This window comes from Leptospira wolffii serovar Khorat str. Khorat-H2 (assembly GCF_000306115.2).
In the GTDB taxonomy this organism is placed as follows: domain Bacteria; phylum Spirochaetota; class Leptospiria; order Leptospirales; family Leptospiraceae; genus Leptospira_B; species Leptospira_B wolffii.
On the sequence record NZ_AKWX02000013.1, the window covers coordinates 1 to 57193 of the forward strand.

At 44.4% G+C, this 57193-nt stretch carries 59 protein-coding genes (1 of these 59 cut by a window edge); 21 read left to right on the forward strand and 38 right to left on the reverse strand.

The window, feature by feature from the left end; translation table 11 throughout:
- Positions 1 to 955: 955 nt before the first annotated feature.
- The 5 genes from LEP1GSC061_RS10535 to LEP1GSC061_RS10555 form a co-directional block, all read right to left on the reverse strand.
- Entirely contained in the window at positions 956 to 1627 is a 672-nt protein-coding gene (locus LEP1GSC061_RS10535) for a hypothetical protein (RefSeq protein WP_040507426.1), read from the reverse strand.
- Positions 1628 to 2305: 678 nt separating this feature from the next.
- Entirely contained in the window at positions 2306 to 2893 is a 588-nt protein-coding gene (locus LEP1GSC061_RS10540; RefSeq protein WP_040508525.1) for a hypothetical protein, read from the reverse strand.
- 222 nt (positions 2894 to 3115) lie between these two features.
- Positions 3116 to 3988: a hypothetical protein gene (locus LEP1GSC061_RS10545; protein ID WP_016545752.1), complete on the reverse strand. Its 873-nt coding sequence runs from the start codon at positions 3986 to 3988 to the stop codon at positions 3116 to 3118.
- 209 nt (positions 3989 to 4197) lie between these two features.
- Positions 4198 to 5010, reverse strand: a complete 813-nt coding sequence (locus LEP1GSC061_RS10550) for a hypothetical protein (protein ID WP_016545514.1) — start codon at positions 5008 to 5010, stop codon at positions 4198 to 4200.
- Positions 5011 to 5025: 15 nt separating this feature from the next.
- Positions 5026 to 5232, reverse strand: a complete 207-nt coding sequence (locus LEP1GSC061_RS10555; RefSeq protein WP_016545435.1) for a hypothetical protein — start codon at positions 5230 to 5232, stop codon at positions 5026 to 5028.
- Positions 5233 to 5727: 495 nt separating this feature from the next.
- On the opposite strand from LEP1GSC061_RS10555, the gene LEP1GSC061_RS22125 reads away from it, so the two are divergent.
- Positions 5728 to 5823 carry a TraY domain-containing protein gene (locus tag LEP1GSC061_RS22125; RefSeq protein WP_156844543.1) on the forward strand — a complete coding sequence of 32 codons (96 nt, stop codon included), beginning with the start codon at positions 5728 to 5730 and terminating at the stop codon, positions 5821 to 5823.
- Between the two features lie 16 nt (positions 5824 to 5839).
- Here LEP1GSC061_RS22125 and LEP1GSC061_RS10560 read toward each other — a convergent pair whose 3' ends face one another.
- From LEP1GSC061_RS10560 to LEP1GSC061_RS10580, 5 genes are all read right to left on the reverse strand, one after another.
- Entirely contained in the window at positions 5840 to 6562 is a 723-nt protein-coding gene (locus tag LEP1GSC061_RS10560; RefSeq protein ID WP_016545512.1) for a L,D-transpeptidase family protein, read from the reverse strand.
- A 209-nt stretch (positions 6563 to 6771) separates the two neighbouring features.
- Positions 6772 to 7353: a DUF4136 domain-containing protein gene (locus LEP1GSC061_RS10565; protein ID WP_040508527.1), complete on the reverse strand. Its 582-nt coding sequence runs from the start codon at positions 7351 to 7353 to the stop codon at positions 6772 to 6774.
- Between the two features lie 216 nt (positions 7354 to 7569).
- Positions 7570 to 8190, reverse strand: coding sequence for a hypothetical protein (locus LEP1GSC061_RS10570; RefSeq protein ID WP_040508528.1), 621 nt, complete (start codon positions 8188 to 8190; stop codon positions 7570 to 7572).
- A gap of 187 nt (positions 8191 to 8377) precedes the next feature.
- Positions 8378 to 8797 carry a hypothetical protein gene (locus LEP1GSC061_RS10575; RefSeq protein WP_156844544.1) on the reverse strand — a complete coding sequence of 140 codons (420 nt, stop codon included), beginning with the start codon at positions 8795 to 8797 and terminating at the stop codon, positions 8378 to 8380.
- A 263-nt stretch (positions 8798 to 9060) separates the two neighbouring features.
- Positions 9061 to 10116 (reverse strand): hypothetical protein, encoded by a 1056-nt coding sequence (locus LEP1GSC061_RS10580; RefSeq protein WP_016545659.1) that lies wholly within the window; start codon positions 10114 to 10116, stop codon positions 9061 to 9063.
- 422 nt (positions 10117 to 10538) lie between these two features.
- Here LEP1GSC061_RS10580 and LEP1GSC061_RS10585 point away from each other — a divergent pair, with 422 nt between their 5' ends.
- Positions 10539 to 10730 (forward strand): hypothetical protein, encoded by a 192-nt coding sequence (locus LEP1GSC061_RS10585; RefSeq protein WP_156844545.1) that lies wholly within the window; start codon positions 10539 to 10541, stop codon positions 10728 to 10730.
- Between the two features lie 556 nt (positions 10731 to 11286).
- On the opposite strand, the gene merA is transcribed toward LEP1GSC061_RS10585, so the two are convergent.
- The 7 genes from merA to LEP1GSC061_RS10620 form a co-directional block, all read right to left on the reverse strand.
- Complete coding sequence (gene merA / locus LEP1GSC061_RS10590) at positions 11287 to 12939, reverse strand: mercury(II) reductase (RefSeq protein WP_040508532.1); 1653 nt, start codon at positions 12937 to 12939, stop codon at positions 11287 to 11289.
- Between the two features lie 30 nt (positions 12940 to 12969).
- Positions 12970 to 13581, reverse strand: coding sequence for an organomercurial lyase (gene merB / locus LEP1GSC061_RS10595; RefSeq protein WP_016545527.1), 612 nt, complete (start codon positions 13579 to 13581; stop codon positions 12970 to 12972).
- 19 nt (positions 13582 to 13600) lie between these two features.
- The gene (locus LEP1GSC061_RS10600; protein WP_040508533.1) at positions 13601 to 13897 is read right to left on the reverse strand and encodes a hypothetical protein; all 297 of its coding nucleotides are present in this window, start codon (positions 13895 to 13897) and stop codon (positions 13601 to 13603) included.
- Position 13898: 1 nt separating this feature from the next.
- Positions 13899 to 14246: a heavy-metal-associated domain-containing protein gene (locus LEP1GSC061_RS10605; protein ID WP_040508535.1), complete on the reverse strand. Its 348-nt coding sequence runs from the start codon at positions 14244 to 14246 to the stop codon at positions 13899 to 13901.
- Positions 14247 to 14293: 47 nt separating this feature from the next.
- Positions 14294 to 14905 (reverse strand): mercuric transport protein MerTP, encoded by a 612-nt coding sequence (gene merTP, locus LEP1GSC061_RS10610; RefSeq protein ID WP_040508536.1) that lies wholly within the window; start codon positions 14903 to 14905, stop codon positions 14294 to 14296.
- Positions 14906 to 15034: 129 nt separating this feature from the next.
- Positions 15035 to 15400 (reverse strand): MerR family DNA-binding protein, encoded by a 366-nt coding sequence (locus LEP1GSC061_RS10615; protein ID WP_198014262.1) that lies wholly within the window; start codon positions 15398 to 15400, stop codon positions 15035 to 15037.
- 685 nt (positions 15401 to 16085) lie between these two features.
- Positions 16086 to 17120, reverse strand: a complete 1035-nt coding sequence (locus LEP1GSC061_RS10620; RefSeq protein ID WP_016545713.1) for a tyrosine-type recombinase/integrase — start codon at positions 17118 to 17120, stop codon at positions 16086 to 16088.
- Between the two features lie 360 nt (positions 17121 to 17480).
- On the opposite strand from LEP1GSC061_RS10620, the gene LEP1GSC061_RS10625 reads away from it, so the two are divergent.
- From LEP1GSC061_RS10625 to LEP1GSC061_RS10645, 5 genes are all read left to right on the forward strand, one after another.
- Positions 17481 to 19088, forward strand: a complete 1608-nt coding sequence (locus LEP1GSC061_RS10625; RefSeq protein WP_016545687.1) for a phytoene desaturase family protein — start codon at positions 17481 to 17483, stop codon at positions 19086 to 19088.
- A 139-nt stretch (positions 19089 to 19227) separates the two neighbouring features.
- Positions 19228 to 21699, forward strand: coding sequence for a hybrid sensor histidine kinase/response regulator (locus tag LEP1GSC061_RS10630; protein WP_016545703.1), 2472 nt, complete (start codon positions 19228 to 19230; stop codon positions 21697 to 21699).
- A gap of 120 nt (positions 21700 to 21819) precedes the next feature.
- Positions 21820 to 24336, forward strand: a complete 2517-nt coding sequence (locus tag LEP1GSC061_RS10635) for a histidine kinase N-terminal 7TM domain-containing protein (RefSeq protein WP_016545612.1) — start codon at positions 21820 to 21822, stop codon at positions 24334 to 24336.
- Positions 24337 to 24342: 6 nt separating this feature from the next.
- A complete protein-coding gene (locus LEP1GSC061_RS10640) occupies positions 24343 to 27327 on the forward strand; it encodes an MHYT domain-containing protein (RefSeq protein WP_016545678.1) in 2985 nt (994 codons plus the stop codon).
- 15 nt (positions 27328 to 27342) lie between these two features.
- A complete protein-coding gene (locus tag LEP1GSC061_RS10645; RefSeq protein ID WP_016545453.1) occupies positions 27343 to 28338 on the forward strand; it encodes a response regulator in 996 nt (331 codons plus the stop codon).
- Between the two features lie 3 nt (positions 28339 to 28341).
- Here the strand turns inward: LEP1GSC061_RS10645 and LEP1GSC061_RS10650 are convergent, their stop codons facing one another.
- The 4 genes from LEP1GSC061_RS10650 to efp form a co-directional block, all read right to left on the reverse strand.
- On the reverse strand, positions 28342 to 29025 hold the full coding sequence (locus tag LEP1GSC061_RS10650; protein WP_016545548.1) for an SDR family NAD(P)-dependent oxidoreductase: 684 nt from the start codon (positions 29023 to 29025) through the stop codon (positions 28342 to 28344).
- A 4-nt stretch (positions 29026 to 29029) separates the two neighbouring features.
- The gene (gene mtnB, locus LEP1GSC061_RS10655) at positions 29030 to 29665 is read right to left on the reverse strand and encodes a methylthioribulose 1-phosphate dehydratase (RefSeq protein WP_016545684.1); all 636 of its coding nucleotides are present in this window, start codon (positions 29663 to 29665) and stop codon (positions 29030 to 29032) included.
- 3 nt (positions 29666 to 29668) lie between these two features.
- Positions 29669 to 30202, reverse strand: a complete 534-nt coding sequence (locus tag LEP1GSC061_RS10660) for a 1,2-dihydroxy-3-keto-5-methylthiopentene dioxygenase (RefSeq protein WP_016545746.1) — start codon at positions 30200 to 30202, stop codon at positions 29669 to 29671.
- A gap of 131 nt (positions 30203 to 30333) precedes the next feature.
- Positions 30334 to 30900: an elongation factor P gene (gene efp / locus LEP1GSC061_RS10665; RefSeq protein ID WP_016545511.1), complete on the reverse strand. Its 567-nt coding sequence runs from the start codon at positions 30898 to 30900 to the stop codon at positions 30334 to 30336.
- Between the two features lie 171 nt (positions 30901 to 31071).
- On the opposite strand from efp, the gene LEP1GSC061_RS10670 reads away from it, so the two are divergent.
- From LEP1GSC061_RS10670 to LEP1GSC061_RS10690, 6 genes are all read left to right on the forward strand, one after another.
- Complete coding sequence (locus LEP1GSC061_RS10670) at positions 31072 to 31986, forward strand: phosphate ABC transporter substrate-binding protein (protein ID WP_040508540.1); 915 nt, start codon at positions 31072 to 31074, stop codon at positions 31984 to 31986.
- 66 nt (positions 31987 to 32052) lie between these two features.
- The gene (locus LEP1GSC061_RS21155; protein ID WP_016545500.1) at positions 32053 to 32376 is read left to right on the forward strand and encodes a hypothetical protein; all 324 of its coding nucleotides are present in this window, start codon (positions 32053 to 32055) and stop codon (positions 32374 to 32376) included.
- Positions 32377 to 32649: 273 nt separating this feature from the next.
- Positions 32650 to 33759, forward strand: coding sequence for a KamA family radical SAM protein (locus LEP1GSC061_RS10675; RefSeq protein ID WP_040508604.1), 1110 nt, complete (start codon positions 32650 to 32652; stop codon positions 33757 to 33759).
- A complete protein-coding gene (locus LEP1GSC061_RS10680) occupies positions 33743 to 34282 on the forward strand; it encodes a hypothetical protein (RefSeq protein WP_016545444.1) in 540 nt (179 codons plus the stop codon). The genes LEP1GSC061_RS10675 and LEP1GSC061_RS10680 overlap by 17 nt, the downstream gene beginning before the upstream one ends.
- Positions 34283 to 34358: 76 nt before the next feature.
- Positions 34359 to 34565: a hypothetical protein gene (locus LEP1GSC061_RS10685; protein ID WP_016545731.1), complete on the forward strand. Its 207-nt coding sequence runs from the start codon at positions 34359 to 34361 to the stop codon at positions 34563 to 34565.
- Positions 34566 to 34603: 38 nt separating this feature from the next.
- Positions 34604 to 35359: a hypothetical protein gene (locus LEP1GSC061_RS10690; protein WP_016545683.1), complete on the forward strand. Its 756-nt coding sequence runs from the start codon at positions 34604 to 34606 to the stop codon at positions 35357 to 35359.
- A 117-nt stretch (positions 35360 to 35476) separates the two neighbouring features.
- On the opposite strand, the gene LEP1GSC061_RS10695 is transcribed toward LEP1GSC061_RS10690, so the two are convergent.
- Positions 35477 to 36223, reverse strand: a complete 747-nt coding sequence (locus LEP1GSC061_RS10695) for an SGNH/GDSL hydrolase family protein (protein WP_016545530.1) — start codon at positions 36221 to 36223, stop codon at positions 35477 to 35479.
- A 12-nt stretch (positions 36224 to 36235) separates the two neighbouring features.
- On the reverse strand, positions 36236 to 37819 hold the full coding sequence (locus LEP1GSC061_RS10700; protein ID WP_016545607.1) for a phytoene desaturase family protein: 1584 nt from the start codon (positions 37817 to 37819) through the stop codon (positions 36236 to 36238).
- 84 nt (positions 37820 to 37903) lie between these two features.
- Here LEP1GSC061_RS10700 and LEP1GSC061_RS10705 point away from each other — a divergent pair, with 84 nt between their 5' ends.
- Positions 37904 to 38524 (forward strand): TetR/AcrR family transcriptional regulator, encoded by a 621-nt coding sequence (locus LEP1GSC061_RS10705; protein WP_016545744.1) that lies wholly within the window; start codon positions 37904 to 37906, stop codon positions 38522 to 38524.
- 7 nt (positions 38525 to 38531) lie between these two features.
- On the opposite strand, the gene LEP1GSC061_RS10710 is transcribed toward LEP1GSC061_RS10705, so the two are convergent.
- From LEP1GSC061_RS10710 to LEP1GSC061_RS10740, 7 genes are all read right to left on the reverse strand, one after another.
- Positions 38532 to 39563, reverse strand: coding sequence for an SAM-dependent methyltransferase (locus tag LEP1GSC061_RS10710; RefSeq protein ID WP_016545499.1), 1032 nt, complete (start codon positions 39561 to 39563; stop codon positions 38532 to 38534).
- Between the two features lie 30 nt (positions 39564 to 39593).
- Positions 39594 to 40388, reverse strand: a complete 795-nt coding sequence (locus LEP1GSC061_RS10715; protein ID WP_016545506.1) for a DUF1295 domain-containing protein — start codon at positions 40386 to 40388, stop codon at positions 39594 to 39596.
- An 18-nt stretch (positions 40389 to 40406) separates the two neighbouring features.
- Positions 40407 to 40883 (reverse strand): DUF2062 domain-containing protein, encoded by a 477-nt coding sequence (locus tag LEP1GSC061_RS10720; RefSeq protein ID WP_016545584.1) that lies wholly within the window; start codon positions 40881 to 40883, stop codon positions 40407 to 40409.
- The gene (locus LEP1GSC061_RS10725; RefSeq protein ID WP_016545452.1) at positions 40880 to 42178 is read right to left on the reverse strand and encodes an SAM-dependent methyltransferase; all 1299 of its coding nucleotides are present in this window, start codon (positions 42176 to 42178) and stop codon (positions 40880 to 40882) included. Before LEP1GSC061_RS10725 ends, LEP1GSC061_RS10720 begins: the two co-directional genes overlap by 4 nt.
- The gene (locus LEP1GSC061_RS10730; protein WP_040508542.1) at positions 42156 to 42947 is read right to left on the reverse strand and encodes a DUF1365 domain-containing protein; all 792 of its coding nucleotides are present in this window, start codon (positions 42945 to 42947) and stop codon (positions 42156 to 42158) included. Before LEP1GSC061_RS10730 ends, LEP1GSC061_RS10725 begins: the two co-directional genes overlap by 23 nt.
- Positions 42938 to 44257, reverse strand: a complete 1320-nt coding sequence (locus LEP1GSC061_RS10735) for an NAD(P)/FAD-dependent oxidoreductase (protein WP_016545621.1) — start codon at positions 44255 to 44257, stop codon at positions 42938 to 42940. The genes LEP1GSC061_RS10730 and LEP1GSC061_RS10735 overlap by 10 nt, the downstream gene beginning before the upstream one ends.
- Positions 44258 to 44414: 157 nt before the next feature.
- Positions 44415 to 44864 carry a YqaA family protein gene (locus LEP1GSC061_RS10740; protein WP_016545465.1) on the reverse strand — a complete coding sequence of 150 codons (450 nt, stop codon included), beginning with the start codon at positions 44862 to 44864 and terminating at the stop codon, positions 44415 to 44417.
- Positions 44865 to 45047: 183 nt separating this feature from the next.
- Between LEP1GSC061_RS10740 and LEP1GSC061_RS10745 the strand changes: the two genes are divergently transcribed.
- A complete protein-coding gene (locus tag LEP1GSC061_RS10745; protein WP_016545698.1) occupies positions 45048 to 45848 on the forward strand; it encodes a hypothetical protein in 801 nt (266 codons plus the stop codon).
- Positions 45849 to 45904: 56 nt separating this feature from the next.
- On the opposite strand, the gene LEP1GSC061_RS10750 is transcribed toward LEP1GSC061_RS10745, so the two are convergent.
- On the reverse strand, positions 45905 to 46084 hold the full coding sequence (locus tag LEP1GSC061_RS10750; protein WP_040508545.1) for a hypothetical protein: 180 nt from the start codon (positions 46082 to 46084) through the stop codon (positions 45905 to 45907).
- Between LEP1GSC061_RS10750 and LEP1GSC061_RS21670 the strand changes: the two genes are divergently transcribed.
- A complete protein-coding gene (locus LEP1GSC061_RS21670) occupies positions 46083 to 47672 on the forward strand; it encodes a HAMP domain-containing protein (protein WP_016545572.1) in 1590 nt (529 codons plus the stop codon). The two genes, LEP1GSC061_RS10750 and LEP1GSC061_RS21670, sit on opposite strands and share 2 nt — an antisense overlap.
- 5 nt (positions 47673 to 47677) lie before the next feature.
- Here LEP1GSC061_RS21670 and pyrF read toward each other — a convergent pair whose 3' ends face one another.
- The 4 genes from pyrF to speD form a co-directional block, all read right to left on the reverse strand.
- A complete protein-coding gene (gene pyrF / locus LEP1GSC061_RS10760) occupies positions 47678 to 48487 on the reverse strand; it encodes an orotidine-5'-phosphate decarboxylase (protein ID WP_016545628.1) in 810 nt (269 codons plus the stop codon).
- Positions 48487 to 49329, reverse strand: coding sequence for a polyamine aminopropyltransferase (gene speE / locus LEP1GSC061_RS10765; protein ID WP_016545566.1), 843 nt, complete (start codon positions 49327 to 49329; stop codon positions 48487 to 48489). The genes pyrF and speE overlap by 1 nt, the downstream gene beginning before the upstream one ends.
- A gap of 9 nt (positions 49330 to 49338) precedes the next feature.
- Positions 49339 to 50205, reverse strand: a complete 867-nt coding sequence (locus tag LEP1GSC061_RS10770; protein ID WP_016545555.1) for an S-adenosylmethionine decarboxylase — start codon at positions 50203 to 50205, stop codon at positions 49339 to 49341.
- Positions 50206 to 50322: 117 nt separating this feature from the next.
- Positions 50323 to 50709 carry an adenosylmethionine decarboxylase gene (gene speD, locus LEP1GSC061_RS10775; RefSeq protein WP_008596834.1) on the reverse strand — a complete coding sequence of 129 codons (387 nt, stop codon included), beginning with the start codon at positions 50707 to 50709 and terminating at the stop codon, positions 50323 to 50325.
- A 194-nt stretch (positions 50710 to 50903) separates the two neighbouring features.
- Between speD and LEP1GSC061_RS10780 the strand changes: the two genes are divergently transcribed.
- A complete protein-coding gene (locus LEP1GSC061_RS10780; protein WP_016545491.1) occupies positions 50904 to 51392 on the forward strand; it encodes a hypothetical protein in 489 nt (162 codons plus the stop codon).
- A 23-nt stretch (positions 51393 to 51415) separates the two neighbouring features.
- Here LEP1GSC061_RS10780 and LEP1GSC061_RS10785 read toward each other — a convergent pair whose 3' ends face one another.
- Positions 51416 to 51904 carry a DUF2505 family protein gene (locus tag LEP1GSC061_RS10785; RefSeq protein ID WP_016545632.1) on the reverse strand — a complete coding sequence of 163 codons (489 nt, stop codon included), beginning with the start codon at positions 51902 to 51904 and terminating at the stop codon, positions 51416 to 51418.
- 234 nt (positions 51905 to 52138) lie between these two features.
- On the opposite strand from LEP1GSC061_RS10785, the gene alr reads away from it, so the two are divergent.
- Genes alr through LEP1GSC061_RS10805 form a run of 4 tightly spaced genes read left to right on the forward strand, consistent with a single transcriptional unit; the run spans position 52139 to position 56095 of the window.
- Positions 52139 to 53269 carry an alanine racemase gene (gene alr, locus LEP1GSC061_RS10790; protein WP_016545541.1) on the forward strand — a complete coding sequence of 377 codons (1131 nt, stop codon included), beginning with the start codon at positions 52139 to 52141 and terminating at the stop codon, positions 53267 to 53269.
- A gap of 16 nt (positions 53270 to 53285) precedes the next feature.
- Complete coding sequence (locus tag LEP1GSC061_RS10795) at positions 53286 to 54434, forward strand: lysophospholipid acyltransferase family protein (protein WP_016545476.1); 1149 nt, start codon at positions 53286 to 53288, stop codon at positions 54432 to 54434.
- 9 nt (positions 54435 to 54443) lie between these two features.
- Positions 54444 to 55343: a hypothetical protein gene (locus LEP1GSC061_RS10800; protein WP_016545736.1), complete on the forward strand. Its 900-nt coding sequence runs from the start codon at positions 54444 to 54446 to the stop codon at positions 55341 to 55343.
- Complete coding sequence (locus LEP1GSC061_RS10805; RefSeq protein ID WP_016545496.1) at positions 55340 to 56095, forward strand: magnesium transporter MgtE N-terminal domain-containing protein; 756 nt, start codon at positions 55340 to 55342, stop codon at positions 56093 to 56095. The genes LEP1GSC061_RS10800 and LEP1GSC061_RS10805 overlap by 4 nt, the downstream gene beginning before the upstream one ends.
- Positions 56096 to 56101: 6 nt before the next feature.
- Here the strand turns inward: LEP1GSC061_RS10805 and LEP1GSC061_RS10810 are convergent, their stop codons facing one another.
- Complete coding sequence (locus tag LEP1GSC061_RS10810; RefSeq protein WP_016545727.1) at positions 56102 to 56770, reverse strand: LIC_20245 family lipoprotein; 669 nt, start codon at positions 56768 to 56770, stop codon at positions 56102 to 56104.
- A protein-coding gene (locus tag LEP1GSC061_RS10815) for a sensor histidine kinase (RefSeq protein WP_040508607.1) crosses the window boundary here: on the reverse strand, positions 56767 to 57193 show its 3' portion. The gene runs 1874 nt beyond the window's last position; the window shows 427 of its 2301 coding nt (coding positions 1875-2301); its start codon lies beyond the right edge, outside the window — the gene reads right to left on this strand; its stop codon occupies positions 56767 to 56769. Before LEP1GSC061_RS10815 ends, LEP1GSC061_RS10810 begins: the two co-directional genes overlap by 4 nt.

Sequence of the window (57193 nt, forward strand, 5' to 3'; positions counted from 1 at the left end):
GAAGCAAGCCCGAAGCGATGCGGCAAGTTGGCAGTTAAGCGAAGTTACGCCTCAAACACACTGCAATTTAATTCAATTTCACTACTTGGACGAAAGTCCAATAGTATGAAATTCCCTTATTCCAAAGTATCGCGCTCCCCTTTCGGGATTGGATAAAATGGAACCATAAGCTTCCGCAGGACGCTTAAATATCAAGATGCAATCCCTGGCGACGGCACCAGCTCGCATTGGGGAGCGCTAAAACTCTGAAAAATTTTCTATGTTTTGAGAACCAAGGCCGCACGCATCCGAGCTTCAAAAAATAAAAAACAAAATCCGGCGGAATTTCGCTTAACGACCAAGGCTTGACGACGTTCGCGACTCTGAGCCTCGAAGAGGCGTTAGAGCCAGGCGCGACCTTTTGCCAAGCAAAAGTCGTGACTGGAGCCAATGTAGCCGAAGGCCAAGCAAGGGTTGCGAAGCAAGCCCGAAGCGATGCGGCAAGTTGGCAGTTAAGCGAAGTTACGCCTCAAACACATTGCAATTTAATTCAATTTCACTACTTGGACGAAAGTCCAATAGCATCCAAATTTACTAGCCCCAAAGTATCGCGCTCCCCTTTCGGGATTGGATAAAATGGAACCATAAACTTCCGCAGGACGCTCAAATACCAAGATGCAATCCCTGGCGACGGCACCAGCTCCATTGGGGAGCGCTTACACTCTGAAAAATTATCTATGTTTTAGAACCAAATCCGCACGCCTCCGAGCTTCAAAAAATAAAAAAACAAAATCCGGCGGAATTTCGCTTAACGACCAAGGCTTGACGACGTTTCGCGAGTCCGAAGGACTTGGCGCGAGACTTGCTTTTGCAAGGCGAGTGACAAAGCGAAATGTGGCGAAGCCTGGAGCGAGGGTGCGCAAGCATCCCGAAGCGTAACGCCAAGCCGATAGTTAGCCGCAGTGATTCTTGCTTCTCATAAAGATTTAAATGGTCTTTTTTGATTTTGATAAATTGACAACATCTCTTGAAAACTTAGCTCTTCAATTCGAATGTTATTTTTCGCAATCTTTCCTTTTTTAAGCCTTAAACTAATTCTCTTTCCTTCCTTTATAGTAACTCGGGCAGAAAACTGACCCTCTAATGTAACTGGGTTAAAAAGAGGCGGACACAATAGAGTTCCCGCATTTGCTATAAGCAAATGTTCACCTCCTTCTATTAACAAATCCTTCATTTCCTTCCACCATGGATCTTTGATACTATGCTCAATTTTCTGCACATGAAGGTAATCGCCCAATCTTTTACCTATTTCTTGTAATCTCCTAGACACAGGGGTATATAGTAGTCTCAAGGGTTCGTATCCGTCATCGAGTTCAATTATAAGAATAGAAACCTTATCTATATTTGAAAAGACTCTCTCAATCTCCTTCCCAAGTATGGCAATTTGCCAGCCCTTTTTGATGTGCTTAGCTACATTAGCCATATTGGATATATGCTCGCGTAAACGAGCTTCAATTCCACAGCGAAGCTCAAAGGCAGCATAGAACATATGATCTCTTTTACCAGTTTTCAGACAATGAAATGCTCTTTTTAAATAGTCCTCTGGTAAAAACGAATACTCTAAATCTTTTTGGCGTTTTTTATTCATTATACTGGCTAAGTATCGAGAATCATTGCGGCTAACGACGTTGGCTTGCCGACGTTTTGCAATGGCACGAGACTTGCCCTGCAAGGCGAGTGACAGAAGCAAAATGTGCCGAAGGCCAAGCAAGGGTTGCGAAGCAAGCCCGAAGCGATGCGGCAAGTTGGCAGTTAAGCGAAGTTACGCCTCAAACACGTTGCAATTTAATTCAATTTCACTACTTGGACGAAAGTCCAATAGTATTAAATTCCCTTATTCCAAAGTATCGCGCTCCCCTTTCGGGATTGGATAAAATGAAACCATATACTTCCGCAGGACGCTCAAATACCAAGATGCACAGCCTGGCGACGGCACCAGCCTCCATTGGGGAGCGCTAAAACTCTGGAAAATTTCCTATGTTTTAGAACCAAATCCGCACGCTTCCGAGCTTCTAAAAATAAAAAAACAAAATCCGGCGGAATTTCGCTTAACGACCAAGGCTTGACGACGTTTCGCGAGTCCGAAGGACTTGGCGCGAGGCTTGCTCTGCAAGACGAGTGACAAAGCGAAATGTGCCGCAGGCCAAGCGAAGGTCGCGAAGCGATCCTGAAGCGCAGCGTCAGAGCCGACAGTTATGCGACGTTTCATAATTGTTTCTCACAATTTAAAACGCTTTTTAGGTTTAGTAATATTGCTCAAATTCCGTTAACCAGTTTTAAAATATTCTATGAATTTCTTAAAGCTAAACCCAAAGCCATTAAAATTAGGTTCTAATATTAATGAGTCAAATATCGCTCCGCCAATTCCTTTCTTTACATCCTTCGAGATTGTGAAATCTACGAGATCTTTTTGCTCAATAATATCTTCAAATACCTTTTCAATTAATGCAATCGCCTCAGTCTCATTCTTACAAAACTTTTTGAAAGGTATCAAAATAAGTTTTAAATCATCTGATTCTGAAGATAGCAAAATTGAATTTCGCTTCTTCAAATCATCCGCGGAGTCTCGAAAGAAATTCGGATGTTTGTTAGTTATTAATAGACCTGGTAATAGATCCTTAGCATCGAGGCCATTGATTCGGTGCCATGAAAAAACTTCATTACTAAAATGCCCTAACTCAGTTCCTTTTACAATTACTGCTTTATTTTTCGCAGCAAGATTAGCCATCTTATCGAAATTCTTCCTCAATGTCTTTCCTATAGGCTCTTCCCAACCGTAATCCAACAAATATATGAAATAGTTTCTTTTTGCAGAAGTGGGCAAATTTTCGAGTGAATGAATAACTAGTCCCATATATTTTTACCTCACGGAATGAGTTTTATCTTCTTGATCAAGTTTTTTGTGAAATGTCGCATAACGACCAAGGCTTGACGACGTTTCGCGAGTCCGAAGGACTTGGCACGAGACTTGCTCTGCAAGGCGAGTGACAAAGCGAAATGTGCCGGAGGCCAAGCGAGAGTGCGAAGCATCTCGAAGCGCAGCGACAAGCCGATAGTTAGACGCAGTGCAGTTGCTTTAACGAATACTATTAATCTGAGTTTGGGTATCTTTCTTTAAACGATTAATATTGTCTTCGCTAAGGAGCAATTTCATCCCCTGTTCTACATGTAAAGGATGTAAATCCAATGTCGGTGCTTCTCTGAGAATCTGAAATTGAATGGTCTTTCCTTGACTTTGAGGCCTATAAGCTACTATCAAACCAATTTCGAAGGAACTCACAAGATCCAATATTCCATCATCTGTTAGCTTTGAGATTAAGTCTTGAACAAGTTTCCCTCGGTACTGAGAATCAAAAAAGCAGAGGTATGATTCCTGACAATATCTTAAGTAACTTGCCGTTTGTTGAATGTGAGTGATATTAGGGTAAGTAGGTTTAACTTCAAAGGCAGTCAATTTCGGAAACAAACCTGCGTGAAAAAGTAATTGGTAAGTCGTAACTGCTACTAAATCTGCATTTTCCCATTTCTTGCCTGTGATTTTTTCTGACCGATTCTCAACAATAGTATATCTTTCTAAAGACAATAAAAAATCATTAAGTGGTTTATATAGCTCGTTTTCTTTAAGCTTTAGCGTACTTGCTTCAAAATCGTATTGTTTAAGATAATTCTTTATCTTAGTAATATTAGCAGCATTAAGCCCTTCCGTGATACTCAGACCTTGCCCCCTCTTAATATCGATTCCACCAGTTCGTCGAACTTTTTTTTCAACTCTACCCGACTCTTCCAAAGCAGTAATAACATAGCTATAGGAATCAGGATCGTTTATGATATCTAATATTTCTTCTTTAGTGAGTGAATATATTCCCTGCTTACTTCTCTCAATTAAAGAATCGAAAACAGCTTTTATTTCTTCTATGAGTTCTTCAGATTTGTTTACTTTTGTAGCCATATTTTCTTTCCTAATAATATTAATTTCAACTGCATTGCGTCTAACGACCAAGGCTTGACGACGTTTCGCGAGTCCGAAGGACTTGGCATGAGACTTGCTCCGCAAGGCGAGTGACAAAGCGAAATGTGCCGAAGGCCAAGTGAGGGTTGCGCAGCAATCCCGAAACGCAGCGTCAGAGCCGACAGTTAGCCGACGTATCAAGGGGCTCTCTATTTTTTAACTAATTTCAAAGCCTCAGTTAATGCATTTATACTAAGCTTCTCATCCTTATTTAAAGATGAATATGGATTACTACCCAATGTGTAGATACTTCGAGCAACTTCTTCAAGAAATTTAGCCTTGCTCCCGTTGTCTTCTGATGGAATAGAGTCATACAACAAGCGAAATGAATCTAAAACATTTCTTCTATGTGAATTTGCAGTATATAAAACTTTATTAATTCCATAGTTCTTTAGCGAGAAACGGGCTAGGTATAACAAAATTGCTAAAATAGCAACTTTCTTGAAAATATCCGGTAAAACTTCAAGAAAGCTATATTCATCAAATATTAAAAGAGAATAATCAATATCAAATTTTAGTATTACTATGACAATTCCGATTAAGTTAAGAGAAAAAAAGAACAACCATTTCTCCGCTGCTCCAAAAAACTTATTCTTCCAAAATTTAAGTAAATCGACAAATTCTATCTTTGAGCTTGAATATTTCTCTGCTTCAGCACCAAATATTTTTGCAAACGTTGCAGTAGTAACTTTTGATGCTTCTACTCTTAATGAATCAATTAATTCATTTGCTTGAGTAACTTTAGTTTTAAGATCACTCGACAAATCTTGAATTTCTTTTAAATCAACTTTCTCAGCATCTAGACTTAATACAAAGGCTGCTAATTGTAAAAATGGTGGCTGCCCCTGCAATGGTGAATTATTATAAGAATAGATTAAATTTACGAAATTTGATAAACGTCCATATATCTCAGCCACATTCCCACCTAAGCCGGTAAATAGCCCAGTCAACTCCCCAATCAAGGAGGAAATACTTCCTCAATAATTCAATAAACCTCCCACTATCCCATCATCAATATCGTGTCTCAAAGCTGTTTTTAGGATTCTTTCATAGTCCGCTAGAAAAAGACGGAATCTTTCAAGGTGCTCCTTGGCAGGTGATGAAGGCTGCGGTTTATTTAGATCCTGATAGGCGCGAATTTCTTTTAAATATTGTTCCAAAAGTTGAGTATAACTGTTTTGCATATTATTTCCTTGATATGTCGGCTAACGACCGAGCCTTGCTGACGTTTTGCGCTGGCACAAGTTTGCGAATGCAAGCGCAGTGACAGTAGCAAAATGTGGCGTTAGCCCGGAGCGAGAGTCGCGTTAGCGAGCTCGAAGCGCAGCAGCAGAGGCGAAAGTTAAGCGAAGTTCCGCCTCAAATACGATGCAATTTAATATATTTTGCTATCTGGACAAAAGTCCAATAGTATCCAAATTTACTAGCGCCAAAGAATCGCGCTCCCCTTTCGGGATTGGATCAAATGTAAACATGAGCTTCCGCAAGGCGCATAAATACCGAGATGCAATACCCTGGCGACGGCACCAGCTTACATTGGGGAGCGCTCTAAAGCTACAAGATTTACTATGCTTACTAAATGAATCCACATGCTTCCGAGCTTCTAAAAATAATAAAACAACTTCCGGCGGAATTTTGCTTAACGACCAAGGTGTTCCGACGTTTGCGATGGCACGAGTTTGCTCTGCAAACGAAGTGACAGAAGCAAATGTGGCGAAGCCCGAGCGAGAGTTGCGTTAGCAAGCTCGAAGCGAAGCGGAAGCACCGATAGTTAGTCGCAGTGATGGAACATTAGAATGATGATTTTATTCCTGTCTCATTCAATGTATTTCGTATATTTCTATATAGTTCTGCGGTCCAACTCGGATAGTTTAGATTTTCTACCAAAGTAACTTTATCATTGGGGGAAATTACTATATTTACATTTTCCTTTCCAGCTCGTGCGGTTAAAACAAACAAATCCTCAGCTACTTCATCGCCCATTGCCAAACAACCAATCGATGCTGTATCCCCATGGATAAATATATTACCACCAAGTTCTGTACGACCATCAATCAAAGCTTTCGCTTTATCGAACTGATTTGGATAATCTAATTTTAAAGAAAGATGATAATGGCTGTTTGGATTTAATCCAATGACTTTATAAATTCCCTCAGGTATTTGCCGATCACCCTCAATTAATTTAGGTCCTAATTGACCGCTAACACCTAATATATCAAAAGATTGAATATGAATATATCTTCCTTTTGATTTCGTCCATAATTCTAAACGACGATTCTGCTTATAGGCAATTAACATGAGTTGACTCGGCGGATAAGAAGCACCTTTCTCGATAAACAATTCCGAATATTTTAAATCAACCCGACTTCCTATATTATTTAAAACCATTTCTACTGTTTTTCTACCACGCAGTGCATGATAGTACTCGATCAAATTATTAGGTCCAAAAAGAAAGATTGAGATTGCAAAGATCAATAACGCGATAAACAAGAAAATTTTATTTCTTTTATTCATAATTTTAATTATTCCATCATTGCGACTAACGACCAAGGCTTGACGACGTTTCGCGAGTGCGTAAGCACTTGGCACGAGTTTTGCTCAGCAAAACGAGTGACAAAGCGAAATGTGCCGGAGGCCAAGCGAAGGTTGCGAAGCAATCCTGAAGCGCTGCGTCAGAGCCGACAGTTAGACGCTGAAGCTTAATTAATAAAAAAATATGGATGTTAGTTACATGACCAATCCATATTCGGAAAATGATCTTTTATTTCACCTACTTCGGAATTCCCCCAGAAAAATGTTCTCTTTTTATTCAATAAATCCGAAGGATAATTTTCAAAAATAGCTGTAAGTAATTCCGGCATTGTCACCCCTAAAAGACCACATTCCGTTTCATCTTCTATCACATTACCTGTCCAAAGTATTGATTGCTTTTTATCGGTAATCGTAATACTCAAAGATTTCATAAAAAGAGGAACTACCAATACATTTATTGTTGCCATATTACTTCCAATCGCATTAGCAACGCCATGTCTCAAGTTACCTTTCTGGGACACCGAGGCAGTCAAATTAAAATAATAATCGGGATTTTCTTTACTCTCACTGAGACCGATTTTCTTCAACTTCACTGATAACATTTTCGCAAATATGCTTTGTTGAGCATCCGTAGATTGGTACTTAATATGAAATTTGCCTACTGCTGGTCCATTAGTATTTACTGCGTTAGTTCTTGTAGATGCTGTTACGCAATGGACAAAGTATAAACCAAAATAAATTATACCTACGACTTGAAATATTTTCTTTTTCATAACTCTGGTTGCTTTCCTTATTTATATAGTAAATTATTTTAATTAAGCTTTTGCGTCTAACGACCAAGGCTTGACGACGTTTCGCGAGTCCGTAAGGACTTGGCGCGAGTTTTGCTCAGCAAAAAGAGTGACAAAGCGAAATGTGCCGGAGGCCAAGCGAGAGTGCGCAAGCATCTCGAAGCGCTGCGTCAGAGCCGATAGTTAGGCGAAGTGATATTAATTCGCAAATAAATTAGGCATCCATTTTTTTAACAATTTTTCAGATTCATCGATCTGCATTGACATCATTTCTCGTTCTAAAATCAAGCGTTCACGTTCAAATGAAAAAAGCACAATGATGGTAATTGTATTTAGATAAATTGCTGATTTTGTTTTTGAAAGAATCAGTTTCTTAAACTCTTCACTCAGAGGATTCTCATTGTTAATATTGAATGAATTAATGAAGTTTTTTTTATCACTTGGACTCATGTTTTTAATCAACTTTTTAAATGAAAAAGAAATTTCCTCGGGATCATGAGCTAATCTATTCCTAAGTTGCGAAATTGATTGGATATATCTTTTAATACTATTTGAACACAAGTCTAAATCTTTTAATAATTCAACTTTTGCATTAAGCGAAAGTCTATTAAAATACTTTTCGAATTTTTGATCCCCAGATTTTGCAATTAGTAAATTTAAAACCGATGACTCCAAAACGGCCTGAGATTTTATAATAAAAGACCAATCGTCATCCTTAATTATTTTATTAAACTTTCTTTCGTATTCTTTAGATCTATCGAGCGTTGATTTTGATAGTTTTTTGAATAAATCTAGAAGTGATTTTTCATGAAGTGCCATTATATTCTCTTACCATATAATTATATCATTTCGCCTAACGACCAAGGTGTTCCGACGTTTGCGATGGCACGAGTTTGCTCATGCAAACGAAGTGACTGAAGCAAATGTGGCGTAGCCCAAGCGAGAGTTGCGTAAGCAAGCTCGAAGCGCTGCGGAAGCACCGATAGTTATGCGAAGTAAGCGTCTATTAAGCAAAAAATCTTCTACCAATTCCGAAATTAATTAATTTAGTTTCTTCAATATTGACTTTAATTAAATCGGCTTTAAATTTATTGTTTCTACAAGAAATCAAATAGTCATATCTTTCTTTCGCATTCTTCCAATATTTCCTTTCATAACTCGTCAGTGGAAGGGCCATAATCTGATCTTTCTGATTCTTTATCCTCTTTGGATTAAATAATGAAACTTCTACTATAGGATTCGCCGTTTCAATAGTTCCATTATAGTCCATTAATCCAATTTCAAAATGACTATTAAATTGTTCTACAAAATCAATTTTATCTAATATGGCCTCACCGTTTCTTTTGGTTTTTGGAAACAAAATAGAATAAGAGTTCTTACTTCCAGAAAAGACTTCAAACTGAATAATGATTTCTTCAAGATTCATTGAATTTTTACAATTCAATTTAATATGTAAATTGTCAGGGAAAATCATATACCCAATTTCTATATTTACTTGTTAAAATAAATTTGTAGCTTATTTCGCATAACGACCAAGGGTTGGCGACGTTTCGCGAGTGCGTTAGCACTTGGCGCGAGACTTGCTTTGCAAGACGAGTGACAAAGCGAAATGTGGCGAAGCCTGGAGCGAGGGCGCGTAAAGCGACCCGAAGCGTAACGCCAAGCCGAAAGTTATACGCAGTGGAGACGTTAAAAACCTAGTTTATTATAGGCTTTCAACAATCTAATAGTATCATAGCCATCGATAATAGAGAAATATTTTAGATCATGTATTCGTGACGCATATGCACGCATTAAACTTCTAACTTGCGGCGTTATCTCATGGCAATGTTGAATAATTGCTATTTTTACTGGCTCAGAAAAAAGACGATCAATTTGGTCAGAATTTTTCCCGAGGTGTTTTAGAGTCATCGGGCTGAAGTTCGCTGGTCCTTTGAAAAGAAATGCTGTCGGCGTTTTGCTCTTTTTAAACGTAACATTGCTAGAGAATAAGTCTGATTTTTCGCCTCCCCAATCTTTTGGTACAGTATTTTCTCCGATTATTTCTGCGAATGCATGCTTTATATCTTTCTCTGGAATCGATTTTAATTTCGTCAAAACAGGTCTCGTTGTCTCTTTATCGGTTACATCAAAAACTTTGGCGAATGAATCAATTGATCCTATCGACAACTCCCCATAATCAAATATAGGAGAAATCATTGTTGCTTTGCCTTCGTCAACATGAAGATCACCTATAATATATGGTCTTGCCTTTACTTCGTTTTTTTCTACTGATTCAATGTAAGCTAATGAATATAATCTAGAATTTCCAGAAAGCCTACCCCAAGCTGAATCGGTCATTAATTTTCCGGGATGATATAAAATTCTCAATTTCCTATTATTATCAAATTCAATTTTTGTATGAATTTCTGCAACTGCATCGACAGGCAAATCTTTATATTGTTTCTTATATTTAGCTAGTCCTGAGCAGTAAAAGTGATGATATATTTGAAATATAGAACCATTCGATATTTTGCCTTTGACTAACAATTCCTCATAAGAGGGAAAATTGCTACATGAGATATACTTTTCTAACTCTTCTTTCAACAAATTTCGGCTTATACTCGCTGGCGAGAGAGGGCTTACTGTCCCGGTAACGCTAAGTAGGCTATTAGCCGCATTTACCACATTTACAGTCCCTAGTAATTGCGAGATTCGATCTGGATTTAAATACCAAGCAGTAATTCTGATATTTTGATTATCCATATAATTTCTCCATTGCGTATAACGACCGAGCCTTGCTGACGTTTTGCGTTGGCACGAGTTTGCCCTGCAAACGAAGTGACAGTAGCAAAATGTGCCGAAGGCCGGAGCGAGAGTCGCGTTAGCGAGCTCGAAGCGCAGCAGCAGAGGCGAAAGTTAAGCGAAGTTCCGCCTCAAATACGATGCAATTTAATATATTTTGCTATCTGGATAAGAGTCCAATAGTATCCAAATTTACTAACACTGAAAGATCGCGCTCCCCTTTCGGGATTGGATCAAATGTAAACATGAGCTTCCGCAAGGCGCATAAATACCGAGATGCAATACCCTGGCAACGGCACCAGCTTACATTGGGGAGCGCTCTAAAGCTACAAGATTTACTATGCTTAGCAAATGAATCCACACACTTCCGAGCTTCTAAAAATATGAAAACAAATTCCGGCGGAATTTTGCTTAACGACGTTGGCTTGCCGACGTTGGCGACTCTGAGCCTCGAAGAGGCGTTAGAGCCAGGCGCGACCTTTTGCCAAGCAAAAGTCGTGACTGGAGCCAATGTGCCGAAGGCCAAGCAAGGGTTGCGAAGCAAGCCCGAAGCGATGCGGCAAGTTGGCAGTTAAGCGAAGTTACGCCTCAAACACGTTGCAATTTAATTCAATTTCACTACTTGGACGAAAGTCCAATAGTATGAAATTCCCTTATTCCAAAGTATCGCGCTCCCCTTTCGGGATTGGATAAAATGGAACCATAAGCTTCCGCAGGACGCTTAAATATCAAGATGCAATCCCTGGCGACGGCACCAGCTCGCATTGGGGAGCGCTAAAACTCTGAAAAATTTCCTATGTTTTAGAACCGAATCCGCACGCTTCCGAGCTTCTAAAAATAAAAAAACAAAATCCGGCGGAATTTCGCTTAACGAACTAGCTAACCGACGTAGGCTGGCCCTGAGCCTCGTAGAGGCGTTAGGGATTGGCACGAGGCTTGCGTAAGCAAGAGGAGTGCCAAAAGCCTATGTGCCGAAGGCCGAGCGAGGGCGCAAGTCCCGAAGCGAAGTGGTTAGCGGCAGTTGTGCGATGGGCAGAGCGCCTCTTCTGATTTTTTTTCCAAATTCTTAACCCCGCCCCCTCTTAACCGCTGTAGCACAGGAGGTGCGAAAGCGGTTCGATTATTTGATTGTTAGCTGGCACAGCAACTCAGTTTTGATACATCCTTTCCGAACGTTATAGCTGCTAATTTGATGCCTTCTCCCAAAGTCAAATAAGGGTAGAAACTGTCTGCTAAGTCTTTCACCATTATTCCGTATTTGATTGCCATACTTAATTGTTGTATGAGTTCTCCACCTTCGGGTGCGACTACTCTTGCACCTATAAGTTTGTCAGTTTCCGAGTTACGAATGAGTTTGATGAAACCCCTTGTGTCGTTGGCTGCTATGGCTCTCGGTACGTCTTTCAATTCCAATTTTGACACTTCAAACGGAATGCCTTTTGATTCTGCCTGTGCTTCATCTAAACCTGCCCCTGCAATTTGTGGGTCAGTAAACACCACCCAAGGTAAAGAAGAATAATCGGCTTTATTATCTGTTCCTGAGAACGCATTTTCAACGGCAATTTTACCTTCAAAAGCGGCTGTATAAACAAATGCAGGGGTGTTGGTTACGTCACCTGCTGCGTAAATGTTAGGTAGATTGGTTTCCATTTTTTCATTTACAGCGATATGTCCGCTTTTGGTGAGTTCCAAACCAATGTTATCTAACCCTAATTGGCTTGTATTGGCTTTTGTGCCTGTGGCAATTACTACCTTACCTTTTTCTATAATTTGCGTAAATGAACCGTCAGGACATTTACAGTGAATGATGGTTTCATTCCCTTGTTTCTCGAATTTCACGGCTCTGAAATTAGGTAAGATTTCAATGCCTTCTTTTCGCATTTGGGTTTCCAATGCTTCACTGATGTCTGGGGTTTGTGTCCGTAGAACACGGTCGGTAAATTCAATGATTCGGACTTTAACGCCTAAACGATTGTACGCCATTGCAATTTCCAAACCTATGTAACCTGCTCCCATAATGGTCAAGCTTTCGGGTTTTTCTTCCAAGTCGAAAAGGGAAACGTTGGTCAAGTAGTCAATTTTGTCCAATCCTTCAATAGTCGGAATGTTGGTCGTAGCTCCCGCAGCAATTAAAAATTTGAAGGCTTTGTATTCCTTGCCGTCAACTTCAATGATTTTATTGTCTTTGAAAGTTGCCCAACCTTTTAGCATAGTCAAGTTTTCAAAATCGCTTACCACATCCATATATTTTTTCTCTTGAAGTGTGGCTACTAATTTTTTCTTGTCTTTGATGATTTGAGCGAAATCAATATCAACTCCTTTTGGCTTGATGCCTTCAAAGTTGGAATGTGTAGCGTGATAAGCCGACTCGCCTGCACGAATAAGATTTTTAGAAGGCACACAACCCACGTTGACACAAGTACCGCCAAAGTCCAAACCACCGTTTACCATTAAGGTCGATAAACCTAAACTTTCGGCTTTGATAGCTGCCGAAAATGCAGCCGAACCACCACCGATAATTATTAAATCAAATTGATTATTCCTACTATTTCCATTTTCAGAAATTTCACTTTTTACACGATAGTTTTTTGTGCCGTTAATGGTATTGATGATTTCTTCTTTACTTGTTTTGGTAGGGTCAAAAGAACATTCACAAGTAGCTTTTGGGTAGCTCACATTGGCTTCTTTAACACCCTCATTTTGTGAAAGCATTTTTTTTATTCCTGTGGCACAATGGTCGCAGGTCATACCTGCAATTTCCAATTTTATTTTTTCTTCTTTCATCTTATTTTTTTAATTTATTTAGGACTATACTTAACAACATTTCATTCCTATGTTTTTAGGCTCAAAGAAATCCTCAAGCGTCAATATTTTTCCATCAGGATTATTTTTTAACCATTGTTTTGCTGTTCTTTCGCTTGCAAAAAATGAAACGTGATTACATAGCGACCCTTTAATATTGCAGGTGTCAACAGATTCTAACCAAGAAATAAATAAAGGATAAGGAGTTGTCCATAATAGCTGACCTCCGTTTATTTGTAATTCGATGGGAGAGTTATCAATCGGGTCAGTTGAATGAACATTGGCTTCTACACCTAACCATTCAGCAAACAGAATGGCATCTACTACACACCATGTGTATAACATCTTACCATTTACAATAAAGCGATGTTTGGTAGGAACTGTAGATAGACCAGAAAATGCAATAATATTTCCTTGTACATCGGTTTCGCCCAGTTTATTCAAAATAGCGTCCGCTTTATCTTTGGACACTTTTATTAGTTTATAAAATCTGTTTTTAGATATAGAACTGCCTAGCATCAATTCTTGAAATATTCGTAAAATAAAATCGCTATTCTTTATCTTAAATTCAGAAAAAAGAATGTCGTTTAATTGACCGTCAATATATTTTCGTTGATTTTTCATAAGTTTTCTATTTGGGGTTTTACTGCAAACATGCTTTACTTCCTATAATATCGCCATCTGATACACTCCAGATATAAGAAAGACCATCTCCTGTTGCTGTAGCTGTTACTTTTGTGGTTGCCCCAATTGCAATGGTGCTTTGTTCCGCACTCAAATCTGTGTAAGAAATGGTCGAAGTACCTGTTGGGGTGGAAGAATTAGTACCGGGAGTTGAAGAATTTGTTGGTTTTACTTCCGGTTCCTGTACTTCTTTATTACAACTAGCTACTATCATCCCGATAGTAACAATGCCTAAAATTAATTTTACAGTTTTCATATTATTTAGAATTTTCTTTAATGATTTCGGCTTTATAACCTGTTTTTTCAATTACTTTTATGATAGCTTCAGGATTTGTTTTGCTTGGGTCGTACTGGATAGTTGCCAAATCGCCTGGATATTCCACTTTGTGTTCAATAATGCCGTCCACTTCTTTGAGGGCATTTGAAATGTGGTTGGAGCAACCTGCACAAGTCATTCCCGTTATTTTCAATTTCAGGGTTTTACCTTCTTGCTGGTTTGTATTTGCTGTTTGTGCTTTACTGTCAGTCGGTTTGCAACATTGAGCATTAAGCTGAGCAATTCCAATTAGGAACAAAGCACTCAATAGAATTAAATTCTTTTTCATAGTATAATTATTTAATTAAGTTCTTAAATACGAGGGGCAAAAAAATACTATTTCTTGCCAACCACTTTGTAACCTGTACCGTTGATGGCTTCTTCAATTTGAGCAAGACTCACTTTGGTTTGGTCAAATTCTACTTTGGCAGTCGCTTCTTCATAAATCGCATCTACCTTAACAATGCCTGGCAATTTGTTCACATCATTTTCTACGTGTGAAGCACAACCATTGCAAGTCATTCCTTTTACATCAAAAGTTACCGTTTGGATGTCAGAAGCATTGACGATTACAACTTCCTTGTTGTCGTTTGAAGGATAGAAAATGTGTGCGTAGTTCGGAAAAGCGAGCATCAAGGCTGCAAATACGGTTACAATTCCCAAGAATGTTTTGGTCTGCATAAAGGGTTTCTTTTCGTCTTCTTCGCAATCACATTGAATTTCTTCGGCTGTTCGTGGTTTGAGTTTCTGATACCAAGCAAAACCCAACACCAAAACAGTGATACCGATTAGATAAGGTCTTGCTGGTTCCATCCACGAAAATGTAGATGCCACTCCTGACGCTCCTGAAATAAGAGCCAATACAGGTGTAATGCAGCAAAGTGATGCTGCTACTGCCGTGAATACTCCTGCACCAATGTATGTTCCAGTGTTTTTCTTTTTATCCATAATAAATCTCCTTTAAAGTTCTATTTACTATTTAGACAACCCTCTACATACTACAGGGTTACAAAAAAAAATGAATATTTTGCGTTTTTTGAGTCAGCAAAGAAAGGAAATAGATGTTTAAGGCTTGCTTCAGTCATTCAGTGCGGCCAAAATTGGGCAATCTACCGTAAGTTTTTTTTCACTGCATGATAAAGATAAGTCATAAAGAATTTTTTTCATTTTTTTGAGCATAGTAATCTTATTCTGAATTTCATCAATTTTAATTTTAGCTTTTTTATTTACCGCGTTACAGGTATTTTTATTAGAAACCTGTAAATTTAATAATTCGGATATTTCTTTTAAAGTAAAACCAAGTTGCTTTGCACTTTTTATAAATCTTAACCTTTTTACAGTATCTTCGGAAAATATGCGGTACCCAGATTCAAGCCTTTCTAATGGTTTTATTAATTCTTTTCTTTCATAAAACCGGATAGTTTCAATATTTACTTCCGCCAATTTTATAGGTATTCATTTAACTACCTCCTGTCCAACAATATAATCTCTGTACTATAGTACAGAGTCAAGGGTTTTACATGTTTTTTAGTTTTTTAAGCCCGACACGGATGTCGGGCGCTCTTGGGGGCGGGGTTAAGAATTTATTTTTATTCTGTAAAGTCTTGGCGCTCTGCCTTTCGCACAACGACGTTGGCTTGCCGACGTTTTGCAATGGCACGAGACTTGCTCTGCAAGGCGAGTGACAGACGCAAAATGTGCCGAAGGCCAAGCAAGGGTTGCGAAGCAAGCCCGAAGCGATGCGGCAAGTTGGCAGTTAAGCGAAGTTACGCCTCAAACACACTGCAATTTAATACAATTTCACTACTTGGACGAAAGTCCAATAGTATGAAATTCCCTAATGCCAAAGAATCGCGCTCCCCTTCGGGATTGGATAAAATGTAAACATGAGCTTCCGCAAGGCGCATAAATACCAAGATGCAATACCCTGGCACGGCACCAGCTGGCATTGGGGAGCGCTAAAACTCTGAATAATTACCTATGTTTTAGAACCAAATCCGCACGCTTCCGAGCTTCGAAAAATAAAAAAACGAAATCCGGCGGAATTTCGCTTAACTGAGAATTTCTGAATAAGCGTGCTATAGCCCCAGAAGCCAGGGTTGCCGAAGTTGCGTGATAATGGCACGTACTAAATCTCATCCAGCGGGCTTTTAATCTTAGCGACTGACGGATTGACGATCCTGGCGTAGATCTCCGTAGTCTTGACCGAAGCATGACCCAAGAGAGTTTGGATGAGTTTAATTGAGGTACCATTCTCCAGAAGGTGAATTGCAAATGCGTGTCTAAGATCGTGGATCGAGACGTCTTTGGCGACCTTCGCCTTGGATTTTGCGAGATGAAAAATATTTTCCGCGGAACGAACACTAAGGGCCGATCCGGTCTTCATTCCGGGAAAGATCCAAGACCTTGGCCCGTTCCTATCGATCACACTCTTTAGGCCCTCAATACATTGCCCGGGCAAAAGAGAGAATCTGTCCTTCTTCCCTTTTCCCTGCCGAATCCGGATCGATTTTCTTTCCCAATCTATATCGGTCCCTCTCAATCCGATGACCTCGCTGACTCTAAGTCCGGATCCATAGCAAATCTGCAATAGTAATCTATGCTTCGGATTGCTTAGAGAAGAAAGGATTCTCCGTACTTCTTCCCTACTCAAGGACTCGGGGATCCTCTTCTCTTTTTTTGGTAAAGGATAATTCTTAAGAATATCTTTTCTTATGATGATTTTATAATAGAATTTTACAGCCTGTAAAATCAGACGAATCGATACCGAAGCTAGACCTTTCTCGTAAAGGCCATCCAGATACTCTCTAATTTCATAGTCTCGGATCCGGTAAGGATGCTTTCCGATATTTCGGATAAGCGCTTTATTATATAGAATGTAGGTTCTCTGGGTCTTTTTGCTATAATTTCTCCGTACCATCTCCGTTTTTAACGGCATGAGAAGAATTTCCGGTTCGGTATCGATGCATTCTCCGTATTCCCGGATGAATTCGGAAAGATTGGATTCGGAAAAGGGAATTTTCCAGATTCTCTTGGATGAATCCCAAAAGGAATTTCGAATATTCTTAATTCGAGTGATTAATTCGGAATCGTAAGGGAAGGAAATCGCCGCATACGAGCGGCCGTTTTCCCAAATCCGGAGGACATGGATGCGATTGGTCATGCCCTAATCCTACGAAATAGCTAAATATTTGTATAGTTAAAAATGAAGGAGCCTGTACGTAGCTTCGCCCCTTGAGTCCCAGTGGGCAAAAAAAAATTCCGCAAGTTAGGCGAAATGGTCAAGCGAATTTGCCCTTTTTCTGTCAATTTCGACATGAGTATGTGAGTTAAGACTCAGTGCTTTCGCTGGTCTCTCTTTTTCGCCATTTCGAAAGATATCATTACTCCTTTTTTTCGAGACAAACGGCCCGAAAATCTTCAAGGGACAGAGTGAAAAATTTAGATTGGTTTTTTCCGAGAACGGAATCTGATTTCTGATGCTTCCTTCCTTTATCCATTAAAGGATAGAAACAAGCTCCCTATGGAAAATCGCGATTTCGACATCGTCATCATCGGCTCAGGTATGGGGGCACTAACCGTCGGTTCCCTCCTTTCCCAGTTCGGAAACAAAAAAGTCCTTCTACTCGAGCAACATTTTAAGGCCGGAGGCTTTACTCATGTTTTCAAGAGGGAAGGAAAGTTTCTTTGGGATGTGGGGATTCATTACGTAGGTGATATGGCCCCAGATTCTCCCCTACGCCGCATCTTCGATTTGGTTACCGGAGGCAAAGTGGATTGGGCTCCCATGCCGGAAATCTTCGAAAAATTCGTTTATCCGGATTTTAGCTTTTCCGTCCGAAACGATCCGAAGCTATATCAAGAAGATTTAATCCATTCTTTTCCTCACGAATCCGATTCCATCCGCAGATATTTCCAGGACGTCCGAAAAGTTTCTTCTTGGCATGGAAGGCATATGATGCTGAAAGCACTTCCTCCCTTTTTGGATACCTTCGGCGCCGCAATCGATTTGATCGGCGCTTCCTCCGCCCTCGTCACCACGGGTGAATATCTGGATTCTAATTTTAAAGATCCGAAGCTGAAAGCGATTCTCTGCTCCCAATGGGGGGATTACGGACTACCTCCTCATATTAGTTCCTTTGCCATTCATTCTCTTATAGTCTCCCATTATCTCCATGGAGGCTTTTATCCGGTAGGAGGCTCGGGACAAATCGCCCAAGCGGTCCAGGAAATTTTAAAGGAGCATGGGGGAAGAATCGCCCTTTCCCGTCAAGTTTCGGAGATTTTAGTGAAGGACGGAAAGGCGGTCGGAGTTCGCGTGATTAATAAACGCAAATCCGAGGAATCCGGAAAAATCGAAGAAGAGATCTATTACGCGGATCATATCGTATCCAATGCCGGGGCTTATAATACTTATCTAAAGCTCTTACCCGAATCCGTTCTCATCTCTTTTCGTCAGAACTTGGACTCCTTCTCTAAGGCCTATCCCCTTATTTCCAACGTCACTCTCTATCTGGGTTTAAAAGACGACCCTCGAAAATTGGGGTTTCAAGGAGAGAATCACTGGATCTATTCTTCTTTCGATCATGATAAGAATTTCTCGGACGGTTATAAATGGACGGAAGGAGGCAAAATTCCCGGAGTCTATCTTTCCTTCCCTTCCCTAAAGGATCCTAAGGCCCATGCTCATACCGCGGAAATCATCGCCTTTTGCGACTATCGCGCCTTCGAAGAATGGAAAAATCAAACCTGGAAAGAAAGAGACGATAAATACGCCCGGAAAAAGAAAGAATTAATCGACAGGCTTCTTTTGTACGTTGAAGAAAGATATCCCGGATTCTCCCAATTGATCGAATATTCGGAACTTTCTACCCCTCTTACTACGGAACATTTCACCCGTCACCAGCGGGGCACGATCTACGGATTAGCGAGCGTCCCCGAAAGGTTTAAAGAAGCCAAGTCTCCTTGGTTCTCCCCGAAAACTCCCATAGAAAATCTGACTCTTACCGGATCCGACGCGGCTTCTCCCGGACTAAGCGGCGCGATGATGGGAGGTTTCGCCGCATTTACTCGCGTCTCAGGCGGCATAAGCATTCTTCAGCTCCTACGTAAAGCCGGACCGGCCCGTTGATATCCTTGGCAAAAAATCCGTAATTTAGTTGAAGGAATTCGGAAAGAAGTTAATTTAATTCGTCGCTGAATTCTTCTCTAATCGAACGAGTCCTCTGAAAAATCGGAATCCGTTCAAACGGAGACCGTTTTTTTTTGCAATGGAAACTTCCGATCGTTCTGGCACAAATTTTCAATTACTTTTCGAATCCGTTCCCGGCCTATATCTTATTCTAGATTCAAATCTGAAAATCGCTGCAGTGAGTAACGCATATCTAGCCGCCACTCTTACCAAAAGATCCGAGATTTTAGGCAGAGGAATTTTCGAAGTTTTTCCGGATAATCCGGACGATCCGAATGCCGACGGTGTCAGCAATCTCAAAGAGTCCCTTTTAAGGGTCATAAGCACGAAGACCCCTGACGCGATGGCGGTCCAGAAATACGATATCCAACTCCCGGAGTCGGAGGGCGGAGGATTTAGGGAAAAATTCTGGAGTCCCTTGAACACTCCCATTCTGGGTGAAAATGGAAAAGTCGCTTATATCGTCCACCAAGTGGAGGACGTAACCGAATTCGTACAATTGAATCGAAAAAGATCGGAAGAGATTAAAATCACCGAAGAGCTCCGGAATCGCACCCGCCAGATGGAAAGCGAAATCCTAAGGCGCTCCGAACAATTACAGCAGACAAACCGGAAGCTCAGAGAGGCGGAGCAAATTAAGAACGAATTCTTCGCTAACGTCTCTCACGAGCTCAGAACTCCCCTGTCTCTGATTCTTGCTCCCTTGGAGTCCATTCTTTCCGGTAAATACGGAGACATCCCTGTTCAGCAATCCGATTTTCTCAAAACGATCCACAATAACTCGGTAAGATTGCTCCAATTAGTCAATAGCATATTGGATTTTTCTAAAGTAGAATCCGGTAAGATGACCGTGGAATTGGAATCCCTGGATATCGCAAAATTGACTTCTTCCATCCTCAAGGATTTCATCCCTTCGACCCATGAAAAAGGAATCGCCATCCGAAGTGAAATCAAGCCAGAGTCTATCGGAGTTCGAATCGATCGTTACCTATTCGAAAGGATTCTTTTTAACTTACTCTCGAACGCCATAAAATTCACCCCTTCCTCCGGAAACATTACCGTAAGTTTGATTCTGAACGACAATATGCTTACTCTTTCCGTTTCCGACTCCGGAATCGGGATTTCGGAAGAAGATATCCCTAAATTATTCCGAAGCTTCCATCAATTAGAAGGCTCTTCCACACGCAGATTCGAAGGTACCGGACTTGGCCTCGCGATGGTAAAAGAATTTTCGGAACTACTCGGAGGGGAAGTGGATGTGAAGAGTAGAATAGGATCCGGAAGCACATTTACCGTTAAGATTCCGGTCCAAACTTCCGGTTCTTCCGATTTAATAGAAGCGGCTCCTCGATCTACCTCGTTATATTATTTTCAAACTCCTAAAAAAGAATCGGTAGAACACGGAGGGTCGTCATCCTCTTCGGCAAGAGTCCTCGTGTGCGAAGACAATCCGGATCTCTCCGACTACATTTCTTCCTTATTGAAGGATTTTTGTACGGTAATGTCCGCTAAGAACGGAGAGGAAGGAATAGCGCTCGTACGATCCTGGTCTCCCGATTTGGTTCTCTCCGATGTGATGATGCCCGTCAAGGACGGGATAGAGCTTTGTCGGGAAATCAAATCCGATCCGAATCTATCTAAGACGGTCGTAATTCTTTTAACGGCCCAAACACATAGGGACGCGATGATCCGAGGCTGGGAGGCCAAAGCGGACGAGTATCTATTCAAGCCCTTCCATCCGGAGGAGCTTATCACCCGAGTAAAATCGCTTCTTTCTATAGCCGAGGACCGAAAAAGGACGATGCAATGGATCGAGCAAAAAAACGCAGAACTCGCGGATGCTAATTCGGAGCTGGAAGCTTTTTCATATTCCGTTTCCCACGATCTGAGAGCGCCGTTACGCGCCATATACGGTTATTCCGAAATGCTGAGAGAAGATTACGGATCCGTTTTGGACGAGGACGGAAATCGATTCTTAAAAGTGCTGACCGAGTCCACTCAGAGAATGGAACGACTCATCGATAATCTTTTGGAATTCTCCAGAGTGGGCAAGAGAGAATCGCATAATGTAAGATTCGATATGACCGAAATAGCGAATAATGTGGTCTCCCAATTAAAAGAACAAGCCGAGGTCAAGGCAGAGATCGTCATTCATCCCCTATCGGAAGTGATCTCGGACAAGGACTTGATGTCCTATGTTTTACAGAATCTGATCTCCAATGCCGTGAAGTATTCTTCCAAGAAGGAACACCCCAAGGTAGAGGTGGGAATGACGGAAACGGAGAGAGGAAAGACCTTCTTCGTGAAAGACAACGGCGCCGGATTCGATATGAAATACTATTCCAGGCTTTTTGGAGTATTCCAAAGGCTCCACAGACAGGACGATTTCGATGGGACCGGGGTCGGTTTGGCCATCGTAAATCGAATTGTAACTCGGTATAAGGGAAAAGTCTGGGCGGAAGGAAAGATAGGAGAAGGTGCCTGCTTCTATTTCACGATCGGAGATCCCCCCGGGACCGAAGCCGGAGACCAATCCGAAGAAGTCGCCTAACTCGTCGAATTTTTTTATTTCCCAAAAGGATTCCTGTTACCTGAGTGCCGCTTATCGAAACTATCCGCAAATCCCAACTTTCTCCTTGAGTATGCTCGGAGGATTTCGAATCATGTATCGATGGGAACGGAAGTCCAATCTCTCGCATGGTTTCGATGGACTCCTTATGCGATCCTTCCTCTATTCAGCTTTCTTCTCTCCCTCAGCACTCTTAGATTAGCAATTCGGAATAGAAGAACCTCAGGAGCGCCCGAGTTCCTACTCGTTTCTTTAGGAATGGTCCTATACAATTTCGGGTATTTCTGGGAAATCGTAAGCCTAAACCCAAAGACCATCCTATTTTGGGACGATTTCCAGTTCTTAGGCCCCGATATTCTAATCGCATCTCTCCCCTTTCTTTGCTTTAGAGTCGCAAATCTCAATCGTCTGATCCACCCGATCAGTATCGCTTTAGTGTCGATCGTCCCTATTCTTACGGAATCCATCGTGTGGTTCGGTCCGGAAGAATGGATCCGACCTTCGATACGATTCGACGACTCCGCTCCTTGGAGAGCTTTGATCTACGAATACGGTCCTTGGATGAACGTATTCGTAGTGAACTTCATCGGTACGTTCTTCGCATGTATTCTGATTCTTTTATATGGAATATGGAGCCAGAGAGCTTTTCATAGAATTCGCTGCCTCGTATTTCTCATAGGGGTCTCCATCCCTTTCGGCGGACAGATCATGACCGCATTCGGATTCGTTCCGTTCATCCATCCTAAGTTAGACGTATTTCCTTTGGCCGCGAGCTTCGCGCTATTAATATGGATGTACGGACTATTCTACTTTCGCATCTTGGATCTGATCCCCTTGGCAAGGAACCAAGTTTTCGAATGGATAGAAGATGCCGTCTTCGTTCTGAATCCCCAGGGGTTCCTACTCGATTGCAACGTTTCCGGTTTGAATCTTCTAGGAACGGCAAGATTGAGAGGCGATAAGAATATCGGCGAATTTCTTCCCGACCTAGGACTCATTCTGGAGGATTGCGCCTCTATCGGGAAATCGGGATACGAGTGGAAACACGCGAATCGTTATTACGACATTTCCGTTCGCTACCTGGGAGAAGAAGGATCCCGATACAGAATCGTGGTACTCAGAGACATTACCGAAAGAGCCGTTTCGGAGCGCAAGCTCTCGGAAAGAAGGGACGTATTACAGACTATTCTGGATTCCACGAGCATCCTATTTCTAGTCCTGGACGGAGAAGGCAAATTAATCATTTTGAATAAAGCCTGCCTCCAACTCACGGGCTACGAACTTATGGAACTCGAGGGAAAATTGTTCTGGGAGATGGTACTTTTTCCGAAAGATAGGGACAGAGTCGTTCGCGTCTTCCAAAATCGTTTTTCGAGTAAGAGATTTCCGAATCGCACGAGCGTTCTCATCCGAAGAAAAGACGGCAAATCCAGATACACCGTTTGGGAACACAAAGAGGTCCGGGACAAATCCGGAAATCTGCAATACGTAATCTCCACGGGGGCTGACACCACGGGACTCGAAGAAGCGGAAGTCAGAATCGACACTCTGAAACGAGTAAATGAAGAAATTCTGATTAAGAATTCCATCATAGAGGTTCAGAAGAAAGAACTGGAAGTCGCTCTCAAGAACCTGACAGAGACCCAGTCCAAATTGATCCAGGCCTCCAAACTTGCCGATCTGGGACAATTGGCCGCGGGGATCGCACATGAAATCAATAATCCGATCGGCGCCATACAGGCGGCAGGATATAATATCCGCTCCTATCTAGGCAAAGTAAGGACCGATCTTCGCTCTAATCTTAAATTACTTTCCACTTTAAGCGACCAAGATTGGAATCTTTTCGGAAAATTTGTGGAAAAAGGAATCTCCTCCAAGGAAATCATCATCGGCTTGGAGAGAAGAAAGCTTCTATCCTCCCTGAAGGAGGAAATGAAATCCCTAGGCGTGATATTTCCGGAAGATACTGCCGAGCTATTTTTGGATTACGGAATAGCTTCCGGATGGAAAGAGTTCCTACCCATTCTTCTACGCCCGGAAACTAGGGAATTGTTACCGTTCTTCCTGAATCTTTTGGGGCCGGAACAATGTGTGGATACGATTAAGACCGCCGTGGAGAGATCCGCAAAGATCGTATACGCGCTTAGGAGTTTTGCCCATTTCGAATCCTCCCATAAGAAACGTCTTTTCTCCCTGAAGGAAAACGTGGAAACGGTTCTTACACTTTACCAAAATCTTTTCAAACACGGAGTGGAAGTATCCACAAGTCTGGAGAATATTCCGGAGTTCCTCGGTTTCCCGGACGATCTAATGCATCTTTGGACCAATATCATTATGAACTCGGTCCAAGCGATGTCGTATAAAGGAACTCTCCAAATCAATGCGGCCTTAAAAGGAAAGGAAGTGATCGTATCCTTGCGAGACAACGGCCCCGGAATCCCTGCCGAAGTGCAAGATAAAGTCTTTGAAGCATTCTTCACTACGAAGGCTTTGGGAGAAGGCTCCGGTTTAGGTCTTGATATTGCTAAGCGAATCGTCGAAAAACACAAGGGGAGAATTTGGTTCGAATCTTCTCCGGGAAACACAATATTCTACGTAGGATTACCATTCGAGGTTTGATCGCTAGTGTTTGATTTTCTTCGATCATTTTTCGTCCAAAACGTTTCCGCCGAGATTCTACCGGCCACTTACAATCCATGGCTGGTCGCGCTATCCATTCTCATAGCCATATTCGCTTCCTATATCGCGCTTCAGATCGTAGTTAAGAATATTCCGGAATCCGCACCTCCTATCACTAAATATCTGGTACTGTCGGCGGCAAGCCTTGCCCTCGGCTGCGGAGTCTGGTCCATGCATTTCATCGGTATGCTTTCCTTCCAGCTCTGCACAACCGTAGAATACGATAAGAGTCTGACCATTCTCTCTATGGTTCCCAGCCTATTTGCATCGACCATTGCCTTATCCTTGGTCCGTCGTCCTAAGATTTCTGCCGCCGAACTTATATTAGGTGGAGTTTGCGTCGGTTCGGGAATCGGCGCCATGCATTATACTGGCATGGCCGCCATGGAAATGACCGCCTTCCTACGTTACGATCCTTGGTTCTTCGCGCTTTCCATTATAGTAGCCGTCATTCTAGCCATAGTTTCCCTTTGGGTCCGTTTCGGTTTGGAAGGACTGAGATTAGGGTCCCAATGGCCTTCCATAATCGCCGCTTGCACGATGGGAACCGCGATCTCCGGTATGCATTATACCGGCATGTTCGCCGCTCGTTTCATAGGGGACTCCCGGACTATTTTAAACACGGAAGCTTCGGATCCGACTTTTCTTGCGTTATCCGTCACCTTTATTACGATCGCCTTTTCGGCATTCACCTTCGCGGTGAATTGGTTTCTGAGATACAGGGTTCTCGTGCAGAATCTCAGGACCAGCGAATCCAGATTACGAACCATCATCACTACCGCCGTAGACGGAATCATCACGATCGACGCCCAAGGAGTCATCCAAGACTTCAACCGCTCCGCGGAGTTGATCTTCGGCTACGAGATTTCCGAAGTGATCGGAAAGAATATCAGGGACCTGATTCCCGATCCCTATTATACGGGCCTGGAAAAAAAGAATAAAAACGAATTGAGCGCCGGGCTCGCGAAAATAGTCGGAAAGAGCCGCGAAGTCGTAGGTATCCGCAAAGACGGCTCCGACTTCCCTCTTCGGTTGGCGATAGGACATGCGAAACTTCCGGAAGGAAGCCTATTCGTAGGATTTGTCACCGATATCAGCGAAAGAAAAATGATAGAGACCGCTTTGAAGCAAAGCGAACAGCAGGTGAGATCCCTCATAGAGAATATCCCCGGAATCACCTATCGATGTCTCCCCAATAAGGATTGGAAGATGCTCTTTATGAGCGACGCCTCGGAAAGCGTTACCGGTTATTCCGTCGCGGATTTTGCCCGCCCGGATTCCGAGCTTTCTTTTAAGAATATCATTCATCCGGCAGACTTGGCAAGAGTCGAGGCCGAAGTCGACGAGGCTATTCTTCTCAAAAAACCTTTTACATTAGAATATCGGATTATACGAAAAAATGGGGAGATCCGGTGGCTTTGGGAAAACGGGAGCGGTCTCTTCGGCGGAAACGGAGAAGTTCTATTTTTAGACGGAGTGATTCTGGACATCACGGAAAGAAGGAATATGGAGGAGGCTCTTAGGCAGGAAAAAGAAAAAGCGGAACTGGCCGCGATCACAAAGACCGCCTTTCTCGCCAACATGAGCCACGAAATCCGGACTCCCATGAACGCGATTTTAGGATTCACCGAAGTTCTACTTTCCGAAAATCTAAAAAGGGAACACAGAAGCCATCTTGAAACCGTCAAAAATTCCGCGAAATCTTTATTACGACTTTTGAATGACATCCTGAATACGGCGAAACTAGAGAAGGGTGCGGTCGAGTTGGAAGCGATAGGTTTTTCCCTTTTCAAATTGCTCGGAGAACTTAAATCCAGTTTGGGTATAGGCGCGAGAAAGAAGAATCTTCAATTCGAAGTAATGCGGGATCCTTCCGTCCCCGAATTCTATATCGGTGATTCTCTCCGCATCCGCCAGATTCTTACCAACCTGATAGGGAACGCCGTAAAATTCACGGATAGCGGTAAGGTCACCCTAGGAGTGGAAAGACAGGGAGAGAATCTGCACTTTTATGTGAAGGACACCGGGATAGGAATCCATTCCGATCGATTGGAAAAGATTTTCGAACCTTTTACGCAAGCGGACGTCTCCACTTCCAGACGTTTCGGCGGAACGGGACTCGGGACCACTATATGCAAACAACTCACGGAACTCATGGGGGGCAAAATTTGGGCGGAGAGTGTGCTCGGAGAAGGAAGCACCTTCCATGTGTTACTGCCTCTGCACGAAGGCGGCAGCTCAGGACAGGAAAGGGTATCGGGAAGCGATTTCATTCTACCCGCTTTAAAAATCCTGGTCGTGGACGACATGGAAAAGAATACCGAATTAGTCCGTCTTTTACTTCGAAACCAGGGACATACGATAATCGTGGTTCATAGCGGAGAAGAAGCGGTGCAGGTGGCCACTTCGGAATCCTTCGACCTGATTCTTATGGATGTCCATATGCCGGGTCTGGACGGTAGACAAGCGACTCAAGTTATTCGCATGCACGAAACTCAGGAAGAAAGCCGCAGGACTCCTATTATAGCCCTGACCGCAAGCGTCCTCCCCGACGATAGGGCCGCAGTGGAAGAAGCAGGGATGGACGGATTCATCGCTAAACCGGTGGACGTAAGCGAAATGATCTCCGAAATCGCGAGAGTATTAGGGTATTCGAATGTAATAAATAAGGAGAAGCCGACGACGGTCCCTTCTTTCGGACCGGAGGAAGTTTGGGATCCGGCTCGCGCTTCCCGACTTGCGGAACTACTCTCCGATTCTTTAAGAAGAGGTTCTTTCGAAAGCGAATACTTGGAGGAGCTTATGGGATTGATTCATTCTAAAGTCCAAAAAGCGCTGTACGACTCCTTACGGATCAAGATCGAACAATTCGAGTTCGAAGAAGCGCGGAATATTCTCAAGGGAATATCCGTCGAGCTCGGATTGTTTTAGAATACGGGAGATTCCATGGAAAATTTTACCGATTTTAAACCTAAGATTCTAGTCGTGGACGATGAGGCCGCCAATCTTCAAGTCCTCAAACAGATTTTACAGGACGACTATAAACTTCTATTTGCGAAGGACGGTTTTAAGGCGATAGAACTCGCAATTTCGGAAAAACCGAATCTAATTCTCTTGGACGTCATGATGCCCGGACTTACGGGCCACGAGACCTGTAAGAGATTGATCCAAGAGCCGACTACTTCCAGGATTCCGGTAATATTCGTGACCGCCATGGCGGAAGAAGAGGACGAAGCGGACGGTTTCGCCTCGGGAGCCGTCGACTATATCACGAAACCTGTAAGTCCGGCGATCGTAAAGGCGAGAGTGAAAACCCATCTTTCCCTGGTTAGAAACGAGGAACTCGTAGAGACCAGATTGCAAATCATACAAAGATTAGGGCTCGCGGCCGAATACAAGGACAACGAAACAGGCCTACACGTAATCCGGATGAGCCATTATTCCAAGACATTGGCAAGTGCATTAGGTTATTCTAATGATTACGCGGAAAAGATCCTACATGCCTCTCCTATGCACGATATCGGTAAGATAGGGATCCCGGACAATATCCTGCAAAAACCGGGCAAACTCACTCCCGAAGAATGGGAGGTCATGAAAAGACATCCTAATATCGGCGCTGAAATCATAGGAGACCACGACTCCAATCTTTTGCAGGTGGCAAAAAGTATCGCCCAGAACCACCACGAAAAATGGGACGGCTCCGGATATCCGAACGGATTCCAAGGTGAAGGTATTCCCATAGAGGCGAGAATTGTGGCCTTGGCGGACGTATTCGACGCTTTGACGACCGAAAGACCCTATAAAAAGGCCTGGGAGATTTCCGACGCGATCGAATTCATCCGAAAGGAATCCGGAAAGCATTTCGATCCGAATCTAGTTCCCGTTTTCCTGGACCAAATGCCGGAACTTCTAAAAATACGGGATCGTTGGGCGGAAAAATAATTCTTAAAGGACGCCCTTAGGGGGAAGCAATAATATCTCGTCCTGATTGAATGTCCGGGGTTGAGAATATACATTGGCGAGCAATTCCGCCGCGTCCGCAACAGGGATCATGTCTTTCCTATCGAATCCTTCTCTCCCGTCCCAGATGGACGTGTCGATCGCGCCCGCATAAACGACGCTCACTCGAATGCCCCTATTCTTAACTTCTTCCCGGATCGCTTTTGCAAAACCTGCGATCCCGTGTTTGGAAGCGCAATAGGGAGAAGATTCCGGAAAGCCCTGCTTTCCTGCTGTGGAAGAGATATAACAGAGTAAGGACCCGTTACCTAAGGCAGGCAAGAGCTTAGAGGTAAGCAATATAGGAGCGCTTAGATTCAGGGTAAGATGTCTTTGCAGATCCTCCCATTCCAGGTCCTCGATTTTTAGAAAGAGTCCGTCGCCGGAAGCGAAATATACCGCGTCTATGTTCTTCCAATATCCCAGAAGGGCCAAAGAGAACTTTAAGGTAGCCTCAGGATTTCCCAGATCGCAGAAATAATTCCTTCCTTTTTCGGGAGAGGATTCCAAATGGATTCCCCTTCTGGAAATCCCGATCGGGAAATACCCCGGAATAACATTCAGTTTTCCTAATAAAGCTTTTCCGATTCCGGAACCTGCTCCGACTACCAGTATGTTCTTGGATTCCATGGCCCTATTTGGACATAGCCCGGACTTTTAGCAAGAAATCGGCAGCTTCTAGATGCCGATTGGCTTGGACCAAGTCCTTGCCCCAAACGGTGATCCCGTGTTTTTCTATAATACAGAATGGGACCCTAGGCTTCGTCTCGGTCAGATATTTTTCAAGGTGATCGGAGATCTCTTGGACTAACGGATAATTATAGATCACGGGAACGGAAACGTTCGGATTCTCATCCCAGATACCGAAGGCCTTGATAATTTCCAAGGGAATAAGAGGGAGTTCCTCGATCGGATTTTCTTTTGAAACCCCGATTTCAATCAGATTGGATTCGGGAGTGTGAACATGTAGAGAACATCCCATCTCGGGGAATGCCTTATAGACCGCCCTGTGGATGGAGGTCTCCGCAGAAGGCTTTAGGCCTTCTCTGCCTTTCCAGCCTTCCCTTACCTTGCCCGTTTGGATATCCACGGGCAGGAAGTCCTTGCGAGTGAGTTTATTTTTATCTAGTCCGCTTCCGCTGACCCAGAATAGGGAAGAATCTTTCTCGTCCTTGACGGATAGATTGCCGGCAGTACCCGGCATCCATCCTTTGGAATGATACAGAACTCCCGACTCCGCCAAGCGGGTGAGAATTTTCTTTTGGGACATTTTTTAGACTAGAGCTGTAGTTTCTTCTACGTAATTCGGAACCCAGCCGCTCATATCTTGGAAGTAGCGAACCGCTTTGATTCTCTTGTTTTCGTCCAGAGTGAACCAATGGTTGGTATTTTTAGGAACGGAAATGAAATCGTTCTTAAAGACTTTGACCAGGAATTTCTCTCCGCCTAAGGCGAAACCGAAGACTCCGGAACCGTCCACGATATATCGAACTTCGTCGTCCGTATGATAATGGACTTTGTCGAACTTGGCGAGCATCTCTCCCAGACCGGGAACATCGGGGTGTAGAACGATCAGGTCTCTGGATTGGTATCCTTCCTTTTCCTTCAATACTTCGAAACGATAGTCCAGATTTTTGAGAAGAGTTTCTTTTTCCTCGTCCACTAACACTTGCTTGTCAGTGAGAGACTTGGACTCCTCCGGTACGAGCCAATGATCGTAGAGGACTCCTCTCTTTTCTAAGAAAGATTTTACTTCCGCATTGTCTGTGATTTCCGGAAGACCGGGTTTTTGGACGATGGTAGCCATTGTATTCTCCTTTGGGTGTGTGTTCCTTTTAAACTGCCCGACAAATCGGACTCCGCACCCTCAAGCGGTAGTCTCCCCCCTCCCCGGCATTTGTATCCTAACCGAGGAAAGGTTTTCTGTCCAGTATGGAATTATTTATTCACTCGCTCTACGTAAGTGAGATCTCTCAAGTCTATCTTGATCGTATCCCCTTGCTTGATAAAGATGGGAACGTTGATCTCTCCTCCGGTTTCCACGGTCACTCTTTTCAAGGCCGTTCCGGAAGTGTCTCCCTTTAAACCTTCTTCTGCATAAGTGACTGCAAGAACCGCAAAATTGGGAGGAGTTACGCCTATGGGTTTTCCTTCGTAAAAGGAAACTTCCATAGGAGTCTCTTCTTTCAAGAAAGGAAGAATATCTTCCAAGTATTCCTTGGATACGGGAAGCTGCTCGAAGTCGTTGGTATCCATGAAGATGATATCATCCCCTTCGGAATAGCAGATAGTCATCTGTCTCTTTTCCAATTCCACGGATTCCAGCTTTTCGGCAGCTTTAAAAGTTCTTTCGATGGAGCTGTTTCGAACCAGGTTCTTCAATTTCGTGCGAATGAAGGCGGACCCTTTGCCAGGATTCACGAATTCGCTTCTAACTACGGAGTATAGTTCCCCTTCTACTTTGAGAACCATGCCTTTTTTAACTTCGGTAATGCCTAAGTTCATAAACGACCTAAAATAAAGATTACGCTCCTTCTATATCTTTGTGGGAAGACGCGGTGTCAAGCGATGTAATGGACCGTTATTTGTAATATTTCTAGGCCAAAATCAGTTCGACTTTTCCCCCTCCAAAAAGAGGATCCCGATTGGAAAAGATTTCCGGAGAACCCTTTGTTGATGAAAAAAAGACTGATCCTATCAATCATCCTATTCCTGAGCTGGGGAATGGCGAATTGCAAAAAAGAGACCCTACGAATCACCGGGTCCGAAACGATGCATACTCTATTGAACGTTGTGGCAAGCGGCTATGCCCAAAAGAACTCGAACGTAAAAGTGGAAGTACTGGGCGGAGGCTCTTTCGAAGGTATCGAAAAGCTATTCGAAGGCCAGACGGATATCGCGGCCTCTTCCCGCCCCCTCACTCCCGAAGAGCAAACCCAATTCGAGAGAAAAGGAAAATTCGAGAATGTGCTCATTGCATACGACGGAATTGCTGTGGTGGTGAATCCTAAAAACGAGGTGACCAATATCACGTTAGAGCAGGTTTCCAAAATATTCTCCGGAGAAGCCAAAGACTGGTCCCAGGTAGGAGGCAAGCCCGGCCCCATTCATGTTCTACTTCGTAACGATAAGAGCGGAACGGCGGCCTACTTCGAAACTCATATCCTGAGACAAAAGGACCTAGGAGACAAGGCTTATCAGGAAAATAAGAAGAAGGAGTTCCTAACCGAGGCAAAGACAGTCTCAGATAACGACGTGATGGCCGACGAGATTCAAAAAGATCCGAACGCGATCGGATTCATGGGAATGGGCAGCGCTCAGATCCAAAATAAGGGTAAGGTCAAATCCCTATTTTATTCCAAGACGGGAAAAGATCCATTCGTGGAACCTAATGTGAATAATGTTTCGAACAGATCCTACAAGCTGTCTAGAGGGCTTTATCTCTTTTATCTTTCGGATAGAGGAAAGAAAATCGATGAATTCGTGACCTATATCACTTCGGAAGAAGGACAGGCGCTCGTTCTGAAAAGCGGTTATCTTAGATCCACCTTAAGTACCGTCGAAGTAGAGGCGCAAGCCAAGAAGCCTTAAAAACCTATTTTTTCCCGAAAAAAGGTTGCTTTGTCGGTTTTTACTTCGTCAAAGTAAGAGTTGATTATGAAACGGATCGGGCTATTATCTCTGGTTGTTTTTATCTCGGTGGCCCTGGTCTCCGAGATTGTAGCTAGGGATTTCAGCTCTAAACCGGCTTTAACGATCATAAAAAAAAGCCGGATCCAAACGTTTCGAGACGGGAACTCACAAGCGCTTCCCTCCCTTTTCTCTTCTTCCGAAGAAGATAAGGGTTGGGGGTTTGGCGCAGAGCCATTGTTTCACTCTCCACTCGGTGCCTGTCTTGGGGCCTTAGTCTCTCTCTCCGAATGGGATTTTCCCCGTCACACTCTCGCACATCGCTATCTTTTTCTCCCCCCTCCGGCCTGACCGGTGTAATTCTGTAAGGCCCTCAGGGGAGACTATTCCCGGAGATACCGTGCGGTTTCGGGCAAAAATTCCAAACGGTAATATATATAGCGGGAACCCCGCTCATCCTTCTCCTAAGTCTCCAACCTTAAACCGATGAGCGCATCTTCCCCGAGGTTTATATAAATAAAATTCTTAGAACGGAAACTCTACGCAGGTTTCCGTTTTTTTTATGCAGATACTCGGTTGACTGGACAAGTAGGGCTGGGATTCCATAAGCAGAGGCGCATTCCACTGGACCCGAATTCAGTACAAACCCTAAGACCTTCCGTTCCGGACTCCCAATGGTTGGATTGGAAATGGCAGATCCAAAATCGGATCAAGGACGAAGTCGAACTTTCTTCCTACTTACATCCAAGCGAGGAAGAAAGAGAAGCGCTGGAACGTTCCTCCGAGCTCTTTCGTTTTTCCAGTACTCCTTATTATCTTAGCCTCGTGGATCGTGATGATCCTAGCTGTCCGATCCGAATGCAGGTCATTCCCCGCACCGACGAACTAGTTAAAAGGCCCTGGGACAGAGAAGATCCTCTAGCGGAAGAATCGCATATGCCCGTAAAAGGGGTCACTCATAGATACCCGGACAGAGCACTCTGGTACCTATCTCACGTATGCGCTGTTTATTGCAGATTCTGCACCAGGAAGAGAAAAGTCTCCCGCTCCGAAGGAACGCCCGGCTTGGAAGATTGGCAAGAGGCCTTGGAATATTTCCGGACTCATCCGGAGATCAAGGAAGTCATTCTCTCAGGAGGAGACCCATTGAATCTTTCCGACTCCAAGCTGGATTATCTGTTGGGAGAACTCAGATCCATTCCCCATATCAATCAAATCCGAATCCACAGCCGCTACCCCGTCACGTTACCCATGAGAATCACAAGCGAACTAGCTGCCGTTCTCAAAAAGCATTTCCCGATCTATCTAGTAACCCACTTCAATCACCCCAAGGAGCTGACCGAACTCGCCCGGGAAAGGATCGCCCTTTTAGTAAAGGAAGGAGCGGCCAATGTATTGAACCAAAACGTACTACTACGAGGGGTGAACGATTCCGTGGAGACTCTCACGGAACTATTCTACGGACTCACAAGAATCGGGATCAAACCGTATTATCTACACCATTGCGACGAGGTATTCGGCTCCTCTCATTTTCGGGTACCGTTGGAAGAAGGAGTAGAACTCATGAAACGGATCCGGGGCAGGATCAGCGGACTCTCCGTGCCTCTCTATGTAGTGGATCTGACGGGAGGAGGAGGAAAAGTACCTCTACCTTCCAATTATCTGGAAGAAACCAGGCCTTCGTCTTACGTATTCAGAAACTATAAGGGAGACCTTTATGAAATCGGCTATTAGCCTTTTAAGCCTCGTACTATTCTTATCCTTCTGCAAGACCCCGGAAGAGAAACCGACTGCGGTTATCGCGGAAAACCCGGCCGTTCTCCGATTGAATTACGACGTGGTCTATAATACGGGAGGGAACGCCGCACTATTAAACTCCGGAAGACTATTTGCCAGGGGCTTATTCTACGAATGCAAGGTGACGGACACCGCCTCTAGTTTCGAGACCTTTAGAGCTTCTTCCTACACCGAGGACAATTCCAACGATTTCCGACAGTTGGTTTCCGAATCCGAACAGACGAAATTAAACGACCGGCAATTCCAATATTTTTCCATGGGAGAAAGCTCCAGGGCTACGGTATTCTCCGGATGTTCGAAAAAATCCTCGGCCGAACGCTGTTATATTCGTTGGGAATGGCAGAAAGAGGCTTTCATATTCGTATTCGAAACGGAATTGGAAAATAAGAAAGGCCTGGGCTCCGCAGCGCTCGGGAAAGAATTTCATGAATTCGTAAGTAGAGGAATAAAAGCGTATTAGAGGGTATTTTCTTGACCGAATTGGATCCGGAAAGTAGCGTATCCGTCGGGGACGAGGTCTCAGAGGAAAACTATACATGTGGCTGAAACTGGGAGATACCGAAGTGATCAACTTGGATTATATCTCCTCGATCAAAAAGAATCCGGGGGCGAATTCGATCGAAATCACCTACCACGATTTCAACCACGTTAAATCCCTTCCTTTTGGAGACGCAGAAGATAGGGACAGAGCTTATAAGGCGATCTTGGAGAACCTCTCCAGAATGCGTTTATTCTTCGAATGATCTCTTCCTTATTCCCCGGGAGCGAGAGCGAGTTACAAATGGAACGAATCAAGGAAAATCTTTCAAGCGTCTCCTCACTCAAACCTTTCGAACTCATATTTTTCGGATCCAGACAAAGAGGAGAAGGAGACGAATCCTCCGACTTTAATTTCCTGGTCCTTGCCGATCCCACGGACCAGCTCAAAGGAAATTTCATCCGAGAAATCAATCGGGCGATGGAGCCCTTGCAGGCCCAGGGCCAGGTCAATCTTCTCTCCGCAGATTGGGACGGGTTCAGAAACCGTATGCGTAGTTTCGATCCGGGGGCTATCCATGTCTGCGAATTGGGAGAACCTTATTTCGGTTCCGAGTATTTTCCCATCATCAAGGAAGAATGGGAAAAAATGAAATCGGAACCGGTAGACTCCGTGGCCGCTGGAAAATACTTACGCAAACGCTATCGTTTTTACAAAGGGATCGTACCCAGAAACACCAAAGAAGACGTGGTTCGTATGGAGAGATTACTCGCAGTCTATCTCCAGAATTGGATGTTCCGACACATCGAGGACCTAAGCGTTGCCGAGATCGTGAATTCGGATATCCCTTCCCGAATCGGCCCCATGTTCCGAGGGTTGTATTCCAAGGAAGTCAGAGGCAATACCTTGGAATTGCTGGATCTATACGAAGAAGTTCTAAAATTAAAAAAGGAATTGAGATCCCCTTCCTCTCCTTTTTCCGTGGACCGTTTCAACCAGCTGAAAGAAACCCTCCGCTTCGAAGAAAAAGAAATCAGAATCCTAAAATTGAATTATTGAGGGCCGCCTCCTTGAATCCTTTGCAGGCTCAGGATTCAAGGACCGGGCTGCTACGTGTTCGCTTTCGCTCATCCGGGCAAAGCCCGGACTAAAGCACTTCGCGTCCCTGGCGGGTTCTTATACGGAAATCTTCCTCTGAAGGACGGAATGTATGGACTCGGCGATCTCTTCTCCCCAAAGACTACAGCCTTTGATCGAAGGATGGAATCCGTCCGAACAAAAGAATCCCTCCAAAGGAATGGATCGGATCTTACGCATCGGAATATGAAATACGTTTTGCAATCCGGAACTTAGGGTGCCGGAAGCCTTATCCAGAAGCACAGCCTTCCAACCCAAAATGAAACGGAGAGCCCAAGGCAAGGCGGGAAAAATCCCTAAAGGAGGAACTCCCGCTATAAAGATAGGCGTCTCCGGATAAGAGTTCCTACAGACTTCGATCATTCCTTCGAGATCGGAGATCCAACTTCTTCGGGAGCTGAGATTCATTACGTCATTCGCACCCAATGCCAGCACCAAAACGTCCGGCGCTCTTGGTGGCAATTGGGAGCCGAATTTTTGTACCGCCTCTCGAGCGGTGATCCCGCTTTTTCCCATTGCCTTCCAGGAAATCCTTCGGCCGGTTTTTTTCCCGAGAACGGAAGCTACCTGACCGGTTAAGGAATCCGGATATGTGGGAATTCCCACACCTGCCACGGTGGATTCTCCTATCGCTAAAAGCCGGATCCGATTCGAGCCGGACCATTCTTTAAAGTCCGGACCGGACGCTTCCGGAAGCCTAGGAATCCTTTTACGAGCCTTGTGCCCCTGCCAGAAAAGGACAGGGAGAAGGAAAAAGCTCACTAAGTAAAAATGGATTTCCCTCATCCAAGTCCTTCCTTAGTTTCTCAATTCCTTCAAAAGATCCCCGCTACCCGTGACCGCAAGAGCCGCAGCGAGTCCGCCCATCATGGCTCCGGCCACCCCGGGAGAAGCGGCGTCCGCTCCTGTGAGATATAGACCTTCGATCGGAGTGCGAACGTTGAACCAAGGACATTCTTCCTTGCGGTATCTTTCCGGAACGCAGGCTAGACCGTAAATCGCTCCGTCTGGATGAGAGGTAAAATGTTCGTTGGTGATCGGAGTGGAAAGCTCCGTATACTCCACTAGTTTGGTAAGACCGGGAAAACGCTTCTCCAGAGTGGTAAGAATACGACTCGTGATTCTTTCCTTTAGAAGCTTATATTCGTCTCCCCTCTTTTTCCAAGGTTCGGATTTCCATTTTTCGAAATTCTCATAATCCGTGAACGTAATCACGTCCATCGTATGGGACTTGGCTTCAGGATTCTTTAAGCTCGGAAAAGAAAGATAAAGATTCGGAATCTCTCCGTCTGCGGAGATCCAATCGTTTCTTCCCGAAAAATTGGCGTCGTGATCGGGAGAAGAGAAGATCCAATAATTCTCCCCTTTAAAGCCGAATCTTTCGGGGCTTTCCGAAAGACCGATATAAAGACAGATGCTCGTGGTCATCTTTTCCTTATTATAAAACTCTTTTAAAGATTTCCGGAAAGGAATCGGATAGGACTCCGGAATCAGTTTCATATAGGTAGGATAGGCACCCGCACAGGAGATCACTATAGGAGCGAAAAAGTCCCTCTCATGACCTTCCCCCCTAAGAGCCTTGGCCTTGACTCCGACGACTTTACCGTCCCGAATCAGAATCTCCTTTACTTCGGTGGAGGAAAGTACCGCTCCACCCTTTTCGACTAGGATCGGTTCGATAGCGTCGAAAATTTTTCCGGCGCCTCCCACCGGATAATATCCTCCGTGCAGATAATGTTGCACAAGAGTCGCGTGCATGGCAAAGGCCACCTTAGAAGGAGGCAATCCGTAATCTCCCCATTGCGCGGCGAGGATTCCTTTCAATTCTTCGCTTCTGAAATTTCCGTCCAGATAATCCTTGAGAGTTACCATATTGCCCTCACCCAAGAGTCCGGTGACCGAATCCAAGGGAGGAGGAGTAAGACGCATCATGATGGATTTTCCGAATAGATTGGATGTCTTTTTGATATCCTTGAAATAACGATCTATCGCTTCCGATTCCTCCGGATAGATCTCCTTTAGGTCCGACTTGAATTTCTCCGGATCTCCGTATATATCGAAAGAACGGGAAGGGAAAATCAATTTCTCGAAAGGTTCAGGCATGCGTTTCCACTGGACTTTGCTCCGGGTGATCTTGTCTGAAATTTTCCTACAAAGTCCCTCCTCCTGCATGTCTCCCACGTAATGGATTCCCACATCCCAATGGTATTTACCCTGCTTTCTCTGGAATTCATGGGTGAATCCTCCCGGTTGGAAATGCTTTTCCAATACCAGGACCTTTTTTCCCGCCGACTGGGCAAGAAGACTCGCAGTACACAAGGTTCCCATTCCGGAACCGATAAAAATGATATCGAACTCGTTTCCTATCGCATCAATATTCATTGACAAGACCTAACCTTCCTCCAATGTGAACAGCGAACACATTGAATTAATGTAATCACATATCACAATGTGATAGATGTCAACATGAAAAACCAGACTGAGAAAAATTCCTACCACCACGGAGACTTGAAAAAAGCCCTCTTGGACGCCTCCATTCGAATTCTAAAGGAAGAAGGCTACAAGGCATTGAGTCTCAGAAAAGCGGCCAGTCTTGCAGGAGTGAGTCAGTCCGCTCCTTACAGACATTATACCGATATAGAATCCTTGTACGCGGATATCGCCGAAGAAGGATTCAAGATGCTTTCGGAACGATTGAGAAAACTCCAGGCAAAGTATAGGAAAAAGCCCTTATTGCAATTTCGGGAAGCGGGAGTCACTTATGTGGAATTCGCCTTGGAGCATCCGGATCTGTTTCGGATCATGTACGGAAACCAAATAGAAAGCCACTCCAAGTACGAATCTTTAATTCGCAAGGAAGACGATTCCTTTCTGATCATCCAAGAGGTCCTAAAGACCTGCCAAGAAGCTGGAGTTGTACGTTCCGGAAATACGGAAAAATTCGCTGTCTCCGCATGGACCATGGCTCACGGGATCGCGGTTTTATTATCCGGAAAGCAAGTGATGTTTCGCTCCTTGGATTTGCGAGAGGCGAGAAAGACCACCCGAGATTTGATCCAATTCCTTTATAGTGGACTCAAATTATAGAGCGATTTTATCTTTTGCGAAAAAGATAATGGGATACGATCCATTCTTCTCCGTCATTAAATTTCCAGAGTTCCGCGCAGGCCATAAAAAAGACCTTCCAATATACGAACCATTTTAAAGCGCTTTCCTCGCCGTAAGTTTCGGAGAAGATTTCCAGAATCCTTTTTCTGTTCCTGTACATATTGGAAAGCCAGGCCTCCGAGGTAAGAGCGTAATTCTTTCCATTAACCGCCCATTGATCTTGGATGAGCAAATCCTTCTGGAAGTATAGGAATAGATCGTGGGAAGGCATCTGCCCTCCCGTAAAAAAATACTTTGCCATCCAATCCGAATCATCCACCACCTCGAAAGGATAGGCATACTTTTTATGAGCGAATATATGTACGAAGAAAAGCCCCTTGGGCTTCAGATACGCGGCGATCCTGGAAAATAGAAGCTCGTAATTCTTCATATGTTCCAGCATTTCCACGGAGAGGATTCGATCGAATTTTTGATCCGTTTTGAATACGTTCATATCCATGGTGAGGATTTTGAGATTCTTTAATCCCTTCTTCTTGGCCTCCGAATCTATAAACGTCTTTTGGCTCTTGGAATTGGAGACCCCGGTCACTTTGCATTTAGGAAAATTCTCCGCAATGTATAAGGACAAGGATCCCCAACCACAGCCTAGATCCAATACGCTCATCCCGTTTTCGAGCCTCGCCCTCTCGCAAGTAAGTTGCAGCATGGCCCTTTCGGATTCGTCGATTCCTATTCTAGGAGAGGCCCAAAGTCCGGAGCTATATTTCATATACTTTCCCATGACCAAACGGAAGAAGGAGGCAGGCATTTCGTAATGTTGTTCGTTTGCAGCTTCCGTAGAAACGGCGATCGGCGATCTTTTCAAAGAATCGACGTATTCCATCATATGTTTCTGATATTCTTCTATACTCCCTCGGTTCTCTTGTTTGAGTCGGAGCCGTAGAAGCCGGCGGATTCGTATCCGGATCAGCCAATCAGGGAAGAAATCCTTTTCCATCAGGGTATAGATCGGGCTCATGATTCGATTCCTTGGATTGAAATTAGCACATTAATAAGATTTAGGAAACCAAGGGAAGAATGCGCTGGTCTTAGATCTGTATTCTTCGTACAGCCTTCCTTTGGATTTAAGCTGTCCCGCTTCGTTGAGAGGGATTCCGGTAATCTTAGTCAATAAGAGATACATGGTTAACGGGGATAAAAGTCCTAACCAACCCCAAGGAGACGCCAAAGAGACCAAACCGAAGGAGATCCAAATCACCCATTCGAAGAAATAATTCGGATGTCTGCTATACCTCCAAAGACCGGTATCACAGACTTTTCCCTCATTCGATTTTTCCGATTTGAATTCCGCCAATTGGAAATCGGCCGCCGATTCTCCCAAGATTCCGATCGCAAATACCGCAAGTCCTATCACTTCCAAAGGATGAGTCTCAACGGTCGGATTCAATGCAGGGAAAAGAAAAGGAAGACTGAGCGCGGTTCCTAAAATTCCCTGAAACTGAAATACGTTCGTAAAGAATTTTCGGTCCACCTGGTTTCCGTAATCCTTTCGAAAAGCGGCGTATCTGGGATCCTCATGACCGGAAAGGACGCGTGTAGTGAATATGAAGTAAGACAATCTCCAACCCCAGACTGTCGCCATGAAAGCAAAGATCGCTTTTCTAGTCGAGAAAGCGTCCCCGAGTAGGAAATACACGATGGCCACTGTGGAGATGCAAAGGCCCCAACCCAAATCCACGATCGCGTAATTTCGGATGAATTTTCCTATAAGCCAGAGAAGACTCATGAGAAAGAATACAACCACCCAAGCGGTAAGAATCATGGAGAGCGCTTTTTCGTACATAGTTTTACTCCGAAAATACTATTTGCGAACCAAGCGGGTCGCATTCTTCACTAAGAATAGAAAAAGAAAATACGAGAAGAAAGAGACTAACGGAACCACACAGGTCCATCCCAAAACCGCATACATAGCCGAACGGGAAAGTCCGTCCCAAAGCAGGCTTGTGTCTCCTTCGGCCAAGAGATACGCCCATTGCAAGTCCAAGTCCTTGCCAGTGATATTCGACCCTAACTGCAAGAAAGGAACGAGAAGCAAAACTTGGAAGGGATACACCGCGTAATTCGCAATCTGTATGGAGACGGGATTCAATCTAAGCAGAAACCCTAAAAGAGCGCAAAGCGCCATCGTGGTTCCGATCAAAGGAAAAACTCCGAAGGCCGCTCCTAACGCCAAGGAAAGTGCGATCTTTTTCGGGCTGGTTCCGGTTTTGAGTTCTTCCAGAATGCGATCCCGACTACGGACCCAGATGTTAGGTTTGGATTCGGTTTCTTGGGTCACGGAGAATTCAACTCTCTGTTATTGGGTCTCGTATACACTACTTGCACCACGCTGATATTTCTCATATGGAAGGCGGCCGCGCAGTATGAAAAGTAATATTTCCATTTGCGAATGAAGGACTCGCCGTAACCCATGGATCTTATCGAGGAAATATTCTCCTCCAATCCCTTTTGCCAAGCCATTAAAGTTCGATCGTAATTTCGGCCTATATCCTCCAATTCGAATAGGAACATATCGCTCGTGCGATTGATAGCACGGTTGATCCGAGCAATGGAAGGAATCAGAGAACCCGGGAAAATATGCTTCTGGATAAAATCGATTCCTTTCCGAAAGGAATCGTATCTGGAATCCGGACAGGTAATGATTTGATGAACCATGATCCCGTCTTTCTTTAATACTCGATCGCACATGGAAAAAAAGTCCTCGAAGTATTCGTGACCGACTGCTTCCAGCATTTCGACGGTAACGATCTTATCATACGATCCTTCTACCTTACGATAGTCTTCGAGCCGTACTTCGATTTTATCGGAGAGCCCGAGGCTTTCTATCTTTTCACGAGCATAAGAATACTGCTCTTCCGAAATCGTATAGGATGTGATTTTGCATCCGTATTTCCTTACGGCATATGTGGAGAATCCGGCCCAGCCCGTTCCGATTTCCAATACATGATCGGTGGGCTTTAGCCTAAGTTTTTTGCAGAGATTCTCCATCTTCGCAACCTGAGCCTCCTCCAAGCTCTGGGAAACGGATTGAAAATAAGCGCAAGAATACGTCATCGTAGGATCTAAGAACTTCTTATAAAAATCATTCCCCAGGTCGTAATGCTCTACGATATTTTTCCTACTTCCTTTCACGGAATTCCTACGAAATAGATGCAGCAATCGATTGCCTAGATTCATAAAAGCGAGATGTAGAAAATTTCTCTTGGATCCGCTAACGGAAGGAGCCTTTTCTACGTTCAAAATAAACCAAGAGATGATGGCTCGGATATCGTCCGTATCCCAATCCCCATCCATATAAGATTCCGCCAGACCTATATCTCCGAAAAGAACGAGTTTCTTAAAGAAGGCGGCGTCCTTGACTTGGATAATCGCGTGATGGAACTCCGACGACTCTATGGAATTCGGATCTCCCAAATACCTCTGACTCCCATCCGGAAAAAGAATTCGGAGAGAGCCTCGTTTCATTTCGGATAATGCGCTGAAGAATATCCGCTCGTAGATCTTGAGAGCTCCTACCCAAGAACCTGTGGAATCTTCGATTACGTTCGCCTTAACGATAGGATCGCCTTCCAAAATGTACACCTCTTTGCTGGTCCTCCCCGTCCGTTTTTCTGAGGAAAGGGAGTTTCTTTAAATAAAGGCGAAAGGCCTGCCAATGGATGAGCCCGATCACCTTCCAAGTCACGAACGGATATTTTATAAACATCCAAACGAGTCCCCAATCCGTCAGCTCCCGCATCTTTCCGGTGTATGTGGTCACCAAGATCGTTTGCCCATTTTCCAAGGCATCGATCCGCATATGCAAACCGCCGTCCGAAGGAGGATTCAAATAAAAATCAAATTCGGAATCCAATCCGATAAAGGGAGAAACGTAAAAGAACTTCGCTTCTTTCTTTCTAAACCCTTTTTCCGTTAAGGTATCTCCTCCCAGAAAATAGAGTTTCATTTCTCCGAACGTATTTCCAACCTCTGCGACTGCACAAAGCGGCACTCCTCCTTCCCCTTCCGCAAAATAGAAGGAAACCGGATTGAAGACGTAACCGAAAAGACGGAGGTTGGTGATTAGCGTTACCTTTTCTACTTTTTCTTTGACTCCTTGCGTTCTAAGGTACTCTAAAAAATTTTCCCGGATCCCCGATTTTCCGAAATCCATATGATCCCGATCCAGGAAGGAGAACATCCGAAATTTATTATTTCCAAGTAACCGAAACCTTTCCCCAAACGATTCTATTTCGTTTAGATCCAAAAGAAAGGTAAAGATCCCGTACCGAAAGGTATTCCTCTTCGGGGATTTTCGATCGTGCATCACTTTGGCCTCTATAATCTTGGAGTTCAATCCCAGACGCTCCGACCGAGTAATTTTTCGGATAAGTTTCTAGCGGACCAAAGAGCATCCTCATGAAATCCATATCGGAAATAACTTCCGCAGAAATAAATCGGCCCCTTTTCATTCAGTTCCGAGAGTCTTTCCTGAGCTTGCAAAGATCCTACATGAAAGAGAGGGTGCTCGTAACGAATCGCTCGGATAATTTTATCGGGATCCACTTTGCCGGGATCCCCTATCGATAAGTAATAATTTCCCTTACGAGAGACGTCCTGTAGACTGTTCATCCAATAAATCGTATGAGGACGGATCTCTCCATCGATCTCGTCCATTCTATAATTCCAGGACGACCAGGTCTTTTTTATCTTCGGCATGACGGAGGAATCCGTATGCAGGGTCGCTATATTCTTTTGATAAGAGAATTGAGATAGTAGTGATTTTTGCAAGACGGTCGGCTTTTTAAGAAGGGATAAGGACGTGTCCGCATGACAGGCAAGGATCACCTTATCGAATATCTCCGATTTTCCGTTTTTAAGAGTCACCTCCGCTTTTCCGGATAAGCCAAGCTCGACGGAGACCACGGGAGATCGGAGTCGAAATCGATCTAATATGGGTGCTGTAAGCCTTTTCACGTATTCTATCGAACCGCCGTGAACGGTATACCATTGGTGTTGGGTATGCAAGCCTAGAAATCCGTGATTCAGAAAGAACCGAATCAAAGAAGTCGCTGGGAACTCCAACATCAGATCCATGGGAGTGGACCATACCGCCGAGCTCATCGGTATCAAATAATAGGTCAAAAGATCCGGATGATACCCTGCTTCGTGCGTATAACGCGAGAGGGAATAATCCTTATACTTTGGATCTTCTAAAATCTTAGGAGCCTCTGAATTGAATCGATTGATATTCGAAAGAAGGCGAAGAAAACGAATGTTCAGCAAATTCTTTCTTTGAGCGAATAGTCCGTCCAAACCGGATCCGCAGAATTCCAATCCGTCCGGCACATGTTGGACGCTGAACGACATGCTCGTCTTCTTTGTCGGAACTTCTAATTCCTCGAAGAGGCGCTTTAGATTGGGATAAGTAACGTGATTGAATACGATAAAGCCGGTATCGATCGGGATGGAGCTCCCTTCTTCCTTTACGAAAACGGTATTTGTATGCCCGCCGATATAATCCCCTTTTTCATAGATCGTAAGGTCGAAATGATTCTGTAAAAAATGGGCACAGCCCATTCCCGCGATTCCTGTTCCTACGATCGCGAGCTTTTCTTTCTTTCGGGAGGTTCGATGTTCACTTTGTTTCTTAAGAGAGGGAGTTCTTTTCAAGCGAGTCTCCGAGGTCCTAGAATATCCATGAATAGACTCTGGAGACGGGTAAAGGGTTTGGAAAAAATTTTTCTAAGATCCAAAGTCCGGTCATCCCGTCCCGGATATTTCTCTGTCTCTGTGCAAATCGCTTTTCCGGATACTCTCTAGGGCCGGATCAAAAGGAGATTCCGTAAGCGAGAACTATATAGCGAAGTATCCGGAGAGAAAATACCAAAGGAACGAAGATCCAAAGTTTTTGCCGGAAAAAGCCGGACAACACCGTGATGGGGTCACCGATAAAAGGCAGAAAAGATAGAAGAAGAGCCCAATGACCCCAGCTTCCCATACGGTCTGCCCAAAGAGAATAGGTTTTGGATTGCGTTATCTTTTTCTCGACTCCTTTGCCGAACCAATAGCCCAATCCGTAATTGAAAGCACAGGCGGAACAATTTCCGAGAGAGGCCCAAAGGATCGCATCCGTTTTTCCGATCCCCGACCAAATAGCTATCATCAAAGCCGCCTCGGAACTGAAAGGTAAAAGGGTGGCTGCGGAGAAGGAAACGAAGGCCAGGCCGGGACCTCCGTAATGAGTAATCGCGTCGGATAATAGATCGGAAATTTCCAATAGAAGCCGCCCTATCTAGATCGAAAACCAGGTTATAAATCGGTTTTTCGCTGACCTTTTTACACTCCGAAACGGATAGATCCAATAGGATACCATAAAAATTGAAATCGTGTGGAAGAAGGATAGAAATAATTACCGCCTCCGAAAATCCTACCATTCAATTCCAACGTTAGGAAAGGCTACATGCAAAAACGAAAATCTATGCGGAATCGAATCTTATTTTCACTTATCTTCGCTTTCCTTTCCGCCTCGGCCTTAAACGCGGAGCCTTGGGTCGGGCAAGGAACTCAAAATTCTCCTTATATTATAAAGTTCGGATACGGCGCAGGACAGGTCCAGTATCAGTATGGGCTTTCCGGTCCTTCGAGTTCCATTCGAGGCACTTTCGAATACAATCCTAGAAACCTCGGCTTCGAAATCGGAGTCAACCAAAGCGATTACAACGTCCCTCCGGATCGAGCCACCCAATTCATGGTGGCGTCCATACTCGGAACGATAGCTCCCGATCGATTCGGGCTTTATCTGTTCACAGCGGCTCAGGTGGACAAGCCGGGATTCTCCCAAACTTACTTGGATCTCGGACCGACTTACCATTTCAATCCGGGTCAAAAATGGGACCCTTACATAGGGATCGGAATCGGGATAGGAGGAAGTCGTAACCTTAGAGGCTATTCCAAGTTAGGGATCCGTTTCAATTTTGAAAGAAGCTTCCTTTATTTCGAACTGGAAGGAGCTTCGATCAATCGCTACTATGGCGGGAACCAATACGTATATTCGGAGGCTTCGGGAATCTTCGGGTACGGTCTTTATTTCGGAGGCTCTTCCACAAATTCCGATAAGACAAGGGAGTCCCTTCCTCCTCCTGCCACTCCTAAGGAAGAAACTCCCGTAACCCCGGTAGAAGAGAAAAAAGAAACGCCACCTCGCATAGAGGAAGAAAAGAAAGATCCTCCTCCTGTAGAAGAGAAACCTTCCGATCCTTGATCTTCAAACGACCGGCCCCGATAAAACCGGGGTTGGTCTTTTCCCGTTTTGCTCTCCTATCTTTCTAAAAACTCACAAAGAAGACATAGATAAGTCTTAGAAGGATCCGTTTCCCCTACGAAAGTCTCTTCCATTTTTTTCTTACAAGGATCGGTTTGTTGTTTTACGGTTTCGCAAACCGGACTAAAACGATACAAACGAATCTCCGAACATTCCCGGCTATAGAGCGCTCTCATGGGCATTTTTCAATTCTCCTACAATTCCATAGGTTATATATCGGGGACCGTCTTCTCTCTTTTCCTATTGGTCGCCCTTGCGGTCATAAGAAGAAAAACGAGACAGACTTGGATTTTAATATTATATCTGCTATGCACATTGTTTTTGAATTTCGGATTTCTAATCCGGACTTCCGTGTTCTCCCCGCTCCTCTCCAAGCCGGCTTGTTTTCTGATCGCCCTGTATACCTGTTTTTCGAATTCGGTGCTTTTATCTTTTCTATATTCCTTCTACGAAAAAAACCGCAGAAGGGAACCGAAGATCGCCCTATCCATATTCGTTCTGACGGGAGTTTTCGGATTCCTTTATTATGTGATCCGAAATTTAGATTCTAAAGTATTCTATAATTTTAATATTCAAATGTTCGAGTTCCAAAAACCGGAAACTACGGCCCCTATGGGAGTCCTGCATTTTCTGACCTTTTTCTGGATCCTATTCGTCATCGCAAGACGATACTCGGAAGAAAAGCGTGAAATTTTCCGTGGGCGCAGGGTCGTTCACCCCGGGATTAAGGAAAAAAACCTAAAAATGTGGAGCTCCTTCGGATGGGCGGTCTCCATACACGCACTATTCTCGCTTTCTTACGTTCTATACGGGTTAGGCTTTCTGTCTTTTTCGAATTTCCAGCTCGTGCTCACGTCCGCTACCAGCATACAGCTTTTCCTATACACGATCATCTATTTGAATTATTCTCCTCAGCCCTCTTCCTTTATGGTCAAGATCGTGGGAGTTTCGCTTGCGACCGTGCTGATTCTTCTAGGTATAACTGCGAGAATCACCTTCCAGATCATCGAAAGCTATTACGACGGGATCCGAGAGGCGGAAATCGAGAACATCCGGGAGAACCTCAGATTCGCGGGAAAATATTCCCTTCCGGACAATGTCGCCTATCTTACCTCCCACCCAAGACAGCCGGGAAGCTTCGATTCGGAACTTATAGTACATAGCGAAATCGATCCTCGAATTCTCTCTCATCTACTGGAAAAAAACGAGGTGGAGGAGACCCAGAGGTCTTTTCAATCCTCCAAGGAAGATTCAAGATTCGGAATTCGCCTGACCGACGATATGTTCCGAAGAGAATATTACGGAATTCGAAAAGGAAATACGGGAGATTTCATATCCAAGCGTATGTATAGGGAACTTAATTATCCCGGGAACGTTTCCGTTTATATTATTAGATACATATTCGCATCCGACGATAGAATCTACGAGATTGGATATCCTTACGAGTCCTATAGCAGATCCGTGCATTCCATCGTAGTAACCATGGCCTCTATTCTAATTCTTGCGGCCGTTCTTCTACTTCTACTCCTTCCTTATCTTTTCCGGGAAGGTCTAGCTCGACCGTTAAAGAGTTTGGTCGAAGAATTGGAGCATGTGAATGCGGGAGACTACAAGACGATGGTCCCTGTGAGATCGGAGGACGAATTCGGGTCCTTAGCCCGGTCTTTCAATCGGATCGTCGCTTCGATCCAAGCGGTCAGAGACGAGTTGAAACATTATACGGATGCTGCGGTAAAGAAAACCTCAGAAGACCGGAAAAGCTAAGAGGATTATTTCAGAAGCTTTCGCATCTGTTCCGAAACGGAAGCGGCCGCCTTTCCTGCGGCCTCGGCAAAATCCTCTCCGGACGAAGAAAAGATAATACCACGAGAAGAATTTATCAGAGAATTGCGTCCGCATACCGAGATCACTTCTTCCAAAGAAGCGCCTTGGGCTCCGTAGCCCGGGATTAGGAAAATTCTATCCGGATGCGCCATGCGGATTTCCTGCAATTCCTTGGGATGGGTGGCTCCTACGACCAAGCCAACGTTTCTTGGGGAAAATTTCTCGCTTAGTGCGGCGACTTCTCTGTATAGAGTCCTTCCCGTTTCGGAGAATGTTTTCTTTTGCAGTTCGGCGGAATCCGGATTGGAAGTCAGGCAAAGTAGGAAGACCAACTTGGATTCGTCCTCCAAGAATGGTCGAACCGTATCCGAACCCATATAAGGAGAAAGAGTCAAAGAATCCACTCCCAATTCCTTAAAGAAGAATTTGGCGTATTGTCTCGCGGTATTATCCAAATCTCCCCGTTTGGCGTCGGCTACGATGGGGATCTCCGGATAGTTCGTTTTGATATGACGGATGAGTTTTTCGAACTGGGCGAATCCTTCCGAACCGAAGGCCTCGAAGAATGCGATATTAGGTTTGTAAGCTACAGCGTATCGAGCGGTGGCATCCACGATCTCTCTGGAAAAGACGTAGAGTTTGTCGGGGTACTTGTCTAGGGAACCAGGAAGTTTGGAGATATCGGGATCGATTCCTACGCAAAGAAGGGAGTTTAACTCCTCCCTTCTTTTTACGAATTTGGAATAGAAATCCACTACTTCCTTACGATGTATTCCTGCGCAAAAGGAGGAAGCTGGAAAGCCGCCTTATGAATTTCCGCAGAGTAGTATTTCAATCCTTTCGGAATTCTTTTAGGATCCGGGTCCACTTTATACGGATCCGGCCCTTTGGAGCAGTAAGTAAAGCCGATAATCCCGGAAGGATAGGTAGGCACCACGGTGAAATAATACCCACAGTGATCGAATACCTGAGGAATGAATTGGAATAATTCCTTAATTACCTTTCCATGATAATAGAAGCTTTCGCCTTGGGTAGTGCAGATCCCACCCTTCTTCAAGGAAGCGGCCATGGTCTCGTAAAAGGGACGCTTGAATAGAACTTCCGCCGGCCCTACGGGATCGGAAGAGTCCACGCAAATCACGTCGAAGTATTCCTTATAGTCCTGGACGTACTTGGCACCGTCCTCATAGGCGTGCTTGACCCGAGGATCCTTCATCGCATTTGCGATCTCGGGAAAATATTCGTAGCACACGTCTACGACTCCCTTGTCTATCTCGCAAAGATGCACTTCCTTAACGGAAGGGTGTTTCAGAATTTCCCGGACGGTTCCCCCGTCTCCTCCTCCGATCACGAGAACTTTCTCGGGATTCGGATGGCTCATCATGGGAACGTGGGCGATCATTTCGTGATACGCGAATTCGTCCGCTTCGGTCATCATGACCACTCCGTCTAGAGTGAACATGCGACCGAATCCTTGAGACTCGAATACGTCTATTTTTTGGAAAGGAGTCTTACGGGAATGTAAGAACTCCTTCACTTTAATCTTGAGGGCTCTTCCGTTCGGTAACTCGAGAGCCTCGTCCAGCCAAAGTTCCAAGAATTCTCCTTAGAAGCGGTTCGTTACGGTCAGGCGCATCGTGTCGCCTTTGAAGAACTGACGAGTGAACTCGGCCGCGACTTTCGGATCGTATCCTTTGCAGGAAAAGATATCGATGTAGGAAGTATTGGTATCGTTCGCAAAGTGAGCGGAGATACAGGAAGTCTCGATGAGTTGCACCATGGAATATCCAGCAACGCGATCGTCTTCTCCGAAGTATACCACTTGGGTTTCTCCGAAACGCTTCATTTCGATGAGTTCGCAAAGTTCCACGACGTAACGTCGGATCGCGTCCGCGTCACGGATCAGATCTCCGTTACAATTCTCCAAATCGATGGAAGTGAGCAGTCCCCAGGCTCCGTCCTTGAACGGTTCGTAGACTTTCAGTTCCGAATCGGATTCGATTTTGGATTGGATATAAGTCGGGAAATTACCGTTGAATCTCTTACGTACGATCTCGGCTTCCTCGCTGCGAGCCCAGGCTAATTCCGGGTTTTTCATCGCAGGATGGTAAGTGATTTCCTCGCCCGCTTCGATATCCTTGAGGGCAACCAGGGTAATATCCCCTTGGAAGCCGCAATTTGCCTCGGAGCTTTGGCGGATCAAATGCACGGAATCGATTCCGTCGTCGTGTAGCGGAGAAACCAGGTAGAAGTCTCCGTGAACACGGTGAGGAGTGGAGAGTCCGGACATTCCGGCTAGCTCGTTCTTATGAACGGCTTTGCCTCCCCATACTGCTACCACTTCTCCGGCAGGGATCCTTTCTTTGCTAAAAACAAAGGTCTCTCCGGTCTCCGTAGTACCGATTTCGATGGTATTTCTCAAATAAGAAAAACGATTAACGACTTTTAGTTTGTCTTGGGTCCTCAGGCTCATCCTCTGGCACCTCTCCTCATAATCATATTAATGCAAAAGAACTCCCTGCTCCCTCCTGGAGAGGGGAATTCGTCCTTATCAATGGGGGTTTTTCCGGATATACCGGAGAGAAGATCCTTATTTCCCAACTGGTTTGTGAGGTAGGTCAACGCCAAGTTTCAACAAACCTCGCTTCATTTCCACGACGGAGATGCTCTTTGAGCCGAAGCGTTCCTTGAGATATTCCAGAGCGGCCTGGTTATCGATCAAGTCTCCACAAGTAAAGACGTCGATAGCACAGTAACCGTATTCGGGCCAGGTATGTATCGCGAAATGGGATTCGCTCACGACAACCACACCGCTAACACCGAAAGGACTAAATCTATGAAACACAGATTTAACCGTGGTGGCGCCGGAGAGGTCGACTGCCTTCAACATGATATCTTCTACCAATTCGTGATTGTTGATGGTCTCGTAATCACACTCATAAAACTCTGCAATTACGTGCTTACCCAATGCGTTCATCTACTGCCTGACACCTCCGAACCGGTTTTGGTTTAGTAACCGAGCATGCGTATGACTATGTTTTTTTGTCAACTCTCTACGTAAATTTATATTTATTTTTTCGGTACTTCTTTTTTTAGAATCGGACGAAACAAGAATCGCTTTATATTAGATTTCTTTACCAAGCATTTCGGTTTCGATTCCCTAGGAGTAGAATGAGCACTGATCTTCGAATTAAAAAACGGGTCCTTTTGGGCTTTTTTGCGTTTTTTTGGGTCCTTTCAGGTACGCTATTAGCTTGGAAGTACGACTTCTTTCCATTCGAAAAGAAGGAATCCGTTTCGCCGGAGCCGAGAGCGGAAGCCTTTCGAAGAGCCGAAGCCCAAGGTAAGAAAGGAGTCGTCTTTCTTTTGGAGTCCGAACGTTGCGAAGACTGCAAAGAGGCTCAGACCAAATTAGAAACGTTACAGGAAAGCGGTTGGGAATTCATTCGGATTCCACCTCAAACCGTCGACTGGGAGAATTTGCTCGCGGACGATCGATTTGCGGAAATTAAGCCCGGCTTGGATGCGGGAAGGCCTGTTTGGGGAGCCTGGAATCTAGGCGAAGAAATTCTCTATTTAGGAGAAGGGCTTCCGGACCGGATGACTTTAGACAGGATCCGAGACTGGGGGAAATCCAAGGATACGCAGAGCGCACCTTAGAAGAATACAATCCCGTTACGCGATTAAGCGTCTTTTTTTAGGAATTCCGAAATGGAGTTCTTATCCTTTTCCAAGGAATGGCGGTGAATCTCTTCGATCACCGTTTCAATCACGGAGCCCATGAGAAAGACTCCCGAATTGACTTTTACTTCGTAGCTTCTTTCGGACTCGTTCGGCCCGAGCGATTTGTATACGGAGAACCCTTTGATCGTAACGATGGAGTCGTTGCCGGGAGGAGCGATCGTGAACTCGTGGGTGTTTGTCGAAATATCGAATACGGAATCTTCCAACAAGGAAGGATCGGAGAGCAGGGTCGCAAGGACCTTGGGTAAGGACTCGGCCAATTTTACTTTTCTTTTCTGGAAGATCTTATCTCCTTCCTTTCTTTCTTCCAGAAGCTCCACGTTTTTCAACTCCGGAAAGCGATCTAAGTATTTGTATCGATCCTCCCTCGCTCTGAGAAGATCCGCCAGAGGCACGGGGAAGGTTTGTACTACTTTATATTGTTTCATTCCGCTGTTCCTGGAAAAATGGTTTAGCCGTTTCTCGGGCAGTTTGTAGGCGTTTCCCCGCTCAGGAAACCCTTTTTTCCTTTCTGTGGGAAGGAAAAATCAGCATGACAGGGATTCGAGAAAGAGGGCTGATGACTGTAGATAAATCCACACGGGTCGGATATTCCTTTCGGCTTATTTTTTCCGATCTGTGTTCGAAAATTACGATCAAGCAGCTTCTTTATAATTCACAGAATGAAAGATAGAACTTGGATAGAGCTTTCTAGAGAAGCAGTCTCCTTTAACCTTAAGAATTTCCGCTCCTTAATTCCAGCAAAGACCAGGCTCGCAGCCATCGTGAAATCCAACGCATACGGACACGGGCTTTTGGAAATGGCGGAGCTTGCCGTAGAAGGCGGCGCCGATCTATTAGGAGTCAACTCCTTGGAGGAGGCGATCCCTTTAAGGAAACGTTATCCTAATCTTCCTATTCTGATCATGGGAGAGATTCCGGATTTGGAATATAGAAGGAAAGAAGTCTCCGATCCGAATTACTGGATCATTGTTTCCCGCACGGAAAGCGTTCGGGCTCTCGCGAAATGCGACCCTTCTCCTCAAATCCATCTTAAGGTAGATACTGGAATGGGGCGTTTAGGATCTTTCGGAGAAGAATTGGAAAAGATCTTCTCCGAATTGAAAAAAGAAGGGTTACCCATTCATGGAATCGCGACCCATTTCGCTAGTACCGAAGACGTATTAGAGCAAAAATATTCCAAAGAACAAACGGATCGTTTCAACGAGGCGATACGGATAGCGGAAAAATACGGTTTTACTTCCCTAATAAAACACGCTTGCGCATCCGCTTCGACTATGTTGTTTCCCGAAGCACATCACGATTTGGTAAGAATTGGAATCTCCCTCTACGGACTCTGGCCCAGTCTCCAGACAAGACTTTCCCTCCATCTCACAGGTAAGAAGGACTTTCGACTTTCTCCCGTTCTCGCCTGGAAGACCAGAATCGTACACCTCAAGGATCTACCCGAAGATTCCTATGTGGGCTACGGATCCACCTACCAAACGAGCGCACCTACCAAGGTCGCCGTCGTTCCCGTGGGATATTACGAAGGACTAGATAGAAAGTTATCCAATAACGGAGTCATGCTCGTTCGAGGCAAGAAAGCCAAGATTCTGGGGAGAATCTGTATGAACATGACGATGTTGGATGTCACACATATCCATGGGGTCGAAATCGGAGACACCGTGACCGTAATCGGTAAGGACGGAGAAGAAGAAGTCTCCGCCGACGATCATGCGAATTGGACTTATACGATCAATTACGAAGTGACGACTCGGATCAGCGAATCCGTTCCGAAGACCGTCATTTAAACAGGAAATATACACTATGAACGGCGCAGAGAAGGAAGAGAAAAGGACGAATAACGGTACTAAACCAGTATTTACCACGAAGTTCTACGATGTAATGATCGGGATGGTCTATAGATTCCGAGGGATATTATTCGACTCTTTGGAGGAATATTTTCCGGCGGAAAACCCCAAGCAGATTTTGGAGGCGCCCTACCCTTCGGTGCTTATGGCCAACCATGTTTGGGAAGGAGACGTGCCCGCCCTATCCGCGGTCTATAGACATATCCATCCTTCCATCAAATTCGCGATCCCGGCAAGAGAGGATATTCTCGGCAAAGACTTCCTGGTTAAGGAATTCAAACCTAAGGGATTTCTAAAGTTCATATTCAAGATTATTGATAAGTCCATGATCATTCCCAAGTATCTGGATTATATAGGTTGCGTTCCGATCAAACGGCCTTTCCGAGATAACGCCAGAGAACTTCTGAAAAAGGGGGCTCTCAGGGAAATGGTGGAGCAGGAATGGAGCTATCTCTCAGACCGGATTTCCGAAGGAAGAAACTTATTCCTATTTCCAGAAGGAGTCTTTAATCAGGACGGATATATGAGCCAAATCAAAAAAGGAGTCTATTTCCTTCGTTCCAAATTCAAGGAGATCAATTTCACTTCTTTTACCCTTACCTACGATTACTTTTCTTCCAAGAAGACCGAATTGCATATAGGTTACGGTAAGGCTTTCCCCATACCGGAGAATACGGACGCGGATAAAGTTGCGGGAATCGTAAAGGAAAGATTGGGAGCGGGCTATGCAGTCACGGCGGGAAATTTAACGTCTTACGTTCTTCTAAAATTCGAGGGAAAAGGAGCGGAAAGTAAGGAGAAGTTATTGTCCTTAATAAAATCCTTAGCTTCTACGATACGCACCAAGCATCCCGAGATCTATGTTTCCGGCAAATTCTCCTCGGAGAAATTAGCGGAGGCTTTCGATTCTTTTTTGGAAAAAGCGAAACGTTTGGGCTTTATACAACATAACGGGCAAGAGGTCCGCTTTTTGGAGAAACTTTTTCAGCCTCCGAAAGATCTTCATAATTTAAAGAAAAAAAATCTGGTTTTATACCATAAGAATCAGCTTACCTACCATTTCGCGAAATTAGACGCCGCGTGGGCCTCTCTCGCGAAGGCTTAGGAGTAGACTTTGGCATTTTGGAATCGTTTTCGTTCCCGTAAATCTAGGATCGAGGCTTGGATCTCGGAGCCTGGCAAATTGGAGTCCAGTATCCGAAAGAGTCTGCTCTTTCTTTTTCATACTAGATTAGAGGATCTTCTTCCGGAGAACCCTTCCCTTTCCCCTTCGGCGATCGGGCTCTTCCGACTTCCGGAAGAAAAATTAAAACTTCTGGCGGAGGAGTTTCCGGTGGAGAAGGCATTTCCATATTCTTCTCTAGACGAATTTCTATCCGAGGAGTCCAGAGAAGCGATCGTAGAATTCATCGCGGGAACCCAAGCCGCTCCTTCCAAGACTTTAATTTTAGGAATTCTAAACCAACCCGAATTACAGTCCATGTTTTCGCAAGGTTTGGAGAAAGTGCTGAGCGAATTTCATAAAAAGATAAATCCTTTGCACGGAGTCTTCCAGGCGGCAGGATTGGAGAAGCAAATCTCGCAATTTCTATCTTCCCTTTTGCCAACCTTTACGGAGAGATTGGCGGACTTCGCGGCGGCGGGAGCGGAAACCCAGGAAATCCAATCCGCGATTCGCAACACTTTGAAGATTCTATTCAGTACCGGATTCGGAGAATTGGGTAGAATGAACACTAACGTCTTCGGAGCGGGATCGGACCGGATCCGTAGGGCGATAGCGTCGGACGAGAAGGTGAGATCCGCAATGGAGAATTCTTATGCGGTATTCCGGGATACTCTACTTAATCATTATCGCAAAGAGAGTCTACAGGAATTCGTGGGGCTAAGCGATACAGAGCTGGATCTCTGGATCGGAAAAGTCACTTCGGACACTGCGGATAATATCCGTAAGATACATTCCAAAAGAACTCTCACGCCACTCGTCTTAGACGTGTTGGGGGACATACTGGGATGAAGAAGGTGATCTCCACCATTCAGAACGCTTTGGAGTATCTGGATAAGTTAGGACCTCAGAAATCCTTTCAGCTTTTCCGGAATCTAGGATACGAAGCGCTTTTCTCCATTTCGGAGAAGGTGGATCATAAAAGATTACTGTTTCTAAGCCAGAATCTTTCGGAAAAAGAGATCACAAATCTCCTTCAATCCATAAGCGAATCGGTTTTGGTGGAATTGATCCAAAGTACGTTGCCTGCCGATCTGGTCTGTTACGTTAAAAATCTTCCCTTGGACGATCTGAAAAAACTCGCCGAGGCGCTGGATCCTAAGGACGTGGCGAAGATCAATCAGGATCTGGGATCCAGGAATATTCTGGATATAGTAAAGAACCTAGGAACCGAAGAAGCATTAAGATATTTGAATGCAATCGGAGTGGATTCTTTTTTGGAAATCGCCAAAGTTCTTCCTACCAAGGATTTCGTTCCTTTGGCAAAGGCTTTAACTCCGGAACAATGTGAAGAATGGATCCGAAAACGATCGGTTCGGGAAATTCCGATATTATTAAGATCCTTCGGCACAAAAAACGCCCTCAATCTAATCGAAAAGGCCGGATTTTCCAAGGTAATAAAACTTCTGGAAGTATTCGGCATCGAAGAACTGATGGAATTGGTGCATAGTCTGAACAAGATGAAATTGCCCGCTCTTAAGAAACCGACTGCTCCCAAGAAAAAGACGGTCCGTAAATCCAAGAAAGAAAAAAGAAGACGATAATTCCTTTTAAGGGTTCAAAGCCTTTCTCGCGGTAAGCACTTCTTCCCTGCTCTTTTCGATACTCTCCAATCTTTCCCGGATCAATCTCTCGAATTCGGGATTTAAGGCCTGGCTTTCAGAAGCCTTTCTATATGTTTCCAAGCCGTACTTCAAAATCTCGGTCATATCGTCCGAGCGCTTCAGCTTAGTATCCAAATAAAATCCCATCTCCTCTTTAGGAACATCCTTTCTTTCCAGAATGTCCCTTTGAATCCTATAGTAACGATCTTCCGCTTCTTTCTTCTTGGCCTGCTCTTCTTCGGAAAGCTTTTTAGGGATCAAAGAGTTATTGGGAAATTTATCGAGTAGAGGCTTGTACTTTTCGTACATCTTTTCGTAAAGCTTGGCCTTATCCTCTTCGGAAAGGCTTTCCCAATAGGATTTGGGTTTGGAAGAAGAAGAGGATTCCGGAGTTTGAGAAGAATTGGCGGATTCTTCTTCGGCAGAAGCGGAAAAATCCAGGAAGCCGGTGCCTCCTTCAAAAACGGAGTTCTCTTTTCTCAAAAGCGTTTCTTGAGAAAGGCCTCCCTGGAATTTAGAACTCTCCTTATCTTCGGATGATTCGAATAGGAGATATAAGGCAAATGCGCAGAGAAAAACAAAAACCAGTAAAAGAGTTAGTCGCTTTCGATTCATTCCGAATACAAAGGTAAAATGACCCGGAAAATACTTCCACCTTTTTGATTCGGCTCCAAGACCACGTCCCCGCCCATCTTATTGATTAAAGCTCGGCTGATGGATAATCCCAACCCGGTTCCTCCCACGGTACGATTTCTCTGATCGGGAACGCGAAAGAAACGCTCGAAAATCAATTCTTTGTATTTAGGATCGATACCTATGCCCGAGTCCGTGAATCGGATTTCGACTTTCTTTCCCGGAATCTTCTTCACGGAAACTTCGACTGTACCTTTTTCCGTATATTTCACCGCATTCACGAAGAAGTTCGTGACGATTTGAGAGAACTCGAAACGAACTCCCTTTAATTTCAAGCCGGTGGATAAATCCATCACCACCGACAAACCCTTCTCCGCTGCGGGAGGAGAATTGATATAGAGAACC

Coding starts and splice junctions, on each gene's coding strand:
- LEP1GSC061_RS10535 (WP_040507426.1), bottom strand. CDS start 1,627: ATGAATAAAAAACGCCAAAAAGATTTAGAGTATTCGTTTTTACCAGAG.
- LEP1GSC061_RS10540 (WP_040508525.1), bottom strand. CDS start 2,893: ATGGGACTAGTTATTCATTCACTCGAAAATTTGCCCACTTCTGCAAAA.
- LEP1GSC061_RS10545 (WP_016545752.1), bottom strand. CDS start 3,988: ATGGCTACAAAAGTAAACAAATCTGAAGAACTCATAGAAGAAATAAAA.
- LEP1GSC061_RS10555 (WP_016545435.1), bottom strand. CDS start 5,232: ATGCAAAACAGTTATACTCAACTTTTGGAACAATATTTAAAAGAAATT.
- LEP1GSC061_RS10560 (WP_016545512.1), bottom strand. CDS start 6,562: ATGAATAAAAGAAATAAAATTTTCTTGTTTATCGCGTTATTGATCTTT.
- LEP1GSC061_RS10565 (WP_040508527.1), bottom strand. CDS start 7,353: ATGAAAAAGAAAATATTTCAAGTCGTAGGTATAATTTATTTTGGTTTA.
- LEP1GSC061_RS10570 (WP_040508528.1), bottom strand. CDS start 8,190: ATGGCACTTCATGAAAAATCACTTCTAGATTTATTCAAAAAACTATCA.
- LEP1GSC061_RS10575 (WP_156844544.1), bottom strand. CDS start 8,797: ATGAATCTTGAAGAAATCATTATTCAGTTTGAAGTCTTTTCTGGAAGT.
- LEP1GSC061_RS10580 (WP_016545659.1), bottom strand. CDS start 10,116: ATGGATAATCAAAATATCAGAATTACTGCTTGGTATTTAAATCCAGAT.
- LEP1GSC061_RS10585 (WP_156844545.1), top strand. CDS start 10,539: ATGAAAACAAATTCCGGCGGAATTTTGCTTAACGACGTTGGCTTGCCG.
- merA (WP_040508532.1), bottom strand. CDS start 12,939: ATGAAAGAAGAAAAAATAAAATTGGAAATTGCAGGTATGACCTGCGAC.
- merB (WP_016545527.1), bottom strand. CDS start 13,581: ATGAAAAATCAACGAAAATATATTGACGGTCAATTAAACGACATTCTT.
- LEP1GSC061_RS10600 (WP_040508533.1), bottom strand. CDS start 13,897: ATGAAAACTGTAAAATTAATTTTAGGCATTGTTACTATCGGGATGATA.
- LEP1GSC061_RS10605 (WP_040508535.1), bottom strand. CDS start 14,246: ATGAAAAAGAATTTAATTCTATTGAGTGCTTTGTTCCTAATTGGAATT.
- merTP (WP_040508536.1), bottom strand. CDS start 14,905: ATGGATAAAAAGAAAAACACTGGAACATACATTGGTGCAGGAGTATTC.
- LEP1GSC061_RS10620 (WP_016545713.1), bottom strand. CDS start 17,120: ATGACCAATCGCATCCATGTCCTCCGGATTTGGGAAAACGGCCGCTCG.
- LEP1GSC061_RS10625 (WP_016545687.1), top strand. CDS start 17,481: ATGGAAAATCGCGATTTCGACATCGTCATCATCGGCTCAGGTATGGGG.
- LEP1GSC061_RS10630 (WP_016545703.1), top strand. CDS start 19,228: ATGGAAACTTCCGATCGTTCTGGCACAAATTTTCAATTACTTTTCGAA.
- LEP1GSC061_RS10635 (WP_016545612.1), top strand. CDS start 21,820: ATGGGAACGGAAGTCCAATCTCTCGCATGGTTTCGATGGACTCCTTAT.
- LEP1GSC061_RS10645 (WP_016545453.1), top strand. CDS start 27,343: ATGGAAAATTTTACCGATTTTAAACCTAAGATTCTAGTCGTGGACGAT.
- LEP1GSC061_RS10650 (WP_016545548.1), bottom strand. CDS start 29,025: ATGGAATCCAAGAACATACTGGTAGTCGGAGCAGGTTCCGGAATCGGA.
- mtnB (WP_016545684.1), bottom strand. CDS start 29,665: ATGTCCCAAAAGAAAATTCTCACCCGCTTGGCGGAGTCGGGAGTTCTG.
- LEP1GSC061_RS10660 (WP_016545746.1), bottom strand. CDS start 30,202: ATGGCTACCATCGTCCAAAAACCCGGTCTTCCGGAAATCACAGACAAT.
- efp (WP_016545511.1), bottom strand. CDS start 30,900: ATGAACTTAGGCATTACCGAAGTTAAAAAAGGCATGGTTCTCAAAGTA.
- LEP1GSC061_RS10670 (WP_040508540.1), top strand. CDS start 31,072: ATGAAAAAAAGACTGATCCTATCAATCATCCTATTCCTGAGCTGGGGA.
- LEP1GSC061_RS21155 (WP_016545500.1), top strand. CDS start 32,053: ATGAAACGGATCGGGCTATTATCTCTGGTTGTTTTTATCTCGGTGGCC.
- LEP1GSC061_RS10680 (WP_016545444.1), top strand. CDS start 33,743: ATGAAATCGGCTATTAGCCTTTTAAGCCTCGTACTATTCTTATCCTTC.
- LEP1GSC061_RS10685 (WP_016545731.1), top strand. CDS start 34,359: ATGTGGCTGAAACTGGGAGATACCGAAGTGATCAACTTGGATTATATC.
- LEP1GSC061_RS10690 (WP_016545683.1), top strand. CDS start 34,604: ATGGAACGAATCAAGGAAAATCTTTCAAGCGTCTCCTCACTCAAACCT.
- LEP1GSC061_RS10695 (WP_016545530.1), bottom strand. CDS start 36,223: ATGAGGGAAATCCATTTTTACTTAGTGAGCTTTTTCCTTCTCCCTGTC.
- LEP1GSC061_RS10700 (WP_016545607.1), bottom strand. CDS start 37,819: ATGAATATTGATGCGATAGGAAACGAGTTCGATATCATTTTTATCGGT.
- LEP1GSC061_RS10705 (WP_016545744.1), top strand. CDS start 37,904: ATGAAAAACCAGACTGAGAAAAATTCCTACCACCACGGAGACTTGAAA.
- LEP1GSC061_RS10710 (WP_016545499.1), bottom strand. CDS start 39,563: ATGAGCCCGATCTATACCCTGATGGAAAAGGATTTCTTCCCTGATTGG.
- LEP1GSC061_RS10715 (WP_016545506.1), bottom strand. CDS start 40,388: ATGTACGAAAAAGCGCTCTCCATGATTCTTACCGCTTGGGTGGTTGTA.
- LEP1GSC061_RS10745 (WP_016545698.1), top strand. CDS start 45,048: ATGCAAAAACGAAAATCTATGCGGAATCGAATCTTATTTTCACTTATC.
- LEP1GSC061_RS21670 (WP_016545572.1), top strand. CDS start 46,083: ATGGGCATTTTTCAATTCTCCTACAATTCCATAGGTTATATATCGGGG.
- LEP1GSC061_RS10750 (WP_040508545.1), bottom strand. CDS start 46,084: ATGAGAGCGCTCTATAGCCGGGAATGTTCGGAGATTCGTTTGTATCGT.
- LEP1GSC061_RS10770 (WP_016545555.1), bottom strand. CDS start 50,205: ATGAGCCTGAGGACCCAAGACAAACTAAAAGTCGTTAATCGTTTTTCT.
- speD (WP_008596834.1), bottom strand. CDS start 50,709: ATGAACGCATTGGGTAAGCACGTAATTGCAGAGTTTTATGAGTGTGAT.
- LEP1GSC061_RS10780 (WP_016545491.1), top strand. CDS start 50,904: ATGAGCACTGATCTTCGAATTAAAAAACGGGTCCTTTTGGGCTTTTTT.
- LEP1GSC061_RS10785 (WP_016545632.1), bottom strand. CDS start 51,904: ATGAAACAATATAAAGTAGTACAAACCTTCCCCGTGCCTCTGGCGGAT.
- alr (WP_016545541.1), top strand. CDS start 52,139: ATGAAAGATAGAACTTGGATAGAGCTTTCTAGAGAAGCAGTCTCCTTT.
- LEP1GSC061_RS10795 (WP_016545476.1), top strand. CDS start 53,286: ATGAACGGCGCAGAGAAGGAAGAGAAAAGGACGAATAACGGTACTAAA.
- LEP1GSC061_RS10805 (WP_016545496.1), top strand. CDS start 55,340: ATGAAGAAGGTGATCTCCACCATTCAGAACGCTTTGGAGTATCTGGAT.
- LEP1GSC061_RS10810 (WP_016545727.1), bottom strand. CDS start 56,770: ATGAATCGAAAGCGACTAACTCTTTTACTGGTTTTTGTTTTTCTCTGC.